This is a genomic window from Riemerella columbina (assembly GCF_030517065.1).
In the GTDB taxonomy this organism is placed as follows: domain Bacteria; phylum Bacteroidota; class Bacteroidia; order Flavobacteriales; family Weeksellaceae; genus Riemerella; species Riemerella columbina_A.
Genome location: NZ_CP103950.1, coordinates 1,384,116 through 1,441,089, shown reverse-complemented (window position 1 = coordinate 1,441,089; position 56,974 = coordinate 1,384,116). Strand labels below are relative to the sequence as shown.

Below are 56,974 nucleotides of genomic sequence, written 5' to 3'. Positions count from 1 at the left end.
ATGATGAAATAATGTTTCTTCCCTTTTTGTAACAATAGGAAACTGCCATCAATCAAATCTTCTGTGGATACTTCAAAACTCTCATTAACTTTGGTTTTGTTCACAGAGATGGCGTTGCCTTTAAGCTCTCGCTTGGCTTCGCCTTTGGATTTTAGGAAGCCAGAATCTGCCAACAAATCGGTGATGTTCATTCCGATGAGTGTATTTTCATCCATTTCTTGCTGTGGCACGCCTTCAAAAACGGCTAAAAAAGTCGCTTTGTCTAAGGAGATTAGATCTTCCGCCGTAGAGCGCCCGAATAAAATTTCTGATGCTTTTAGGGCTTTTTTGTATTCCTCCGCACCGTGAACTAAGGTGGTCACTTCTTGGGCTAATTTTTTCTGCAATTTCCTTTCGTGCGGTGCTTGTTGGTGTTCAGCAATGCATTGTTCTATTTCTTCTTGAGAGAGGAAGGTGTAGAATTTGATAAAGCGCGCCGCATCTTCATCGGTGGCATTCAGCCAGAATTGATAGAATTTATAAGGCGATGTTTTCTTGGCATCTAACCAAATATTTTCCCCAGCTTCAGATTTCCCAAATTTAGAACCATCGGCTTTGGTAATGAGTGGTACGGTGAGCGCAAACGCTTCGCCTTGGGCTTTTCTTCTGATGAGTTCCGTTCCAGTGGTAATGTTGCCCCATTGGTCAGAGCCGCCCATTTGGAGTTTTACGCCTTCGTTTTGGTAGAGGTGGAGGAAGTCATAACCTTGTAAAAGTTGATATGTAAATTCCGTGAAGCTCATGCCTTCCACGCCAGCTTCGCCTGAAAAACGCTTTTTCACGGAATCTTTAGCCATCATATAATTTACGGTGATGTGCTTGCCAATATCTCTGGCAAATTCCAAGAAAGAAATCGGTTTCATCCAATCGTAATTATTGACCATTTCCGCTTTGTTAGGGCTGTCGGTATCAAAATCTAAAAACTGAGAAAGTTGATTTTTAATGCAGGCAATATAGTGGTTTAGGGTATCTTCGTCTAAGAGGTTTCTCTCGGCAGATTTTCCAGAAGGATCGCCAATCATCCCTGTAGCGCCACCGACCAAAGCATAAGGTTTGTGCCCATGTTTTTGAAAATGAGCTAAAACAATGATGGGAATAAGGCTGCCAATATGTAGAGAATCTGCAGTTGGGTCAAAACCAATATAGGCTTTAACCATTTCTTTATTGAGTAAATCTTCTGTGCCAGGCATAGAATCGTGGATGAGCCCACGCCATTTTAGTTCTTCTATAAAACTATTCATTCTTATTTATTTTAGGGCAAAGTTAAGGTTTTTTCATCAATATTAAGGCTTGGATAATGCATAAGCCTTTCTGCCACTAACTTTGTAGGCTGATAGAATTTGATGTTTTAAATATTGGGTTTAATCAAACTGATTAGGAAATCTGCTTTTAACCTCTTCTACGCTGTCTAAGACTTTGTTTTTGAGTTGGTTTTGATAAGTTTCCAATTTCTGAGCGATGGCTTCATCATTAGCACCTAAAATTTTAGCCGCCAAGATGCCCGCATTCGTTGCACCATTGAGCGCCACCGTAGCCACAGGAATCCCCGAAGGCATCTGCAATATAGACAGCACAGAATCCCAGCCGTCAATAGAGTTGCTACTTAATATAGGCACGCCAATAACGGGAAGTGTGGTACAACTGGCAACCATACCAGGGAGATGCGCCGCACCGCCAGCCCCCGCAATGATGGCTTTTAACCCTCTTGATTTCGCCGTTTGCGCATACTGAAACATTCGCTCTGGCGTTCTGTGTGCAGAGATAATGGTCAGTTCATAAGGGATATTGAGTTGGTCTAAAAAATCGGCGGCTTGTTGCATTATAGGCAGGTCGCTCTGGCTACCCATGATAATTCCTATCATAATTATGGTCTTTTTTGATTTAAATATTAAGGTTGTGCTTCTACTTTAATAAGCGGTTTAATTTCCGACAACAGGTTAAGGAGTTCCTCTCTACTCTCGGCAACCACATTGATGTGCCCCATCTTTCGCCCAGGTTTTGTTTCGGTTTTACCATAAAGGTGGATGTAGGCATTCGGCAGGGCTAAAACGCGCTCTATACCGTTATAAACCACTCTGCCACTGGCACCAGCTTCGCCCACCAAATTGAGCATTCCTGAATAGCCACAAGCATCTACATTGGCTAAAGGTAAATTTTTCAACACGCGATAAAATTGCTCAAACTGAGAATTGGCATTGCCTTCTTGGCTTTGGTGTCCGCTGTTGTGGAGGCGTGGTGCCGTTTCATTCACCCAAACTTTGCCCGCTTTGTCCAGAAATAATTCTATAGCGAAGAGCCCCGCAGAATCTGCCGCTGCGATGAACTGTGCAGCAATGCGGTCAATTTGTTGCTGTACCTCTGGCGAAATCTGCGCTGGACAGATGTTAAAGTCCAAAAGGTTGAGCCGTGGATCTGCCACCATTTCGGTAACGGGGAAAGTTTTAACCTCGCCATTTTCATTTTTAGCGATGATGATGGAGAGTTCCTTTTCAATATCCACCAAGCTTTCTAATACGGAGGGCACATCCCATAATTTCTTCAAATCGGCTTCTGTTCTGATGACTTGAACGCCCTTGCCATCATAGCCGCCCGTATTCATTTTTTGAACGAAAGGAAGTGGGAAATTTGCTTCGGAAGCGTTGTTAATGATTTGAAAATCAGGTGTTGGAATTTGATGTTCTTGGTAAAATTGTTTTTGCTTGATTTTCTGTTGGATAATTTTAATGATTTTAGCCGAAGGCACCACCTTAACGCCTTGTTGCTCTAAGGTTTCCAAAGCATCAGCGTTGATGTGCTCTATCTCTATGCTCACCAGATCTTTGTCCTTGCCGAAATCAATAACAGTCTGATAATCATTGAAATCACCTTGCGTAAAATGCGAAATGTGTGCGCAAGGACAGTTGGCACTGGGGTCTAAGGTATAGAATTGGTCGTCGTATTTTAAGGCTTCTTGGATGAGCATTCTGCCCAACTGACCGCCGCCTAAAATTCCTATTTTCATTTTTATATTTTAATTAGATTGAACATTTAACCATAATTTTTAAGCCTCGTAAAACTCTATGGGGAGCCCGTCTGGATCTTGGGTGAAGAAGAATTTTTTATCCGTCCACTCATCGGTGCGTATGGGTTCGCAAGGGATTTTTTTAGCGAGGAGCGTTGCCCTTTGCGCCTCAATATCTTCTACCGAAAAGGCAATATGCCTCAGCCCACAAGCTTCTGGATGCGAAGGGCGCTGCGGTGGGTGAGGGAACGAAAATAGTTCCACCACATATTGCCCATTTAAGCCTAAATCCAATTTATAAGATTGGCGTTCCGCTCTGTAAACTTCTCGGATCATATCTAATCCCAAAATTTGAGTATAAAATGCTTTGGACACGCTATAATCAGAGCAAATAATGGCTAAATGGTGCAATTTCATCGGTTGTATTTTTAGAACTCAATTTGGTCTTTCATAATGCCACCAGACTGGGTGTGGGGTTTCAATTCAGTTTCTATAAAGGTTTTAATGCGCTCCGCCGAGGTATCTTCAGGAAATAATAAATGCACATTGGCGCCAGCATCTAAGGTGAAAAATAACGGCAATTGGGTGGTTTTCCTAAAATCCCAAATTTTATTGATGACCTCCAGAGTGCCTGTTTTCATTAGTATAAAAGCGGGTTGGCTCATCATCATCATCGCGTGGAGGGTAAGGGCTTCGTGCTCTACCAATTGGATAAAGCCTGCCATATCACCTGTTTTTAAGATGGTTTTTAGCGGGATAAAATTTTCTCTTGCCTCTTGGAAACGCCTTTCTGCATAAGGATTGGTGTTCATTAGTCCGTGCCCCACAGAGGAAGAGACTGATTTTTGCCCCTCATGGATGAGGAGTACCCAATCATTAAAATGTTTAAAAACCTCGTGAACTTCTTGCGGCGGATAGGGAACGGCGTATTCATCAGAACTGCCTGCCACTTCTGGCGTTTCGCCCCAGACCACCAAGCCATTATAAAGGCTTCTGCAAGCGCTGCCACTGCCCAATCTGGCGAGAAAACTTGCTTTTTTGAGGTTGAAATCTGGCGTGTTTTCGGTTTGAGAAAATGCAGCATCTAATGCCATTAAGCATTTGGCAATTGCCCCAAAGCCAGAGGCAGAACTGGCAATGCCAGAACTGTGTGGAAAGGTGTTTTCGGTTCGGATTTCAAAACTGCCATCTAAAATCCAAGGGAGATAAGGCTGAATATTCTGAAAATAAGTTTTGATTTTTTCGGAAAATAACGGCTCTTCTCGGTCGGAGAGGAAGGTCTTCACAGCAAAAGGCTCGCCTTTGGTAAAAACCATATGGGTAATGGTTTTAGCGTGATTGAGGGTATAACTAATACTGGGATTGGCAGGGATTTGCTGCGCATATTTCCCCCAATATTTAATCAAAGCGATGTTGGAAGGGCAAGTTTCCGTAACTTGGTGCGTATGGCTATGGTAGGTTGAATTTCCTAAAAATAGATGGGACATAAACTAAGTTTTTGTGCAAAAATACGATTTTCAATCTTCTTAATGGGCATACATTTGCTCTATTAAATCGTGGTATTTGGAGAGTACCACATTTCGTTTGATTTTGAGGGTAGGTGTAATCTCTCCAGACTGAATTTCAAATTCTGAAGGTAGAAGTACGAATTTCTTTACTTTTTCAAAACTTGGGAGTTCTTTCTGTATATCTTGCAATAAATCGTGATAAAAATCTTTAATTTTATCTGTAGATAGGATTTCTTTCCAATCAGAAGCTGGGATTTTCATACTACTGATTTTTTCCTTTAAAGCCTCAAAATTAGGAACGATGACCGCTGTGACAAAAGGTTTGCCTTCTGCCACCACCATCGCTTGTTGGATGTAGTTGCTGTTGGTCAAAATGTTTTCAATGGCTTGTGGCGTGATGTATTTTCCGTTGGAAGTCTTCATCAGATCCTTAATTCTATCCGTGATTTTGAGGGCGCCATTTTCTATAATACCAGCATCCCCAGTGCGGAACCAACCATCCTCGGTAAAGGCGTTGGCAGTTTCTTCAGGGAGGTTGTAATAGCCTTTCATCACGCTACTGCCTTTGATTAAAATCTCATTGTTAGCGCCTATTTTGATCTGCGTATTACCGATAGGGACGCCCGCAGTATCGTACTGATAGTGGGTGAGCGGGAAGCAAGTGAGCGTGGCAGTGGTCTCCGTAAGGCCATAGCCCACGGTAATGTGGATGCCCATAGCATCAAAAAACTGCGTGATTTCTGGCGACAAAGAAGCGCCACCACAAGGCATAAACCAAAGTTTTCCGCCCAGTTTTTTCTTCACTTTGTTGAAAACCAACAGTCCCGCGATTTTATTTTTGAGATTTAACAATAAAGGCGCGTTTTTCCCTTGTCGGCGGTGTTCTGCCACTTGTCGCCCAACGCCCAGTGCCCAGTTGAAAATTTTCTGTTTTTTGGGAGTGTCTTTTTGCACCATTTCAGTTAGGGCGCCGTAGATTTTTTGGTAAAACCTTGGCACGGCACACATCATGGTGGGTTGTACCTCTTCTAACGCGTGGGCGATGAGCTTGGTGTTTTCTAAAAAAGACACTTTGGCTCCTTGGCTAAGGCAATAGAGGGTCCAGCTGCGCTCAAAAATGTGGCTCAGCGGTAAAAAAGCCAATGAAGATTCATTTTCAAAATTTTTAAATTTGAAAAAATCGGTGTGGGCTTTAAAGGTATCGGTAAAATTACCGTGGGTAATCATCACGCCTTTGGGCGTTCCAGAGGTGCCCGAGGTGTAGAGAATGGTGGCAATGTCTTCTTTATTTTTGGGGCAGATATTGAGCGTTTCCTCGCCTTTTTTGGTGAGATCTTCTAAGTGGATGCCACCCTCTTCGCCACGCAGTACGATGGATTTTTTAGCCGCTACGATGTATTTCAGTTGTGGCAATTCTTTTTTGATTTTAGTGCAAATATCGTATTGCTCTTGGTTGCCGACTAAAATAGCCTCTGCACCAGAATTTTCTATGCAATATAACGCTTGCTGGTAGCCGTTGGTACTGTAAATAGGCACGGTAATGCCGCCTAAAGCCAATACTGCCAAGTCAAAAATAATCCACTCGGCAGAATTATCGGCATAAATTGCCACTTTGGCGTTTTCTGCGATGCCTAAATTTTTGAGGCTGTTGGCGGTTTTAAATATAGTTCTGCGGAGCATAGACCAGCTGATGCTTTTCCATTCATCGTATTTCTTGAAGCCGATGGCAGGTTTAGAAAGGTAGCGGTCTGCATTGGTATTGATCAATTCAGCTAAATTCATAGGGGTATTTCGTTTAAAAAAAACGCCTAAAAATAAGACTTTTTTGTGAAATAAATGCGAATTGCCTCCAAAAAATGATTTAAAATTGGATTTTTTGGGTGATAGATATTCCAACTTTCTGATAACCAATTGTGATGAACAGAACGAAAAAGGGGATTTTTGATTTTAATTTTTTGTTGAATATAGCTTTATTTATTGATGAAATGATAAAGGGAAAAGTTGATTTTAATACAACAAAAAAAGCCATCTTATATTTAAGATAGCTCGTTTTTTAAAGTTAAGAAGCGAAAAATTAGGCTAATCTTACATTAACCGCATTGATGCCTTTTTTGCCTTGTTCAGTTTCATAAACCACTTCGTCGTTTTCACGGATTTTGGTTTTTAAACCTGTCGTGTGTACGAAAACATCAGCACTACCATCGTTAGGTGTGATAAATCCGAAGCCTTTAGTTTCGTTGAAGAATTTTACTGTTCCTTGTTTCATTGTAATTGAATTTAAAAATTGATATTTATTTGATTTTGATTACATTAGTAGCGATGTAGCCTTTCGGTCCGCGTTCCTTTTCAAAAGAAACTTTATCGCCTTTTTTTAGAGCCTCTTGGGTTTGGTTGATATGCACAAAAATGCTCTCTTGGCTGCGGTGGTCGTTAATGAAGCCGTAGCCTTTTTCTTCGTTATAATAAGAGATGGTGCCTTTGTTCTGCGTGTCATCTCGGTCTTGTGGCGCTGCGCCCAGTTGAATTTCGTCTAAACTGATTTCAATTTTGTCTGCCGCAGTGGGTTTAATGTGGGTAAGTTGTCCGTTAGCATCTACATAGAGGAACATATCTTCCAAGTTTATTATTGTTATTTTTGCGTTCTTCTCTGCGGAGGGCTTTTTCTTTGAGTTTCTGCGCTTTTTTCTTGTTGTTTTCTTTCTTATTGTAGGTGTCTGCCATATATTATAATTAGTTGTTGGTCGGTATTTTTTTATGAATTGTTAAAAATTTAAACTTTTAATAGGGAATATTCAGTAGAATAGTATAAAAAAGTGTTTTTAAAATTCATATGATGCCATTTTAGACTGTAGGTTTTCAATTTGAAAACTCAAACGGGCAACTGGAAACACAAAAACTGAAAGGGAGTAAAAAAGAAGTGTATTCTAAAAAACTTTCTATTCAGAAAGCGGCGAAAAGATGCCTTTGTCATTAAATTATGCTGCAAATATACGCCTAATTTTTTATAAACCTAATTATTTTGAGTTTATTTTTTTAATAGATTTTAATGAAGTTCAATTTTATTTGTTAAGATATTTAAAATAAGAATACTATAAATTCGTTTTATCAATAGAGATGATGGGGTATAAAAACGAAAAACAATCCATATGTTGCTCATTTATAATTGGATATATATTATGAAAGCCTTGTTTTTTAGCGTAAAATATGAGCATCATTTCTTGAATAAATTTAGACTTTAAAGTATGATTTTACACGGTATAAGTTATTTTTTGCCGATAAATGTTACGGAGATGTGATAAATTATTTATCTTTGCACGACATGGAATTCACAGCGTCACAAATAGCAGGTTTCATTAACGGAAAAATCATCGGAAATCCAGATGCCGTTATTACCGGAGTATCGCCCATAGAGAGCGGTCAGCATGGAGATTTATCATTTGTAGCACAAGAAAAATTTTCTGATTATATAGAGCAAACGCCTTGCTCGGTGCTCATTGTTTCTGAAAAATTATTAACCAAAACGGAATATAAGCCCACCATCATTGCTGTGGAAGATGCTTATTTGTCTTTCCAAATTCTAATGAACCTCTATAAGGAGATGGTTCAAGAGAAGAAAACAGGCGTAGAGGCTGGGGCAGTGGTTCACGATACCGCAAGTTTAGGCGAAGATGTTTTCGTTGGGGCGTGTTCCTACATTGCTGAAAAGTCTAAAATAGGTAAAGGCACGCAGATAGCGCCGCAGGTTTATATCGGAAAAAGAGTGAAAATAGGCGAGCATTGCCAGATTGATAGCGGGGTTAAAATCTATGATGGTTGCGTGATTGGCGACCGTTGTGTGATCCACGCTAATACTGTGGTGGGCGGCGATGGATTCGGTTTCCAGCCGACTGCAGAGGGCTTTAAAAAAATCCCACAGTTGGGTAATGTGATTATAGAAAACGATGTAGAAATAGGCTCTAACTGCAGTATTGATAGGGCAACCATTGGCTCTACCATCATCGGTGAGGGCACTAAAATAGATAATCTGATCCAAATTGCTCATAATGTGAAAATTGGGCGCCATAATGTGATTGCGGCTCAGGCAGGCATCGCAGGTTCTACCATCATTGGAGATTGGAACCAAATTGGCGGTCAGGTGGGCATTGTAGGGCATATTCAAATTGGTAATCATGTGAAAATTCAAGCCCAAAGCGGTGTGAATACCAAGGTGGCAGATGGCGAGATTTTATACGGCTCTCCAGCCATCTCGGCAAACGATTTCCGTAGAAATTATGTTCATTTTAGAAATTTCGGAAAGATTGTAGATAAAATCAATCAATTAGATAAAAACTCAAAAGAATATACTAATGAGTGATAAGCAAAAAACTTTAAAAGAAGCGGTATCCATTTCTGGTATTGGGCTTCACACAGGAAAGGAGGTTAATTTAACCATTAAACCAGCCAAAGAAAATACAGGGTTTGTTTTTGTAAGAACAGATTTAGAAGGACACCCCCAAGTGGAAGCCGATGTTAATTATGTTACCACCACAGAACGAGGTACCACTTTAGAAAAATTAGGCGTTAAGATCCATACCACGGAGCACCTTTTGGCGGCTTTAGTAGGCTTGGATATTGATAATGCTATTTTGGAAATGGACAACGCAGAACCGCCTATTTTAGATGGTTCTTCTAAGTTCTTTGTAGAAGCGATAGAAAAAGTTGGCATAGAAGAACAAGACCAACCGAGAGAATATTTAGTGGTTAAAGAAGTGATGAGTTACACGGATCCCAATACGGGTTCGGAGCTGACCATTATCCCTTCCGACAATTATGAAATCACCACAATGGTGGATTTCGGAACCAAGGTTTTAGGCACGCAGAATGCCACGCTCAAAGATATTTCTGAGTTTAAAAATGAATTTGCCAGTGCCAGAACTTTCAGTTTCCTCCACGAGATAGAAATGCTTTTGGGCCACGGTTTAATCAAGGGTGGTGATATCAGCAACGCTATTGTTTATGTGGATAAAGAGCTCACGCCAGAGACTACAGAAAAACTCAAAAAAGTTTTCGGTAAAGAGGAAATCTCTATTCGCCCGAATGGTATTTTAGACAATTTGACTTTAAATTATCCTAACGAAGCGGCACGGCATAAACTTTTAGATGTCATTGGCGACCTAGCGTTGGTTGGAGTTAAAATAAAAGGTAAAGTAATAGCCAATAAACCAGGGCATTATGTAAATACGCAATTCGCAAAAAAACTCAACCGCCAGTGGAAACTTCATAAGAAAAAAAATGTTCCAGACTTTGATTTAACGAAGGAACCAGTTTATGATATCAACGGTATTATGAGTTTGTTGCCACATCGTCCGCCTTTCTTATTGATAGATAAGGTGTTAGAACTTTCGGATACACATGTGGTAGGGCTTAAAAATGTATCGATGAACGAGCCTTTCTTTGTGGGGCATTTCCCTAAAGAACCCGTGATGCCAGGTGTATTACAGATAGAAGCTATGGCGCAAACAGGCGGAATTTTGGTGTTAGCCAATGTGCAAGATCCAGAAAATTATTCTACTTATTTCGTGAAGATCGACAAAGTGAAATTCAAGAAAAAAGTAGTACCAGGGGATACCTTAATATTCAAAATAGAATTGATAGAGCCTATCAGAAGAGGGATTGTCCATATGCAAGGCTATGGTTATGTGGGAGATAGCGTAGTGGTAGAGGCAGAGCTGATGGCTCAAGTAGCGAAAACTAAAAACTAATTTTTAAAAGCATGATTCATCAGTTAGCAGCCGTAGATAGACGCGCCAAAATAGGCAAAAATGTAACCATAGAACCCTTTACCACCATCGCGGCAGATGTGGAAATCGGCGAAGGTACTTGGATAGGACCTAATGTCACCATTATGAATGGCGCTCGTATTGGCAAAAATTGCAAGATATTCCCAGGAACGGTTATTGCAGCGGTGCCTCAGGATTTAAAATTTGAAGGCGAAGATTCGCAGGTGATTATCGGTGATGAGACCACAATTAGAGAGTGTGTTACCATCAATAGAGGGACTAAAGCCTTGGGTTACACTAAGATAGGAAGCCATTGTTTGATTATGGCGACCGCCCACATCGCCCACGATTGTGTGTTGGGCAACCATGTGATTATTGTGAACGGCTGCGGTATTGCAGGGCATGTAGAAATCGGGGATTATACCGTAATGGGCGGGCTTTCTGCCGTGCATCAGTTTGTGAAAATTGGGCAACATGTAATGATTTCTGGAGGAACTTTGGTTCGAAAAGACATTCCACCTTATATTAAAGTTGCCCGCGAGCCTATGAGTTATGCTGGCATCAATTCCGTGGGATTGCGAAGACGCGGTTTCTCTAATGATAAAATTTTTGAAATTCAGAAGATATACAGAGCGATATTTCAGATGAAAATGAATGTTTCCCAAGCGGTTTCTTTCATCGAGAAGGAAATGCTACCGACTGCGGAACGCGATGAAATATTGCAGTTTATTCAAAATTCGCCGCGTGGTATTGTAAAAGGTTATGGAACGGGAAAAGAATAATTTTTTAGTAATCATATTGTTTAATTTAAAAATATTACAAAGAGTGATATATCGTTAAGCTCTGCAAAATATTAGAAAACAGATTTATTCAATCCATATAAAGCATTATATATGAAAGAAGGAAAAGGCATAAAACTTCAACATAAAGCGATTATGAAAGCTGATGTTAATGATGTTATAGGAGGAGTTATAACAGGTGCAATTTTAGGAGCTTCATTCTCATCTGCAGGAGAGGGATTATGGCAATCTATAGGATGGTGAGATTTTTTTTCAGATTTTTTATAATATATTTAATTGTATCAATAAGTTCCTCCTATTTATTTGACGATGAAATAAATATTGTGAAAATTCTCGTTAAAAGTTTTGTTTTAGCATTAGTTTTTTCAGGTTTAAAATATATAATTAATAAAAATAATAAATAATAACAATGGCAACAACAGCTGATATTAGAAAAGGTCTTTGCATCAATTATAGCAACGACATTTACAAAGTAATTGAATTTTTACATGTAAAACCAGGTAAAGGTCCTGCGTTTGTGAGAACCAAACTAAAATCTGTAACCAACGGAAAAGTGATAGACAACACCTTTTCTGCGGGACACAAAATAGATGAAGTGAAGGTGATTACCCGTAAATTTCAGTATCTTTATGACGATGATAACGGTTTCCATTTTATGAATAATGATGATTTCTCTCAAATCTACATCAATAAAGAAATGATTGAAAATGCCCAATTTATGAAGGCAGGAGAGGAAGTGACCATCATTATGAAAGAAGAAGATGAAACGCCACTTTCCGCTGAAATTCCACCAACGGTTTATTTAGAGGTAGTGGAGGCAGATCCAGGTGTAAAGGGAAATACCGCGACCAATGCGCTTAAAAACGCCATCGTAGAAACAGGTGCGAGAGTTATGGTGCCGCTATTTATAGAACCTGGCGACAAAATTAAAGTCAATACTGAAGACGGTAGTTACTTAGAAAGAGTCAAGTAAACGGATAAAGGTTCAGAGAATTGATGTTTTTCTGAGCCTTTTCCTATTTTTAAAACTGTTAGAATGAATTTTCCGCAACCACAGACTTTAAAAAGTATAGCGCAGATTATTGAAGCTCAGTATATTGGCAATGATGATTTCCCTGTATTGGGAACCAATGAAATCCATATGGTACGCCCTGGAGATTTGGTTTTTGTTAATCATCCTAAGTATTATGAAAAGGCGCTCAACTCTGCGGCTACCGTGATTTTGATAGACCAAAAGGTGGACTGTCCAGAGGGCAAAGCTCTCATCATCTCCGATGATCCATTTCGTGATTTTAATAAAATTAACACCTATTTTATCAAAAATCAGCAATTTAAAACGCCAGAAACCGAAGTCCAAATCGGTGAAAACACCTTTATTCATCCCTCGGTAGTTTTAGGAAATCAAGTCAAAATCGGTAAAAACTGCCATATTTTTCCCAATGTGGTTATTGGCGACCGCACGACCATCGGCGATGGCGTGATTATCCAATCCAATACGGTATTAGGCGGTGATGCCTTCTATTATCGTAAGCACAACGGCCATTTTGACCGATTGATTTCGGTGGGAGATGTGATCATAGAAAACCATGTGGAAATAGGCAACGGCTGTACCATAGACCGAGGTGTAACGGCATCTACCATTATTGGTGAGGGGAGTATTTTGGATAATCAAATTCAAATTGGGCATGATACTGTGGTGGGTAAAAAGTGCTTAATCGCCTCCCATACGGGGATTGCAGGTTGTTGCATTATTGAAGATGAAGTGACCATTTGGGGGCAAGTGGGGATTGCTTCAGGCATTACCATAGAAAAAGGTACTGTGCTTTTGGCAAAAACAGGCGTAAATAGAAATTTGAAAAAAGGCACCTATTTTGGTCCTATTGCAGAAGAATTTAGAGAATATTTAAGGAAAGAAGTACGCTTGAAGCATTTAAAATAGAAAATTATTTTTTCATCTCTTTAAAAATTCTTAAATTTACCGAAAAATATTGGGCTACGGAATAGAGCGCTCATAGAAATTGAAAGTAAAATTTAAGTTACTGTATATAAGTGGCTTATAGATATTAGAAATAAAAAATTAAATAAAAAAATAAGATGTCAGTATTAGTTAACAAAGATTCTAAAGTAATCGTTCAAGGGTTTACAGGTAATGAAGGAACCTTCCACGCAGGTCAAATGATAGACTATGGTACCAATGTAGTAGGTGGCGTAACACCAGGAAAAGGAGGGACAGAGCATTTAGGAAAACCCGTATTTAATTCTGTAGCAGAGGCTGTAGAAAAAGCAGGTGCTAATGTGAGTATTATATTCGTACCGCCAGCATTTGCAGCAGATGCTATTATGGAAGCTGCAGATGCAGGAATCAAAGTTATTGTTTGTATTACAGAAGGTATTCCTGTTGCTGATATGACCAAGGTTAAAGAATATATTGCAGATAGAGATTGCCGTTTAATCGGTCCTAACTGCCCAGGTATTATCACTTCTGATGAAGCTAAAATCGGGATTATGCCAGGTTTCGTTTTCAAAAAAGGTAAAGTGGGGATCGTTTCAAAGTCTGGAACGCTAACTTACGAAGCTGCAGACCAAGTGGTGAGAGCAGGTTACGGTATTTCTACGGCTATCGGTATCGGTGGAGACCCAATTATTGGAACAACGACTAAAGAGGCGTTAGAAATGTTCATCAACGACCCAGAAACTGAGGCTGTAGTGATGATTGGAGAGATAGGTGGTAACTTAGAGGCAGAAGCAGCTAAATGGTATAAAGCCAGCGGCTCTACTAAGCCAGTGGTAGGTTTTATCGCAGGTCAAACAGCACCAAAAGGAAGAACTATGGGGCATGCTGGAGCCATTGTAGGCGGCGCTGAAGATACAGCACAAGCCAAAATGGCAATTATGAGAGAAAACGGCATCCATGTGGTGGATTCTCCTGCAGATATAGGTAAAACTGTAGCTAAGGTATTAGCATAATTTCCAAACAATTAAAAAATAAATAATAAAACCTTAATGGTAGTTTTATCATTAAGGTTTTTATACTTAAAAATACAATATTATGAAAAAATTAGCTTTAGCCAGTGCATTGTTGCTAACATCGTTATCTTTTGCACAAATTAACATTCAGTTTGAAAATACCCGTTTCGGGATTAGCGCAGGAGGAAATTACTCTGGCGTTAGAAATGCCCACAACCCATCAGGAAAGCGTATAGGCTTTCAGGCAGGGATTTTAGCATCTATTCCAGCAGATAATGATGATCAATTTTACATCCAACCTGAAGTTCAATATTACCAAGCGGGAGAAACAGGGCATAATTCTCAATACGGAAAAAAAGGAAGTATTTATTACAATAATTACATTTCTGTACCGCTCTATATTAAAGGATATTTTTCGGAAGCTGAAACAGAATTTTTCGGAATGTTAGGTCCGAGATTTAACTTCTTGATTAGCCAAAAAGTAGAGGAGGCAAGTCGCCTAGCTTATACCATAGAAGGCGATCCAAGATATCCTAATATCAACGGTAAAGCCAATAGCTTTAATTTTGGTATAGGCGCTGGAGTGGGCTTTAGTTACAAACGCCAATGGGAAATCGCCTTGAAGTATGATTTAGGTCTTTCAAATACCTATCCTAATATGGTGGAAAACTATACTGACGATCCTAATACTTTAAAGAAAAAATCTGAGCAAGTCATCAGTGTAACTTTGAATTATATCTTTGATTAAGGCTTAATTTACTTTATAGAATATTAAAAAATCCTTCTAAAATATTTTAGAAGGATTTTTTTGTAAACTAATCCTTGTTTTATTTAAAACTTCCAACCTGCGGTTAAGAAGAAATTATTTTGTTTGTTTTTAATTTTGGTTTGAGAATAATCGTTGGAGAATAAGGAGATTTCGCTGCCGTTACTCGTGGAGAAATAATTGCCACCACCATAGAAATGATTATAATCTGAACTGATATTTTGGTAAGCCGCATCTATATAAAACGACTTGAAATCATAACCCAAACCTAAGCCCAAAGTATGTCTTTTGCCTAAGAAATCCTCTTGGCTAAAAGCGCTACTTGCAAAGCCATAACCGCCTCTTAATCTAAAACCTGCATATCTATATTCCGCGCCAATTCTTAAATCCGAGATGTTTTTATAATTCTCATCTAAGAAATTGTTGAGTTCAGTTTCTGCATCACCTTGCACTTTATATTTAGGTTTAGAAAGCCCCAAAGTATAGTCAATATTGAAAGCAAAATTTTTGTTCGGTACAAAAGCGCCACTGAGGGTCATTTTGGCAGGCGTAGTCAAGCTGCGGTCTTCGGTGTAGTTTTCGGCAACAAAACCATTATTATCTTGCCATTGGCTATCAGGGATCACTTGTCCATCTTTGGTAAAGAGTTGCCCCGTAAACACACGGTTGATTTTCCACCAAGTTGGCGTTTCCAAAGCAGCACCTAATCGGATTTGAGGCGATACTTTAGCAATCACCCCAGCCGAAATGGAGAGCCCAGAGCTTTCTTCTGCAAATGGCGTAAACCTTTGGTTAAAATCATACCAATGATTGGGGTCAAGATCTAATGCAAATCGTTGGGTATCATACTGTTCTATATTTGCGCTGGAGAAATTGATGCTTCCCCCTACATAAATTCGGTTATCGTAGTTACCACCCACACCGATGTTCATTTTAGAAACATAACCTGTTCTATCAAACGCGTGTGCCTCATTGGTAAAGTTGCCTATCACTTTTTGATTTTGGCTATTAAGAAGCTCTCGGCTGATGACAGCACCACTCTTCGGAGATTGGATATAATCTTCTATATCCTGATTGGTATAATTAACGCCAATATTGACAAACTTCCACTTAGAGCTCTCATTGAACATAAAAGTCGCGATACCACCCGCCTGACCAAAACTGGTTTTGTTGGTTGATTTTTCAAGGGAAGCACCACCGATAGAGGAGGTATTGCTATTTTTTACCATATTGAGCGTAGCACCGATGCTCCCAGTAATGGCAACACCTAAACCTGCAGGGTTGGTATTGATGGAAGAAATATCTCCACCCAAAGCACCGATAGAACCTGCCATAGCAGTATATTTAGCGGTACCAAACTGCGTACTGTTAGAGTAAACCTCCGCTGTATTTTTAATAGTTGAAGCATCTTGAGCACTAAGATAAAGCGCTGCAGGAAGCAAACAAAGGCTTATTATTTTTCTTTTCATTGTTTTATTGCTTTATAAATTATCTGAAACCACCTGATCTAAAACCACCGCTTGAGCGTGTAGAACTACTACTGCCAGAACGGAAGCCACCGCTGTTAGAAGAGTTACCCCAATTGGAGTTATTAGAAGATGGAGTTCTATAAGTATTGTTGTTATTCGTTCTTGGTGTGTTATAAGAATCGGTGCGGCTTGGCGCATTTCTGAACCCGCCAGAAGAAGCTACATTAGGGTTACTTTGATAGTTTCTATTGTTGTAGATGTTGTTGCCGTTAGACCTAACGCCGTTTCTAAACGGATTAGAATAGCGCCCTTGTCCATTATTGTATTGAGGGTTGGTAGCGCCACTTCTTCTGTAATTATATCTTGGCACCACCACATAGCCACCGCCATAGTATGGATAGCCGTAGCCGCCATAATAGCCGCCCCAATAAGGATTCCAGCCGTAATAACCCCAATCCCAATACGGATTATAGAACGGCGTGTACCATCTATTCCAGCCGTAACCATAAGGATAATAGCCCCAGTTCATACTAAAATAAGAATTCCAGCCATAGCCAGCACCCCAGCCAAAGCCGATATTCCAACCTGAACCCCAATATGGATTATAACCAAAACGGCTACCATAGTAAGGCGTGTTCCAGCCATTGTAATATTGCTCAGAACCTGCGTAATAGCCCCAATCCGATTCAGATACTGGGTGAGAGTTCCACTGGTTATATTTGTTGTGCTGAGATTTCTCTAATACCTTAGAATGCTCCACCACGCTGTAATTATTATTATAGTTATAATTTTCATCAACATGGTTGCCATCACTCATCACGATGCCCTCAGGGATCGTGTCTTGGTTAGGGTTATAGTAAACGCCATCGGTCTCTGTATAACCTCCCATCTGGGCGCCACAAGAAGAGAGTAAGAAACTTACAGAAGTAAGCATCAAAGCTCTGTATGCCCAATTTTTTTTAAGATTAAATGATATTTTTTTCATAATTTTATGAAGGTTTTATTTATCTTTGTGCCTTACCTTTCGGATATCCAAAATTATACCAAATTTATAAAACTACCAAATCTAATTTAAAGGATAATAAAGAAAGGACAACCAACTTCTATATTTAGATTAAAAAATAAGACAAAAGTTAAAATATTATGGCAAAATTAACATCAAGAGCAGAGGATTATAGCAAGTGGTACAATGAGTTAGTGGTAAAAGCAGACCTTGCCGAAAACTCTGGCGTGCGCGGGTGTATGGTCATCAAACCTTACGGCTACGCCATTTGGGAAAAAATGAGAGATGAGCTGGACAAAAAGTTCAAAGAAACTGGGCATGAGAATGCTTATTTCCCCATTTTTGTACCCAAAAGTTTATTTGAGGCAGAGGAAAAAAACGCCGAAGGCTTTGCAAAAGAATGCGCCGTGGTAACCCATTACCGCCTTAAAACAGACCCCGACAATCCTCAGAAATTGATGGTAGATCCGGAAGCCAAGTTGGAGGAAGAGCTCATCGTGAGACCCACTTCGGAGGCCATTATATGGAACACTTACAAAAATTGGATTCAGTCGTATAGAGATTTACCGATTTTAATTAACCAATGGGCAAATGTGGTGCGCTGGGAGATGAGAACACGCTTATTCTTAAGAACTGCGGAATTCCTTTGGCAAGAAGGACACACTGCCCACGCCACAAGAACAGAAGCCGTGGAGGAAACCGAAAGAATGCTGGAAATCTATGCCAATTTCGTGGAAAATTTTATGGCAGTTCCAGTGGTGCGAGGGCTCAAAACACCAAGCGAAAGGTTTGCAGGCGCTGAGGAAACCTACTGTATAGAAGCTTTAATGCAAGATGGCAAGGCGCTACAAGCGGGAACTTCACACTTTTTAGGTCAAAATTTTGCCGAAGCTTTTGATGTTAAATTTACCAATAAAGAAGGTAAAATAGAATACGCATGGGCGACTTCTTGGGGCGTTTCCACGAGGTTGATGGGCGCGCTAATTATGTCGCATTCCGATGATAATGGCTTGGTGTTGCCGCCTACATTGGCGCCTATCCAGGTGGTGATTGTGCCTATTTTTAAAGGCGAAGAACAGTTGCAGAAAATCGACCAAGTGGCGTATGAACTTCAAGACAAACTCAAGGCATTGGGCATTTCCGTAAAATATGACAACCGAGACACGCACAAACCAGGTTGGAAATTCGCCGAGTATGAACTCAAAGGTGTGCCGGTAAGAATAGCGATGGGCGCCAGAGATTTGGAAAACAATACTGTAGAAATTGCAAGGCGAGACACGCTAACCAAAGAAACTCAAAGTTTAGATGGCGTAGAAGTCTATATCAAGAATTTATTAGACCAAATACAGAAAGATATTTATCAAAAAGCCTTAGATTTTAGACAAAATAACATTACTAAAGTAGATTCTTACGAAGAATTTAAAGAAGTTTTAGAGACCAAAGGCGGCTTTATTTTAGCCCATTGGGACGGCACGGAGGAAGAAGAGCAGCAAATTAAAGAAGAAACCAAAGCCACCATCCGCTGTATTCCTTTGGAAGGCGAAAAAGAGGCTGGCGTTTCTATGATTTCAGGGAAGCCTTCTCAGCAACGGGTTTTATTCGCTAAGGCATATTAAAAAAGGAAATTAACGAAACATAAATAACAGATAATGAACATTATAGATTTAATTAAAGGGCAATTTGGGCACGGTGTAGCCGCTCATTTAGCCAGCCAGTTAGGAGAAACAGAGGCGAATACCTCAAAAGCGATACAAGCGTTTATACCAGCGGTTTTAGGTGGAATGATTGCCCAAACCGACCATCCGCGTTTGCTCAAAGAAATTACCAATTTGGCGGACACCAGCGTGCTTGCCAAGTTGAGCCAAAATACGCCAGAGTCTAATGAACTTTTGGCAAGTGTTTTATCGTTGGTTTACGGCGACAAAGTGGATACGCTGATGTCTGGCGTGGCTTCTTTTGCGGATATTAAACCAGCGTCTTCTGCCGCATTGTTGGGCTTTACCACGCTCACTTCTTTAGCCACGATGGGGCGCTACGCTAAGGAGCAAAATTTGGATGCCGAGGGACTTAAAAATCTTTTAAATCAAGAGAAAACCAACTTCTCTAACCTTCTGCCTGCGGGCTTTTCACTCGCGGCGGTGGGCTTGGGGCATGCAGAGCAATTTTTTGATAAAGCCAAAGAAAAAATAACCGAGGTTACAGAAAATTTGGGCGACAAAGTGGCACAAAACGCCAATGATGCCAAAGAAAAAATCAGTGCTTTTACCGAAGAAACCAAAGATAAAGTCTCCGACTTTGCCGAAAATGCGAAGGAAAAAATGGCAGATTTTTCTGGAGAAGTTAAGGATAGCGTGAGCGAGAAATTAGAAGATGCCAAAGATTTTGTTTCTGAGAAAACGGAAGCGGTAAAATCAGTGTTCCACCAAGCGGAAGAAAAAGTACAACAGCAATTTGGCGACGAGTCTAAGGAGGAAGTTTCCATCTGGAAATGGTTAATTCCACTGGTGTTATTATTGCTGATGGGCTGGTTTGTATGGAAATTATTCAACAAGAAAGAAGAAATCCCAACCACGCCAGAAACGCCTGCGCAGACCGTAGATAGCGTACAAGTAGACACGGCAGAGCACGCCACGGTAGATACGCTATCAGCCCAATAAAAACAGATTTCATACCATTAACAACCCAAAAACCGAGAGGTCTCAAAAGCCTCTCGTTTTTTCTATCTTTGAAAATGATCATATTATGCAGTCTTATTTAGAGTTTAATTTTACGGTAAATCCACCACAACCTTGGAGCGAAATCCTAATGGCAGAGCTCATCCACATTGGTTTTGATAGCTTTACCGAAGAATCCAACGGCATTTTGGCGTATATTCCCAAATCGGATTTTGATGAACAGCAACTCCAAGCGCTTTATTTATTCAATCAAGAAGGGTTGGCGTTGGCGTATACTTACCAAGAAATGCCCAATATCAACTGGAATGAAGAGTGGGAGAAGAATTTTTCGCCCATCAATGTGGAAGATCGGGTGTATATCCGCGCTGAATTTCATCAACCTGAAAATAAAGAATACGAAATCATCATTCAGCCGAAAATGTCCTTTGGCACTGGGCACCACGCTACCACTTATCTGATGATACAACAGATGTTAGAGATGGATTTTCAAAACAAAAAAGTTTTAGATATGGGCTGTGGCACTTCGGTATTGGCATTATTTGCGAAGATGAAGGGCGCTGCAGACACTTTGGCGATAGATATAGACCCGTGGTCGGTGGAGAATTCTAAAGAGAATGCCGCAAGAAATGGGATAGAATTGAGGATAGAGGAGGGCACGACAGACCTTCTGGGGCAGGAAAAATTTGACATTATTTTAGCCAATATCAACCGTAATATATTGATTTCCGACATTCCTACTTATGCTTCGGTTTTGGAAGAAGGCGGCTCACTATTGCTGTCGGGGCTTTGTTTCTTTGATGTGGCAGACATTATGGAGGTTTGTACGGCTCAGAATTTAAAACTGAAAAACCAACGCCAGAGAGAAGAATGGGTGAGCCTTTGGTTAGAAAAATAATCTTTTCTGTATATTTGTATTGCTAAAAAAGAATTTTATGGCTAAGAAACGAAAAAAATCAACCCTTTCAGTTGGGGTGGTGGGCAGCGGAAGTTTTGCCACCGCCATTGTGAAAATGCTGCAAGAAAACTGCAAAATGGTGCATTGGTGCGTTAGAAATGAATTTGTAAAAGGGGCTATAGAATTGAGAAAACACAACCCTACCTATCTACAAACCGTGATGTTCAACACCCGAGGTTTGGAGATTACAACGGATATTAACGCCTTAGTTTCCGCCTGCGAGATTATCATTCTCGCGACACCTTCTATCTACCTTTCTGAGGTGTTGGAGAAGATGACGGTGCCTTATGAAGGCAAACTTTTCGTGTCTGCAATTAAGGGGATTGTGCCTAAACATAACGATATTGTAGCGCATTATTTGAGAGATGAGTTTAATATCGGCTTTAGAAATCAAGCGGTTATCGCAGGGCCGTGCCACGCCGAAGAGGTTGCTATGGAGCGTTTATCTTATCTGACATTAGCCACCGTGGAGCCTGAAAATGAGGAAAAATTAAAAGAAATTTTTGCTTCAGATTATATTAAAGTGACCACCAGCACCGATATTTTGGGGAATGAATATAGCGCTATTCTCAAAAATATTTATGCCATAGGTGCGGGGATGGCAAGCGGCTTGGGGTATGGGGACAACTTCCAAGCGGTGTATGTTTCTAACGCCATTAGAGAGATGGAAATTTTCTTAGAAGCCATCTATGAAGCGCCAAGAGATGTGAATGAAAGCGCCTACCTCGGCGACTTGTTGGTAACGGCATATTCACTATTTTCACGAAACCGAAGTTTAGGAAATTTGATAGGGAAGGGGTACACGGTAAAATCCGCTATACAGTCGATGAATATGGTGGCAGAAGGTTATTACGCTGCGGCTTCCATCTACGAAACGGCAAAGTCCAAAAAACTAAAACTCCCAATCATCAACACGATTTATAATGTCTTATACGAAGATAAAAATGTTGAAAAACAGTTTAAAAAACTGACTTCTAAATTGAATTAATACGGTTTTTTATCAAAAAACTTGGCTTATTCAAAAAAAAGAGCGCTTCAACAAAGTTGAAGCGCTCTTTTTTAATATTTAATGATTAAATTTTATCCTTTCGGTTCTCTTGGCGGCTTTGGAAGAAGCACTTTTCTGGAAAGTTTCATTTTTTTACGGTCATCATAGCCCATAAATTTCACTTCTACAATATCGCCTTCTTGGTAAGGCACTTTTTCGGTGCGCTTCCAATCAATTTCAGAAATGTGGAGTAATCCTTCGGTACCTTTTGCCAATTGGATAAATGCGCCGAAGTCTACGACTTTCACCACTTTACCGCTATAAACCTCGCCAACCACTGGCACAAAGGTAATCTCGTTGATTTGTGCTACAGCCTCGTTGATTTTATTGCGGTCGGTTCCCGAAATTTCAATATGTCCAATTTCGCCTTTTTCTTCAATAGTGATCACCGTATCGGTATCTTTTTGCATTTGCTGAATTACCTTACCACCAGGACCAATAACAGCACCAATGAAGTCTTTCGGAATTTCCATCATTACCATTTTTGGTGCGTGTGGCTTCACATCTTGTCTCGGTTCGGAGATGGTTTTTAGCATCTCGCCTAAGATGTGCAGTCTTCCGTTTTTAGCTTGCATCAAGGCTTGTTCCATAATATCCATACTCAACCCTTGGATTTTAATGTCCATTTGGCAAGCGGTAATTCCATTTTCAGTCCCTGTCACTTTAAAGTCCATATCGCCTAAGTGGTCTTCATCACCTAAAATATCGGAAAGCACGGTCCATTTTCCTGATTCTGGATCGGTAATAAGTCCCATTGCAATCCCCGAAACAGGCTTCTTCATTGGGATACCAGCATCCATCAATGCCAATGTTCCAGCACAAACCGTTGCCATAGAAGAGGAACCATTGGATTCCAAAATATCAGAAACCACACGAATGGTATAAGGCGTTTCTTCAGGAATCATCACTTTTAGTGCTCTTTGAGCCAAGTTCCCGTGTCCTACTTCTCTTCTGGAAGTCCCTCTGAGTGGGCGGGCTTCGCCAGTGGAGAACGGTGGGAAGTTATAATGAAGGTAAAAACGCTCTTCGTGTTGGGTAATCACACTGTCTATTCTGTTGGCATCCATCAAAGAACCGAGGGTTACCGTGGTTAATGATTGTGTTTCGCCACGCGTAAATACTGAAGATCCGTGAGCGGCAGGCAGATAATCTACTTCGCACCAAATAGGACGAATTTGTTGATTATTTCTGCCATCTAATCTGATATTTTCGTTGAGGATAAGCTGTCTTACGGCTTCTTTTTGAACATCGTGGAAGTAAATTTTTGCCAATTCTGCCTTTTCTTCTAATTCTTCCTCGGTGTATCGGGTTAAGAATTCATTAACTACAGCGGCAAATTTTTCGCTACGCTCTTCTTTAGCGCTTGGATTTTTAGCAATATCATAATATTTCTGATAGGCATAATCCCAGATTTCTTGTTTCAATGCTTCATCGTGCGTTTCGTGGTTGTATTCTCTTTTAGGTAGAGATTTACCTACTTTTTGCGCCAATGCTTCTTGCGCGGCAATCTGAGTTTTGATTTCTTCGTGAGCAAATTTAATGGCTTCTAACATTTCTTGCTCTGTAATTTCGTCCATCTCGCCCTCTACCATCACAACAGAATCTTTGGTAGCGCCGACCATAATGTCTAACTCTACACCCTCTTGAAGCGTTTCCCAACTTGGGTTGATGCTTAGGATACCGTCTTTTTTAATCACTCTCACTTCAGAAAAAGGTCCGTTGAAAGGGATGTCGGTAATAGCGATGGCGGCAGAAGCGGCTAAACCAGCTAAGGAATCAGGCATTACTTTACCATCATAAGAGATTAGGGAAATCATCACCTGAACTTCGGCGTGGAAGTCACTCGGGAAGAGCGGACGAATCACGCGGTCTACCAAACGCATGGTAAGTACCTCATCATCAGAAGGTTTGGCTTCTCTTCTGAAAAAGTTCCCAGGAATACGCCCTGCAGAACCAAATTTTTCTCTATAATCTACAGTTAAAGGTAGAAAATCTACGCCAGGGTTGGCTTCCTTGGCGGCTACTACGGTGGCTAATAGCATAGTGCCACCCATTTTTACCACTACGGCACCATCGGCTTGTTTGGCTAATTTTCCAGTTTCGATGGTGATGGATCTGCCGTCTTTTAGCAGAATGGTTTCCGTGATTGCTTGTGGTGCATTCATAAAAAATTCAATGTTTTTTAATACCGAGGCTTCGTGTACCTGCGGTGCTATCTGCGCAACTTCTTTAGGCAGATATTGGGTTAATATTCTTGTTTAATACTCTTTTGCAAAGGTAATATTTTTTTTCAGATTTAGTGGGATTTTTATTAGGAAATCGATAAAAACAAAGAAAAAATAAGGGTGGAAGGTTAGGCTTAAATAATATTCTTCCTTTTTTAAAATTTAATGGAAATAAAAAAGCCGTTTCAAAAAGAAGCGGCTTTTTGGTTTTTGATAGATTATTTTCTTAATCCAAGCTCTGCAATAAGTGCTCTATATCTTTCAATATCCTTATTTTTCAGATAATCTAATAATCTTTTTCTTTTACCTACCAATTTAACCAAAGATTTTTCAGTCGCGAAATCCTTATGGTTAGCCTTAAGGTGCTGAGATAGGTGGTTAATTCTGTAAGTAAAAAGGGCTACTTGTCCTTCTGTACTACCTGTGTCTTGTGCAGATTTTCCGTGTTTAGCGAAGATTTCCGCTTTCTTTTCTTTTGTTAGATACATTCCAATATTATTTTAAATGATTATTATGTATGAGGTTGCAAAGATATAACTTTTTTTAAATACAGCAAACGAATAACTCAAAAGTTTAAATTATTTCAAATTTAAAATCCATTATTTCATCATCCACCGATATTCAATGTGCCGCAGTTACCCCACCACCAGCGAGGTCATCGAGAGGGAGCCAGCCAAGAGTTCATCGTTGAAGAGGGCGATGCTATCGCTGGATTTTTGCAGTCCCAAAGTGTAAATCAGCGGATAATAATGGTCGGGTGTGGGAACGGACAACTGAACCGCAGTGCCCATACTCTCAGGGTGGAGGAGCGTTTGGTGGTCGGCAGACAAGATGCTTTTGTTGAACAATGCGTGTGCCTCGTGTGCCCAATCGTAGCCGTATGCCTCGTTGAGGCGGTTCCATGCCACCATTTTCAGGTTGTGAATAATGTTGCCGCTGCCCACAATCAGCACGCCTTTGTTTCGTAAAAATTGTAATTCTTTTGCCAGTTCAAAATGGTAAGTCGCTGGTTGATAATAATCTATACTCAACTGTAATACAGGGATTTCCGCATCAGGAAACATATGCCGAAGAATGGTCCACGCACCATGATCGAGTCCCCAATCGTGGTCTTCGCCGATTTGGGTAAATTGTACAATTTGCTGAATTTCTTTTGCCAGTTCGGGCTTGCCAGCGGCAGGATATTGCACGGCGGAAAGTGCGGGCGGAAAGCCCGAAAAATCGTGAATGGTTTTGGGGTGTTCCATCGCTGTGATGTGCGTGCCTTTGGACAGCCAATGGGCGGAAATCACGAGAATCGCAGAGGGCGTGTCGATGGTCTTGCCAATCGCCTTCCAATTGTTGCTAAAAGCATTGTCCTCTATGCCGTTCATAGGGCTGCCGTGTCCGATAAACAGGGCAGGCATCGAGCCGTCTCGCTTTTTTAATCGAGCGGTAAAATCGGCTAAAATTTTCAATCCAGACATCGTCGTATTTTTCGCAAAGGTAGTTCAATTCCACTTGTAAATGCATTGATGTAGGGTAAGAAAGGGGGAGGAAGTAATTATTTCGGGAATACTTTAATCTCTGAATGTGAATTTTTCATTTTACCGTTTTGTTTACCGCTTTTGAAAAATCACAGAGAATGAAGAGTTTTAAAAAACGGCGGAAAAGTAGTTGTGGGAGGGCTTTTCCGCCTGTTGTACCCAGAGCCGGGATCGAACCGGCACGCCTTTCGGCATTGGTGTTTGAGACCAACGCGTCTACCAATTCCGCCATCTGGGCATTCCTTAAAATTGGTTTGCAAATATAGCGCTTTTTTTGATTCTACCAAAATTATTTTGATTTTTTTACCAATTGACCACTAAACCATCATACGCCAAGCGGATATGCGGCGGTAGTTGGCGCTCTACTTCTTCGTGGAAGCCTAATTTGTGACTGATGTGCGTGATAAAAGCCTTCTTTGGAGCCAACTGTTGGATGATTTCCAAGGCTTGTGGCAAGATAAAATGGGAAGGGTGTTCGTGCTTTAACCTTAGAGCGTTGATGACTAAAATTTCTAAGTTTTTAAGTTGATTTAGCGCATCTTTGCTGATCAAACTGGCATCTGTAATATAAGCCAATCCGCCTATTCTATAGCCTAAAATCGGTAATTTTCCGTGAAAAATTTCAATGGGCTGTATGGTGGTTTCTAAAACTTGAAATGGCTGGTGGTGGCTGATTTCAACCACTTCAAAACTTGGAGCACCAGGGTATTTTATCTCAGCAAAGGCATAAGGAAATCTGGCTTTAACCTCTTGGGCAACACGGCTTTGGCAATAAATGGGCATCGGCTTACGGTTGTTGAAAATCAGAGGACGCAAGTCATCTAAACCGATGATATGGTCGTTGTGCTCGTGGGTGAGGAGTACGGCATCCACTTGGCTTTCGTTTTGGGCGAGCATTTGTTGTCTAAAATCAGGGCCACAGTCTATCAGGATTTTTTTTTTGGCATCGGTGGTGAGGATGGCGGAACTCCTAAGTCGCTTATCCTTAGGGTTTTTAGATAAGCATACGGGGTGGGTGCAGCCAATAACAGGAACGCCCTGAGAGGTCCCTGTACCTAAAAATTTCAATTGCATTTTTGAGATTTAAATCATTTTGGTAAATTTACAAAAAATTTTGATACTAATTTTAAGTTTAAATAATGTCTGAAATAAAACCTATTTTAACCCCGAAACAAAAGGCACTGGCCATCAATTTAGACCCTAATATTTATGGAACTTTTGCAGAAATTGGTGCTGGACAAGAGACGGTAAGGCATTTTTTTCGTGCTGGTGGCTCATCATTAACTATTGCTAAGGCGATGTCTGCCTATGATAAGGAGTACAGTAACGCCATCTACGGAAAGGAGGAGAAAAACCGCTTTGTGACTCAGAATAGGCTCAAAAAAATGCTTCGGCACGAGGTAGGGCTTATTGAGGAGCGCTTGGATAATGAGGATACGCCACATCGTAAATTTTTCTCGTATGCCAACACGGTGACCACCATCAATTATCATAAAACCTTTAAAGGTCACGGTTGGGTAGGGCTGATGTTTCAGCACGAGGCAGATGCCGATTATAGCGAAATTATCATCCATATTAGATTTAAAGAAAACGATTCTACCCACCAGCAAGAGACTTTGGGGAACCTTGGGGTTAATTTAATCTATGGCGCGTTCAACTATGCGGATAACCCGAGGCAGCTCATCAATAGCCTTTATGATGATATTTCCATCGACAGGATTGAAATTGATATGATTGAGTTCCAAGGGCCTGCATTTGAGTATGTGGACAACCGTTTGATGAGTCTTCAATTGGTGAAAAAGGGAATGACCGATGCGGTGATTTTCAATTCGGAGGGTAAGCCGATGCTGCCAGCGGATATTCTTTATAAAAAAGATGTGTTTGCGGTGCGTGGGAGCTTTCGCCCTGTAACTTTGGTAAATATTGATATGTTTGAAAACGGCTTGGAGCTCTTTTTAAAAGATACGGGTGGTAAGCCTGAAGATACCGTGATTATTTTTGAAATTACCATTTCTAATCTCCGTGCTACGGGGAAAATTGACGAGCGGGATTTCTTAGATCGTGTAGATGTTTTGGCGAAGTTGGGTTATACCGTGATGATTTCCAATTTCTCAGAATATTACCGATTGGTAGAGTATTTTTATAATTATAACATCAGATATTTGGGCATCGGTATGGGCGTGAACAACCTCCTTATGGTCTTTGATGAGGAATACTACAAACACCTTCCTGGCGGTATTTTAGAGGCTTTTGGTAAGTTCTTCAGAAACGATATGAAAGTGTATCTTTACCCTTATAAAGACCCAGAAACGCACCAAGATTTATGTTCGGATAATTTAAAAGTACACGATAATCTTAAAGAATTATATAAATACTTCAAACTGAATAATAGAATTGTAGATATTAAAAACCATAATCCTGAATATTCGGAAATTTATTCAAGAGAGATTTTATCTAAAATTGCCCAATGTGCTCCAGGTTGGGAACATCAGCTTCCTGAGGGCGTGGCGGAGATGATTAAAGAACGAGGAATGTTCGGTTATAAAGAAGCGATAGAAATTAAAGAATTTTAATGAATATGGAAGACTTAAAAAATAGGCTAACCGCAATAGTTCACAATGAAGAAGCGCCAATAGAAGAGCGTTTGCAGTCCATTTGCGAAGTTTTGGATGCGGCATATGATTATTTCAATTGGACAGGGTTTTATTTTAAAAACGGCGATAAAAAAGAATTGATCTTAGGACCTTATGTTGGTGAAGCAACTGACCACACTGTGATTCCTTTTGGGAAGGGCATTTGCGGTCAGGTGGCAGTGTCAAACCAAACTTTTGAAGTGCCAGATGTCCATGCCGAGGACAATTACCTCTCTTGCTCCATCGCAACTAAGGCAGAAGTGGTGGTACCGATTATTAAAAATGGCGAAAATATCGGACAAATAGACATTGACTCTCACTTCATCGATCCATTTAAAAAAGAAGATATTGCCCTTTTAGAATGGCTTTGTGATGAGTTGGCAACCGTGCTTTAAAAGAGCATTTGCCGCAATTGCTGGTAATACGGTTGAGATTTGATGATGCGAGTGCCGTACCAAGAAAACGCCTCGCCATCTACTAAATATATTTTTTGATGAGAAAAAACACTTTGGAGCGCTTCAAGGTGTTTTTCTTTAAATGGATAAGGCTCGGAAGATAGGAAAATCACCTCTACACGGTGCAAATCTTCAAGGCTAATTTCTGGATAACGCATAGTGTGTTTAAAGTGGTTTTCAAAACCTAAATGCGTGAGTATGCTGTGGAAAAAAGTATCGCCGCCCGCCACCATATACGGATTTTGCCAGATGAGATAAGCCACCCTTGGCGCTTTGGAAAACTGTATTAAAAGGCAGCCAATCAGCCAATTGTTTTGCAAAATATTCGCCTTGTTGTTGCCGCTGGGTGCGTTCTCCCAAACTTATAAAAAACGCTTGCAGCGATGGAAGACCCGGAATATCCGTTACCCAAACATTAAAATCATTTTGCAAAACCGCCACCTGTTCCTTTACATTTTCTTCCTTGTTGGCGATGATGAGGTCAGGATTTAAAGCCTTTATTTTATCAAGATTTAATGTTTTGGTACCGCCAATAATCTCTATTTGAGCCACTTGCTCTTTGGGGTGGATATAAAATTTAGTCCGCCCGATTAAGTTGTTTCCTAAATCAAAATCAAATAAAGTTTCCGTAATGGAAGGCACTAACGAAACGATTTTCATAGCGGAAGTTTTAATCTGCAGAAGTGCCGATGCTCAGCTTGTTTCGTCGGATTTCTTTATCCATTTTTTTGAGCATTCCTTTGGTACCTATTTTCACTGAATTTTCGGCACTGCCCAATAGTCGGGCGTTACCGCGGTAGGTGTCGTAAGTGGTTTCTATAATGAAATTGCCATCGGCATCGTAGAGTTTGGCGCTCACTAAAACTTGGTTAGAGAACACATATTTACCGAACCCCACCTTAAAATATTTCACTTTCGGGATTAAAACCACCTGTGCATTATTATTGGCACACACCTCGCGAATGTAGTCTGTATCAATGCTATCATAAGGCATTACAGTGTCTATTTTTGAGACTTTTAAGCCGTCTTCATCTTTCATAAAATCACTAACGGCGCTATAAAAAGCTTGGTCGGTAGGGTAGCTTATCTCTGGAATATTGGGAATGATTTCAGGTGTAAAGTAAAGGGCTTTTTGTATTTTTTTAATTTTAATATTTTTATTAAGGTACTGCAAACTATCGCCCCACGCCGCACAATTGACCACACAGACCGCCATAGCTAACACGCCAACTAAAAGTAAAGATTTTTTCATACGCTAACCATTACGCCAATATTTTGATTATTAAATGTTTACAAAAACACTCCAATCCTCTTTTGCAAAGATACTACCTTATCTATCATATCACCAAAATATATTGATTTTTTATTCAATACCGTTGCTAATGGCGTGGCGGTGCGGATAGGATTTAGTGGGGAGAGTAGAAGCTCAGAAAAGCCCTTTCATCAAATTAAATCCTGATAACTTATTGAGAAAAACCTTTGCTTATCCCATTTATTTAGGTTATTTTTGTTGCAATAAAAATTATAAAAAGTAAATTTGATATGTCAACTTATGTCGTTGTAGGTCTTCAGTACGGAGACGAGGGTAAAGGAAAAATTACCGATGTACTTTCCGCAAAATCGGATTATGTCGTTCGTTTTCAAGGAGGTAATAATGCGGGACACACCGTGTATGTGGGGGAGGATAAATTTGTCTTGCACCTATTGCCATCGGGCGTTTTGCAGTCTAAGGGCAAGTGCATCATAGCCAATGGCGTGGTGGTAGATCCCAAAGCGTTCATCTCAGAAATTAAGCAAATAGAAGCCAAAGGGCTTAGAACAGACCATATTTTTATCAGCCGCAGAGCTCATGTGATTATGCCGTATCACATTCTTTTAGATACTTATAGAGAAGAAGAACTCGTTGGCGAGAAGCAAATAGGCACCACCAAAAAAGGCATCGGTCCTTGTTATGAAGATAAGATAGCGCGCGTAGGCATCAGGATGATAGACCTTTTAAACCCAGAAATTTTAGCCGAAAAAATCAAAGTCAATTTAAAAGTCAAAAATGCCCTTTTTGAGAAGTATTTTGAAAAACCGACTTTAGATTTTGATGAAATTTATAACGAGTTTTTAGCCATTGGCGAGCAACTTAAAGACCGTATTGTAGACACAGAGTTAGAACTCAACGAAGCCATTAAAGAAGGCAAAAACATCTTATTTGAAGGTGCTCAAGCGCTGATGTTGGACATTGATTTTGGCACCTATCCTTATGTGACTTCATCTTCGCCATCTACTGGGGGCGTGTGTACAGGAGCGGGCGTGCCACCAACAGCGCTACAGAACCTAATCGGCGTAGCTAAGGCGTACACCACGCGCGTAGGCAATGGACCTTTCCCAACTGAACTTAACGATGATTTAGGCGAAAAAATCAGACAAATTGGCCACGAATTTGGGGCGACCACAGGGCGACCACGAAGAACAGGCTGGCTGGATTTGGTATCCCTAAAACACGCGTGTATGATTAACGGTATCAATAACTTAGTGATTACAAAATTAGATGTTCTCACGGGCATAGACCGCATAAAAGTGGCAACCCAATACCGTACCGAAGATGGCAAAATCATTGATTATTTTACCTCTTCTACCACCAAACTTTACCACTACGAGCCGATTTATGCGGAATTACCAGGGTGGTCGGAAGACATTACCGCCGCACGCTCTTATGATGAACTGCCACTGAATGCGCAGAAGTATATAGAATTTATTGAAGATTATTTAGGCATCAATGTTTATTTGGTTTCGGTGGGACCGGAGAGAACGCAAAATATCATCAGAAAAGAGTTATTTTAATCTAAAATACAAAATATAAGGCTGTCTTTTGGGCAGCTTTTTTAATTTTTAGTGGTTCTCAAAAAAAATGTAAATTTGAGCCGTATCAATTGTAATAAAAAAGTAATATGGAAGACATCATCTCGTTGATTAGCAATTATATTTGGTCGGTAGCCTTGATTGCCCTTTGTGTCTTTGCAGGGCTTTATTTCTCTGTAAGACTGCGGTTTATGCAATTCCGATACCTGCCAACTATGATGAAAATCCTCTTCAAAAAAGAATATTCCAAACAAGGGATTTCGCCGTTCCAAGCCTTTTCATTAGCCATTTCTGGGCGTGTGGGCACAGGGAATATCGTGGGGGTGGCAACGGCTATTGCGTTGGGTGGACCGGGTGCGGTGTTTTGGATGTGGTGCATCGCTATTTTGGGTGCGGCTTCTGCCTTTGTGGAATCCACGCTGGGGCAGGTTTACAAGCAAGAACTCAATGGGCAATACCGTGGAGGGCCCGCATTTTACATCGAAAAAGGGCTGGGTATCAAGTGGTATGCCATTCTTTTTGCGGTGGTTACCATCATCAGTTGCGGATTTTTGCTGCCAGGTGTGCAGAGCAATAGCATTTCCTCATCTATGAGTAATGCCTTTAATATCAATAGTTTCCAAGTTTTGGGCTATGATTTTAATATCATCGGAACGCTGGTGATTGTGCTGTTGGGCATCATCATTTTTGGTGGCGTGAAGCGTTTGGGGAAAATCGCCGAAATCATTGTGCCGTTTATGGCGGGCATTTATTTTCTGATGGTGCTGTATATCATCGGGGTGAATGTGCATCGGATACCTGAAATTTTCTCACTGATATTTAATTCGGCGATGAGTTTTGATGCCACTTTTGGCGGAATTGTGGGCTCGGCAATCGCTTGGGGTGTGAAGCGTGGCGTGTATTCCAACGAGGCTGGGCAAGGTACGGCACCCCATGCGGCAGCGGCAGCGGAGGTCAACCACCCTGCGGAACAAGGGCTGGTGCAGGCGTTTTCTATCTATATTGATACGCTGATTATGTGTACCTGCACGGCACTGATGATTTTGTTTACCAACAGTTATAATGTGATTGATGAAGGCACACAGCAAATGCTTGTGGAGAACCTGACAGGCAAGGATTACACGCAGTTTACGCAGTCGGCGGTGTCCTCGCATTTCACTTATTTTGGGAACGAATTTGTGGCGGTAGCATTGTTCTTTTTTGCTTTTACCACCATTATGGCATATTATTATTATGCCGAAACCAACATTACTTATGTCTTTAAAAATCAGAGATATACCAAAATTTTCATCTGGATTTTACGGTTTGGATTTTTGGGTGCCACCTATATCGGCACGGTGCGAGAGGCACAGCTGGCGTGGCAAATTGGCGATATTGGCGTAGGGCTGATGGCGTGGGTAAACATCATCGCGATTTTACTCTTGAGCAATGTTACCATCAAAGTGTGGGAAGATTACGAAGACCAAAAACGCAACGGCATCTCGCCACCTACCTTCAATGCTAAAAAATTAGGCATTAAAGGAGCGAAGTTTTGGGAAAAAGATTAGAACAACAGTAACGCAAAAAAAAATCCTCGCTAAACACTTAGCGAGGATTTTTTATCTCTATCTCATATCGTACATCACCATAGCGGTAATCAGCTTAGGCGAAATGAGCGTGGATTTTGGTGGCATCTTTTGATTAAGGTCTGAGATCTTAATTAAATCATTGAAACTCACAGGGTAAACCCCAAATGCGACTTTGAACTCGCCAGAATCTACCTTGTCTTTAAGTTTTAAAATTCCATCAATATTAGAAGTCCCTTTTACAAATTTAATTCTATCCGAATTTTTGGTGTTTTCTATGTTTAAAATCGGTTTAAAAATGAATTTTTCTAACAATACATGGTCCATACTGTCTAAATCTTCATTTTTAGGGCGAAGGTCGTGTTTGATGTGGAGGCTGTAGAATTTGCCACCCAAATACATTGAAATATGGAACTTTTTAGACGGATAATAAGGCACATCGCCTTTTTCGTAGATGAGAAAATCTTGTTCCAGCGCTTTCAAAAATTCAGCTTCAGAAAGTCCGTTGAGGTCTTTGATCAACCGATTATAATCATGGATTTTAATGGATTGGTTAGATACGATAAAACTAAAAACAAAGTTGTAAGGCTCTGTGCCTGTGTGTTTTTTATTTTTTTCTTTTTGGTTTTTAGCGTGCAGGGCTGCCGAGCCTATCCTGTGGTGACCATCGGCAATGTAGAACGCTTCTATTTGGTCTAATACGCCTTTAAACTGGCTAAGTTTCAGCCTGTTGTCTATCTTCCAAACTTTGTGGCGGATACCCTCTGGATCAGAAAAATTGATGATAGGGATATTTTTTTCCTCTTGGCTCATCATCATTTCCACCTTGGCATTGGCAGGGTAGGTCAGAAGCACGGGCTCAGATTGGAGCTCTACTTTTTCTAAATATTGAGCTAATTTTTCTTTCCTTTGGGTAATGGTAGCCTCGTGTTTTTTGATTTTCCCAGCCCAGAAATCTTCCACCGAAACCAAGCCTAAAAGCCCTCTAAATACCGTTTTGTTAGGCATTATTTGCTCATAGAGGTAGTAGGAAGCAGTGTCTTCTTGTTTCAATTCATTTTGGAGGCATTCCTCATAATTGGCTCTTACTTTTCTTAGATTTCTGGCAACATCTTTAGATTTACTACACGCGTAGGGCTTAACCATTTGGATGTAGCTGTGTGGCTCTTTAGCCTTCTGAGCAAGCTGTTCATCGGTATAGTTGTCCAGCGGGTGCGTAGGGAAAGAGTTAATATATTCTTCTCTAGGGCGGATGCCTTTAAAGGGTTTAAAAGTGGGCATTTTATGATCTTAATTTTATAATTTGCTGTGCTAATTCTGTACCAATTCTATCTTGGGCTTCCACGGTGCTGCCACCTAAGTGTGGAGATAATGAAAGGGCAGGGTTCATCAGAACGGCTAATGAAGGCTCTGGCTCTGTTTCAAAAACATCTAATGCCGCGCCTGCAATTTTTCCAGATTCTATAAAGTCTAAAAGGGCTTGCTCGTTAAGAACGCCACCACGAGCAGCATTCACGATGAATATTCCAGACTTCATAGCTTCATATTCAGGTGTATCGATGAGGTAATGCTCGGTTTTAGGCGTGTTGATGGTCAAAAAATCCGATTGTGATAACACCTCGTGGAGGTCAGTGGTGGTTTCTATTTCAAAATGAACCGTACTGCCATCAAAGAACGACCAGCTGAGGTTTTCTTTTCTTGCTGTGCGTGTAACCACCAAGGGCTTCATCCCCAAAGCGATGCCTATTTTGGCAACTTCCTTTCCTATTCTACCAAAGCCGATAATGCCTAAGGTTTTCCCTGAGAGCTCTACGGCTTGCGCATAAGATTTTTTAAGCGCTTTGAATTTGGTTTCGCCTTCTAAGGGCATCATTCTATTGGCTTCGTGAAGGAACCTCGCTAAGGTGAAAAAGTGCGCAAAAACCAACTCTGCCACAGATTGGGCAGAGGCTGCGGGCGTGTTAATAACCTTGATGCCTTTGCTTTCCGCATAAGCCACATCAATGTTGTCTGTGCCTACGCCGCCGCGCCCTATCAACCGAAGCGAAGGGCAAGCGTCTATCAATTCTTTAGGGACTTTGGTGGTACTCCTCACTAAAAGTCCATCAATCTGGTTATCGTTAATGAAATGGCTCAACTGTTCTTGGGCTACGCGGTGTTCCAAAACTTCTATCCCCGCTTGGGTCAGCATTTTTACTCCTTTTTGGGAAAGCCCATCGTTCGCTAATATTTTCATTTTTTTGTTAAGGTTTGAGTTGTTGCATCGCATTTACTAATACTTGTACGCTTTCTATGGGCAGGGCATTATAAAGGCTGGCACGATAGCCGCCCACACTGCGGTGACCATTGAGCCCACTGATGTTGTGGCTTTTCCAAATTTGGTCAAATTGATCTTTTAGGCTTTCATCAACCAAGTGGAAACAAACATTCATCATAGAGCGGTCTTCTTTGGCAGCGGTGCCTATAAATAAAGGGTTTCTGTCAATTTCATCATAGAGGAGTTGTGCTTTGGCTTGGTTGTTTTTCTCCATTTCCGAAATTCCACCATGGGCTTCTAAATATTGCAAGTTAAGCCACGAGGCATAGACCGCAAACACAGGCGGAGTATTGAACATAGAATCCTTTTTGATGTGGAGTTCATAGTCCAAATAAGAAGGAATCACTCTGCCTGATTGACCTAAAATCTCCTTTTTTACCACGACTAAAACTGTTCCCGCAGGTCCCAAATTCTTCTGAGCACCAGCATAGATGAGATCAAATTGAGAGAAATCCAACTGCCTTGAAAAAAGGTCGGAGCTCATATCACAAACTTTGATGGTATCCCCTTTTGGAAAGGTTTTCATCTGTGTGCCATAGATGGTATTGTTAGAAGTGCAGTGGAAATAGTCATAGCGCTGATCTATCTGATAATCCTTCGGTATGGTGTGGTAATTTTCAGCCTTTGAGGAGGCAACCACTTCCACACGCCCTATTTTTTCGGCTTCTACAATGGCATTGTGCGCCCAAGTGCCTGTGTCTAAATAAGCGGCTACACCCTCGGTAGAGAGGAGATTGAAGGGCACCATAGCAAATTGGAGGTTGGCGCCACCTTGTAAGAAAAGCACTTCATAATCGTCATTGAGGTTCATTAGTCGCTTTACGCTGGCTCTGGCTTGCGCCATAACTTCTACAAAATCTGGGCTCCGGTGTGATATTTCTAATAAAGACAACCCTGAGTGGTTAAAATCTAAAACCGCCTCGGCAGATTTTTGAAATACTTCCTGAGGAAGGATGCACGGTCCTGCGCTAAAATTATGTTTTTTACCCATTGATACTTGTATTTTCTTGGAAAAAGGGAAGGTTAGCAAAAAGTAAAATCCACCCCATAGTAACTAAAGAGCGGATAATCCATCACCAATTATTCACCGTGTAGAAATACTTTTTTAGATAAGAGTTGCGCCTCGGTTTCCACATGGTTTTCATCTGGCACGCAACAATCCACTGGACAAACGGCGGCACATTGTGGCTCTTCGTGGAAGCCTTTGCACTCGGTGCATTTATCTGGGACAATGAAATAGACATCATCACTCACAGGTTCTTGTGGAGCATCAGCATCTATGGTTAGCCCCGAAGGCATAGTAACCCTACCTTTAAGGTCTGTGCCATCCGAAGCGCGCCAGTCTACAGCACCTTCGTATATGGCTGTATTCGGGCATTCAGGCTCACAAGCCCCACAATTGATACATTCATCTGTTATTATGATCGCCATTGCTAATAAAATTTTTAAATTTGCACAAAGTTATTACATTTATATAAAATAGCAATGAAGGCAAGCACTAAAATTTCAGGATTGGCTCAGTTAGGGCAATGGATCAACCACTTTTTAAACACCGAAGAAGCCCAGTATACCGCCGATGAACAACAGTTTTCAGAGGTTTTAAAACGCAGCGAAATTGAAAACGCGTGGTTCACACCAGAGAGCCTTCGTTGGGCGCTACAACAGTGGGCAAAACTTCTAACGGAAGACCAACTTCAGGAATGGGTGTCTGCTTATCCTACCATTGACCAACCGAAGCGCGTGGGGCTTATTTTAGCAGGGAATATCCCATTGGTAGGCTTTCACGATATTATTTCGGTGGTGCTGAGTGGGCATACGCCAATCATCAAATGTTCCTCTAAAGATCAGCGGCTGATTCCTTATTTAATGGAGCGCTGGGCGGCGTTCTGCGGTGGTGATTTGGAGTATACCTTAGTGGAGAGAATGGAAAATTACGATGCCATTATTGCAACGGGCAGCAACAACACGGCGAGGTATTTAGAGTATTATTTTAAAAAAGTACCGCACATCATCCGTAAAAATAGAACTTCTGTGGCGGTGCTTCGTGGTGATGAAACCGATGAAGAGCTGCAGCGCTTGGCACAAGATATCTTTATATATTATGGTTTGGGCTGTCGCAATGTAACGCGCCTTTTTATTCCGCAGGATTTTAAATTAGACCGTCTGTTTGAGAATTTTTTTGGCTTTAAAGATATTATCCATCACCATCAATATGCCAATAATTATGACTATAATAAAGCGGTGTATCTCCTCAACCAAGAGGTTTTTTGGGATAATAATTTTGTAATGCTCAAAGAAGATGAGCGTTTGTTTAGTCCACTGGCGGTGATTCATTTTAGCCGTTACGAGCGATTGGAAGATGCCCTCACTATTATTGATGCGCATAAAGAAGAAATTCAATGTGTGGCGGCGGCGCCTCGTTTAGGTTTAGAGGGAAGTATAGATTTTGGTCAAGCTCAGCAACCCGACTTAAAAACTTACGCCGATAATGTGGATACGATGAAATTTTTAACTTCAATTTAAAAAATTGATTATATTTGCAAAAAAATAAACTATTATGGAATATTCTACCGAAAATCATTTATTAGTGGCGCAGGTTTCTGAATCTGAAAAAGCGACATTTTATAAAAAAACTTACCTCCATCTTGCGTTGGCAGTGTTGGCTTTTATCTTTGTGGAAGCGGCTTTAATTAAAATTGTTCCAAAGGAAATGATCTTATCAATGTTCCAAGGGAAATTCACTTGGTTGTTGATTTTGGGCGCTTTTTGGTTGGCATCTATGCTGGCGAGTAGATGGACCGTGGCACAGAGCCGAGGAACGCAATATTTAGGATTGGCGTTCTATGTTTTGATCGAAGCGGTGATCTTCTTACCGATGATTTATATCGCGAGCTATTATAGCGATGCCTCGGTGATTCCTCAAGCGGCTATTATTACTTTAGCGCTTTTTGGCGGGCTTACAGGCGTGGCATTTACCTCTAACCGAGATTTTTCATTTCTTAGAAACATCATTATTATCGGCGGATTTTTATCCTTAGGGCTGATTGTGGCGGGCGCTTTATTTGGCTTTAATTTAGGACTTTGGTTCTCTATTGGAATGGTGCTTTTGGCTTCTGCTAGCATTTTGTACGAAACACAAAAACTAAAAGTAACCTACACCAAAGATCAATATGTAGGCGCGGCATTGCAACTGTTCTCTTCTATTATGCTTTTGTTCTGGTATGTGTTGAGGATTTTAATGTCCCGAAGAGACTAATATTTTTTTTAAAAAAAATATATAAAAAAGGCAATCTGCGGTGTGTAGATTGCCTTTTTTACTATCCAATTGCAAGGTTGCTTTTAGTGGGATTGAGTAGGGTAACAAAGGTTAAAACACGCTCTCCAAACTCTTCAGAAATAGCCTCGGTGATGTAGGTGAGCTCGTTCTCCATAAAGGCTTGGCGTTGGTTTTCATCAGCGAAAATCAGGAGGAAGTTGGTGTTTTTGCCTTCTTGCAAATGGTGGCTCTCCACTTCGGAAAAGATGAAATATTTAAGGTGAGGGATTTTCTCCGAAAGCGGGTAGAGGCGCTCTTTTTTATAATTTTCCCAAAGTTCTAAACTGTGCTCTTCGCAGTGAAAAGTAATGCTGAGGATACTCATTTTTTTAACTAATTTTTAAGATTATTTTATATAAAATCACTGCAAAAATCGGTAAATTTTTCGTAAATTAGCCCTTTGATAAAATGGAATTTTTAATCATTTAAAACTAACTGATATTCAGTATAATAAGATAAATTATGCAAAAAGAAGGAGAAAGGTTGATACCTATCAACATCGTAGATGAAATGAAATCTTCCTACATAGACTATTCTATGTCGGTGATTGTCTCTCGTGCATTGCCCGATGTAAGAGATGGGCTAAAACCCGTGCACAGGCGCGTATTATACGGTATGTATGGGCTTGGGGTGTTTTCAAATAAAAAATACCTGAAATCTGCCAGAATCGTGGGAGATGTGCTGGGTAAGTACCACCCACACGGCGATATCTCTGTTTATGATGCTATGGTGCGTATGGCACAGCCGTGGAGTTTGCGCTATATGCAAGTGGATGGGCAGGGGAACTTCGGTTCTATGGATGGCGACCCACCAGCGGCGATGAGGTACACCGAGGCAAGACTTCAAAAAATCTCTGATGAAATTTTAGCCGATTTGGATAAAGAAACGGTGGATTTTCAAAACAATTTTGATGATAGTTTGAAAGAACCTACCGTATTGCCGACCAAAATTCCGAATCTTTTAGTCAATGGAGCCTCGGGGATTGCTGTGGGTATGGCAACCAATATGGCGCCGCATAACTTATCAGAATCCATCGATGCTATCTGTGCTTATATTGACCATAAAGACATCACCATTGATGAGCTAATGAAGCACATCAGCGCCCCAGATTTCCCAACAGGAGGGATTATCTACGGCTATGATGGCGTAAGAGATGCCTTCCACACTGGGCGAGGCAGAATTATCCTAAGAGGTAAAGTTAATTTTGAAGAAATAGGCAACAGAAACGCCATTGTGGTTACGGAAATTCCGTACCAAGTGAACAAGGCGGAGATGATTTCCAGAACTTCGGAATTGGTAAAAGAGGAGAAAATCCCAGGAATTTACGAAATCCGAGATGAGTCCGATAGAAGTGGAATGCGCATTGTCTACGAGCTTAAAAACGATGCCATACCGAATGTGGTGCTCAACTTACTCTATAAATATACAGCGCTACAGACTTCATTTAGCGTTAATAATATTGCGTTGGTTAAAGGTAGACCACAGCAATTGAATTTGAAAGACATCATCGTTCACTTTGTGGAACATCGCCACGAGGTGGTGGTTCGCAGAACGCAGCACGAACTCAAAAAAGCCAAAGAAAGAGCCCATATTTTGGAAGGCTTTATGAAGGTGATTGCCACGCAAGACACTTTGGATAAAGCCATTGCCATCATCAGACACTCGGCTAATCCACAAGCCGCTAAGGAAGGTTTAATGGCAGAGTTTGAACTTTCCGAAATCCAAGCCCAAGCGATATTAGACCTCAGATTGGCGCGCTTAACGGGTATGGAATTGGATAAAATCCGTGATGAATATCAAGCGATTATGGATTTAATTTCCGATTTAGAAGATATTTTAGCCAACGAGTCAAGGCGTTATCAAATCATCAAAGATGAACTCATTGAAGTAAAAGAAAGATACGGCGATGAGCGTAGAACGGCTATTGACTATTCTGGAGGTGAGATGTCCATAGAAGATTTTATCCCGAATGAAGATGTGGTGCTGACCATTTCTCACGCGGGTTATATCAAGAGAACGCCGCTTTCGGAGTACAAAATTCAAAGTAGAGGTGGGGTAGGGAACCGTGCGGCTTCCACGCGAGATGAGGACTTTTTGGAGTACATCGTTTCTGCCACCAACCACCAGTATATGCTCTTCTTCACCGAAAAAGGACGCTGTTACTGGTTGCGTGTATTTGAAATTCCTGAAGGTTCCAAAACAGCGAAGGGTAGAGCCATCCAAAACCTTATCAATATAGAGGCTGATGATAAAATTAAAGCCTACATTAGAACCAACGATCTTAAAGATACCGAGTATGTAAAAGAGATGTTTGTGGTGATGATTACCAAAAACGGAACCATCAAAAAAACCTCGTTAGAGGCTTACTCAAGACCGAGAGCCAATGGTATCAACGCGATTGAAATCCGAGAAGATGACCAACTCTTAGGCGCAAGGCTCACCAACGGACAATCCGATATTATGATCGCCACCAAAAATGGTAAATGTATCCGCTTCCCAGAGGAAAAAGCCCGCGCTGTGGGTAGAAATTCCATCGGTGTACGCGGGATTTCATTAGAAGACCAAGATGAGGTGGTTGGTATGATAGTTGTAAATGATATAGAGAACGAAACCGTTTTAGTGGTATCAGAAAAAGGCTATGGTAAGCGGACTGCGGTGGAGGACTACCGCATAACCAACCGAGGCGGAAAAGGGGTCATCACCCTCAATATCACTGAGAAAACAGGAAATCTCATCGCCATACAATCGGTAGTAGATGGTAACGATTTGATGATCATCAACAAATCTGGCGTTGCCATTAGAATGTCTGTGGATAATATGCGAGTAATGGGCAGAAATACCCAAGGCGTTAGACTCATCAACCTTAAAGGCAATGACGAAATAGCCGCCGTAGCCAAAGTGGAAGCAGAGAAAGAGGTGGAAGATAATGAAGAGGAAACAGAAGGCGATTCTAACCACCCAGAATTTGCGGAACGCCCACAAACAGGGGATAATGTCATCAATTTAGGTGATGAGGAAATTAAAAGAGAAATAGAAGGCGAAGAAGCCGACAGAGATAATGAATAATCTTTAAATCAGTACAATATGAAAAAAATCATTTTAAGTCTTGCTGTATTTTCAGCAACGATGGTTTTAGCACAGAAAAAAGAAATCCAAAATGCTTATAAAGCGGTAGAGTCTGGTGATGTAGCCACTGCCAATGCCGAGTTATCCAAGGCAGATGCCACGCTTGGCGGTAAACTTTACCTTTTAGAGCCTGCGCTTTTAGAGCAGTATTATTACACCAAAGGTTTGGCGCTTTTAAAAACAGGAAAGGTGCAAGAAGGGGCGGCTTTCTTATCGAAAATCAATGACTTAGGAAAAACGAAAATCTACACAGGTAAAGACAGTGATAGAAATAGAGTTTATTTCTTAGGTAAAGCTCAAGCCGACCAAAGCGGTATTTCTAATTTAAAAGAAGATACCTATTCTCCAAAATTGGCAGGGAATTTAGGCGGTGTGATTAACCCATTATTGAAAATCGCTGGTGATGAGGCTTATAAAGCTTATCAAGCCAAAGATTACGCCAAAGCTGCCAACAAATATTTAGAAGTTTACAACCTTCTAAAAGCCACAGGTAATGATGACCAACTTTACCTTTATTATTCAGGACTTAACTATGCATTAGCCAATGATAAAGCCAATGCGATTCAGGTTTATGATACTTTGCTCAATAACGGCTACACAGGCGTAACCACGCAATACAAAGCCAAAAATAAGAAAACAGGGCAAGTAGAAAATTTGGATAAAAGTAGTTTTGAAATGCTCAAAAAATTAGGTGCAGCATCTGATTACACCGATTTCAAAACTGAGCAAACCCCAAGCATTGAGCAAGAGCTTTATGAAACTGTAGGAGCACTCTATATAGACTCCGAAAAATACCCTGAAGCCTTGTCTGTTATTGAAAAAGGGCTTAAGAAATTCCCTAAATCCAGCAAGTTATCAGAACTCCAAAGTGTGGCTTACTACAAATCTGGAAAAACAGAAGAGTTTGTAGGAAGTTTAAAAAAACAAGTAGCAGCCAATCCTAACGATAAAGTTTCTTGGTATAACTTAGGCGTGCTTTTGAGCAAAGATCCAGCGAAAATAGGAGAGGCAGAAGAGGCTTTTAAAAAGGCTTTAGAAGTGGATCCTAACTATATCCCAGCGCTACAGGGCATATTCTATAATGTGTATATGTTGGGAGATGATGGCAAGGTGATAGAGCAAGCTGAAGCCGCCAGAAAGGCTAAAAAAATGGAAGAATTTAATAGAATTCTCCAAGAGCGTAGAGAGCGTTTTGCGAAAGGTTTACCTTATTTAGAAAAATGGTACGCTTTGGAACCGCAGAATTTAGAGATTGTAAGTCTTCTCAAAGGCGTGTATCAAACCCTTAAGAAAGAAGATAAATTCAAAGAGCTAAAAGCGGTAGAAGCTTCTTTACAAAAATAAATAAAGTCAAAAAATGAAAATGGTACAGTTCTTGCAAATTTAATTTAGAAGTATCATTTTCATTTATTAACAAATTAAAAAAAAACAATATTATGTCAAAAAAAGGTAACAATTCATTAGGCGTTTTAGTAGGTTTATTAGCAGGTGCAGCAGCAGGTGTAGCGTTAGGAATGTTATACGCGCCAGAAGAAGGCAAAAAAACCAGAAAGAAAATCAAAGAAAAGGCTGAGGACTTAAAGGATCAAGCTCAGAAAAAATACGAAGAAACGAGCGAGAAAGTAAAAGACCAATACCAAACACTTTCTGAAAAAGCCAAGTCCAGCGTAGACCAAGTGGTTTCTAATGTTAAAGATGCTTATGACAAATACAAAGGTCAAGCAGCTGACAAAGCTAACGAAATCGCTAAAGATGTAGAGTCAGAATTAGACGCTCTTAAATAATCTAAGCGGATTTTGATATCAATTAACAAAAAGGAACTTGCAATATAGTTCCTTTTTTTGTAATTTTAGACCATTAAAAATCATAATGATATGATAGATATTTTAAAAAATTATGCAGAAGGTCGGCTCAATCTCCTTAAAATGGAAGCCACAGAAAAAGTCTCCTTAACGATAGGTGGCGTGGTATTGGCGTTAATTTTATGCGGATTAGCCTTGTTCTTTTTGATATTGATAAGCATCGGCTTAGCGGTACTGATAGGCTATTATGTAGAAAATATGGCGTATGGTTTTTTAATCATGGGTGGCGTTTATTTTCTATGTTTTATATTGAGTTTGGTGTTTAAAAAAGCCTTGAAAGAAGGCGTGGCAAATATCGTAATTAGAATGATAAACGGATAAGGCGATGAAGGAAAAATACAACAGTTTAGCAGAGCTTAGAGCTCAAAAAGCAGCATTGAAAAAAGAGGTGGGGCAGATGCAAGATCTCCTGACTTTTAAAAATCCTAAAGATTCGCTAAGTGCTCTAACCAATGGTTTTACAGATGAATTTCTAACGGAACAAAACACTGAAAACGGCACTCAGTTGGCATTAAAAACCAGCCAAGTGGTAAAAGGCGTAGCAGAAGGCATCAAAAAGAAAATAGTAGATAAAAACACCAAACCGATTTTATCTTTTGAAAATGCAGGCTTGGGGCAAAGCGTGGTAGAGAACGCATTGAGACTGGGGATTGTGAGTTTCGTGGGGAGCTATACCAGAAAAAAACTCTATAACAGCAGTTGGAAAAACAGACTTATCGGCTTAGCGCTGGTTTATGTGGTTCCAATGGCACTTAGATTTATACGAGAAAAATTGGAAGAAAACCAAGAAAAATCATCATCATAACCTAAAAAAAGCGATTGTCAGAAAATACAATCGCTTTTTTTTGTGAGTTAACTTTTGACCCATTTGAACTGATGTTGGAGGTCTGGCGTTGCCATACGCTCTGCAATTTTAGACAGCCTTAATGGTAATTTCATCAGGAATTCTTGGGCTTTTTGAGCTTTTTCGTTAAGCCCTTGCAGGTGCTCTATTTTCCACTCGGCTAAAAGTTGAGACAGAATATCAATATAATCATTCGCGGTGTAGACCATACACCTTTGGGCGGCATCAGAAAAGTGGGTCCATAATTCGCCAGCTTTCTGACCACTTTCGCGCATCAGGTGGGCAGGCATCACGATTTTTTTTCTCATCATATCCTCAAAAGCGAGGAGCATTTCGTTGGGGTCTAATTCTAAAATTTTAGCCACAAAATGTTTGTAAGCCTTGGCGTGTCTGGCTTCGTCCGCAGCGATGACGCCACACATTTTAGCCAATTGCGTATTACCGCTCTGTTTGGCTAAGGTGCCCACACGGCGGTGCGAAATATTGGTTGCCGTTTCTTGGAAACTCGTATAGATAAAATTTCGGTAAGGGTCTGAACTGGTGCCGAGGTCAAAACCATCGTGGATTAAATATTGCGTGGTGACCTCCATTTCTCGCATATTAACGCGCCCACAGAGGTAGAGGTATTTGTTGAGCAAGTCACCGTGTCTATTTTCTTCCGCCGTCCACGCCCGCACCCATTGTGACCAACCTTGTTTTTCCTCTTGGTTGATACCTTCTATGCCCATAATCCAAGATTCGTAAGTGGGGAGGGCTTCCTCTGTAATGCAATCGCCAATGAGGGTAACAAATAAATCATACTCCATCTGGTGGGCGTGCTCTTGCAACTCTTCTACTTGATGCTGAAAGTCTGGCGTAGAGCTGTCTGGAAGGAAGTCTGTGGGTTGCCAAATCTTTTCAATCGGGGTGAGGTATTTGTCCATAAAGGTGCCGACTTCTTTGGCTAAAGTCTGCATGACTTCCGTTCTAACAAGGCTACTGTATTTCATTTTTTATTAGATTTAAGTTATTTTCTCCAAAAATACTATTTATAGCATAAATAAAAGAATTTTTTGAGACTTATTTTTATTTTGATGAAAAAATAAATTCTAAAACGCTCTATTTTTGAAGAGAAAAAACAAAAACCGCCCCAAGATTGAGACGGCTAAAATCTAAATTTTATATGGAAAATGGAGTTTAAAAAATAATTTTAAAAGGGGTGTACATCATACTGCCTTTTTGGATTTTTAACTTTTCGATGGCTTCAAACATCTCATATTCTGCAGTTCCTAATTTCTTTTTCATAAAATAAGCGGAAACTTCATCATCGCTAAAATCATTAAAAAAGGCCTCAATAGGACTGATTTCGCCTGGGTAACTCGTAATTGTGTAGTTTTTGAGTTGGGCTTTTTCCGCGGTGTAGGCGATGGCTTCATTTAGCCCACCTAACGCATCTACCAAACCAATTTCCTTAGCTCTGGTACCTGACCAAACACGCCCGCCGCCCACTTGATCGATCTGCTCAAAGGTTTTATTTCTGTTTTTGGTCACGAAATACACAAACCTTTTATAAATTTGATTCACTTGCTTTTGGAGCATCGTTTTGGTGCCCTCGGTGATACCGTTAATTGGAGAAATCATAGAAGAATTGGCATTGGTAGCCACCACATCCGAGCGAATTCCGTTTTTGTTCGCCAATTTTTTAAAATCAGGAATCATACTAAACACCCCGATGGAACCCGTAATGGTATTGGGTTCGGAGAAAATTCTATCCCCAGCCATCGCGATATAATAACCACCAGAAGCGGCGTAATCTCCAAACGAAACGATGAGTGGTTTTTTCTGTTTCAGCTGTTGTAATTCGTATAAAATTTGGTCCGAAGCATTGGCGCTACCCCCTGGCGAGTTGATTCTCAAAACCACAGCTTTGATGTCATCATCATCTTTTAAATCTTGGATGTATTGGATGTATTTTTTAGATGAAATCCCTTGAATATCATCACCATCGGTAATGCTTCCAGAGGCGTATAGCACTGCAATTTGTTGGTTGTCGGTTTCGTTGAATTCTATGGTTTTGATATATTTTCGGATAGAGATTTTATTGAGTTCATCCTCTTTTTTAAGGTTGAGTTTGGCTTTGATTAAATTGTCGTATTCCGTTTTTTGGAGGAGCTGGTCTGCCAATTTATATTTGAGGCTCAGCTCGGGAATCATCGCAAATAAACTGTCGGTAATGGTCTTAAAATCAGCGGAATCAATTTTTCTTGATTGTGAGATTTGGGAAGCCGTCCGAGACCAAACATCATTCAATAAAGTGCTGAGCTGTTCTTGGTTTTCTGGGGAAATATCGTTTCTTAAAAAAGGTTCTACAGCGGCTTTGAATTTGCCGTGTCTAATCACATTGAGCCCAATGCCATACTGCTCTGCAAAGTCTTTGAAGAAGACAACTTCGGACGCCATACCTTTAAGTTCAATGCCACCTGCGGGGTTCAGAATGTACTTATCCGCCACGGAACCGAGGAAATAGGCTGGCTGCGAAACGGTGTTGCCATAAGCATAGACCCATTTTCCACTTTTTTTGAAATCATCGATGGCGGTTCTTAGGTTTTCAATTTGGGTAATCCCCGCGATGATTTGGTCGTTTTCTATGCTAATTCCTTTAATTTGTGGGTCGTTTTTGGCTTTTTTAATCGCTTGAATGATGTCAAAAAGGTGGGCTTCTTTGGTGTTATTTCTGATTTCAAAGAGGTTGATTTCTTTTTCTGTATCACTTTCTATAATTTTGAGTTGATCATCAAAGGTAAGTACAGAATTTTTTTCTACCTTTACACTTTCTTTGGAACTGCCCATAGTACTGAGCATAATGATAAAAATCATAAAACCAAAAAACATAAAAATAACCAAACCAATGGCCACTATATTGGCTAATACATTTTTGATAAAATCTCGCATAATAATTTAAATTTCTATTATATGTCGCAAAAAGAGGCTATTTTGTTACTGGGGAGCAACCTTGGGGATACAAAAAAAAATATTGAGAATGCTATTGATTTGATAAATAGTGAAATAAATAAAGTGACTCACCAGAGTAAATATTTAGAAACCTTGCCTGTAGAGTTTGTAAGTTCTAATAATTTTTGTAATATTGCAGTTTCAATACAGACTGATGATTCTCCACTGAGTTTATTAAGGAAAATCAAGGCGATAGAGAGAAAAATGGGGCGGGATATAGATTCCAAACAAGCAGGAGAGTATCAGGATCGGATGATTGATATTGATATTGTAAAGATAGGAGCGTTGAATTTTATCTCAAAAGATTTAGAAATTCCACACCATAAACATTGTTTTGAGCGTGATTTTTCTAAGGAATTGATAGAAGATTTAATCTCAAAGATGTAATAAAGTTATGATTTAAAAACATATATATGAAAATTAATTTATTAGCATTATTAGCACTGCCAGCGGTATTTTATGCTCAGGAAAACGCTACACAAGAGCAGTATCCGAACACATTTTCTTCTGGCTCTGCTAAAGTTGAAAAATTTGATAACCAATCTCGTCGATTTAACGATTGGTCTATCTCGGTAGGTGGTGGTACAGCGCTGATGCAGTCTGCAGACCTTACTTCTTTTTATGACAACAAAATCAATTGGGGTTGGAATGCTTATGTGAGTTTAGATAAGCAAATTTCGCACACTTTTGGGCTAAGCTTGCAATATCAGCAAGGACAAACCAACCAAAAAGCGATGCTAAAACCAGAATATGGGGTAGCAGAAGCCAACACAAAGTACCAGCAGGTTTCATTGTTAGGGGATATCAATTTCTCTAATTTATTGAGAAGAGTGGATAACAATTCACCTTACAGATGGGCTTTACACGGTTATGCAGGGATTGGTCTCCAAGGTTATAAGACTTATTTAGAAGACCAAGGAAAAACTAAAAGATGGAATATTCCTGTAGAAGTAGAGCAAGATTTAGCGATCAATTCATTTTTCTATCAAGCAGGAGCTGGGTTGAAGTATAAGATTTCTAAATTAGTAGATATTGAAGCCCGCTTGATGTATATTATGTCTGGTGATGATGAGTTTGATGGTGGTGGCTGGGATAGCAAACCTGAAAACTCGCCATATAACCAAATTCATAAGAGCTATTCAGATAATTTCTTAACTGCAAACTTAGGTCTTACCTTTAAATTAGGTAAACACACTTCCCATTTAACTTGGCATGACCCATTAGAAGAAATAGATAATAGAATTGCAATTTTAAATACTAAAGATTTTACAGTTTGTGAAAAAGGAGATGCTGATAATGATGGCGTTTGTGACGATTGGGACAGACAGCTTGACACTCCAGCAGGTGCTAGAGTTGATGGAGCAGGGGTAGCATTAGACCTTGATTTAGATACAGTAATTGATTTGTATGATAAGTGTGTGACTGTACCTGGTCCTGTAGAAAATGATGGATGTCCATTACAACAAGAAGTAGTGACACAGACCACTGCTGTTAATGAGATTAATAAGAATTTTGAAGGTATAGAATTTGCTTTAAATAGCGATGTTATCAGAACAAAATCATTCTCTAAATTAGATCACGCGGCTGAAATTATTAAAAGCTTAGATAGCAATAAACAATATTTTGTTATTGGTGCTACAGATACTAGAGGTTCTGAGGCTTATAACTTGAAATTATCACAAAAAAGAGCTAATGCTGTTGTGAAATATTTAGAAGGTAAAGGTGTAAAACCATCTTTACTTGTAGCAGAAGGTAGAGGAGAAAAGGACTTAAAATATCCAGAATGTAATCCAGCAACCAAATGTCCTGAGTGGAAAAACGAGGCTAATAGAAGAGTCTATTTTTCTGAAAAATAAATAATAATCAATGTATTTAATTAAAAATATTATGAAATTAAATTTTGCAAGTGTAGCGTTAGCGTTAGTAATACCTACAGCGATTTTAGCACAAGAAACAACAACCTCAGAGCAGTATCCTAATACTTTCTCTTCAGGTTCATCTAATGTAGCTCCTTTTACACAAGAGGCTAAAAGATTTAATGATTGGTCTATCTCAGTAGGGGCAGGGGTTCCTTTAATCCAATCTGCGGATTTGACTTCTATCAAAAACGGAAACGGTAAAAACCTTTTCGGCTATTCAGCTTATTTAAGTGTTGACAAAGCCATCACTCATGCTTTCGGATTAAACCTTCAGTATGACAGAGGTGAAACTAGACAAGGTTTTTATAACACCAAAGATGTTAATGGTAAAGGTTATGCCGCAAGAACTCAGTATGATGCGCTCTCTTTATTAGGAGATATCAACTTTTCTAATCTTTTAAGAAGAGTGGATAACAAATCTAACTACAGATGGGCATTGCACGGTTACGCAGGTATCGGTACTTTGGCGTATAGAGCGTATAGAGAAAAAGATGGAGGACCTCAAGCTTTGATTACTGAAGTAAAGCCTTTCAAATCGCTTTCTCTTTTTGGACAAGCAGGTGCTGGTCTTAAATTTAAAGTAAGCAAAAGATTAGACTTAGAAACCAGATTGATGTATGTGGTAACTGGTGATGATTCTTTTGATGGCGGTGGAGATCAATACAGCGTAGTAAACCAAAGAGAAGAGCAAGTTTCTGATAACTTCTTCAATGCTACAGTGGGTATGACTTTCAAACTTGGAAAACATGAATCTCACTTAATGTGGCATGATCCACTTCAAGAAATCTATAATAAATTAGACATTTTAGCAGAAGCTCCTAATGTAGAAGTTTGTAAGAGTGGAGATGCTGATAATGATGGCGTTTGCGATGATTGGGATAGACAATTAGATACACCAGCAGGTGCCAGAGTTGATGGTGCTGGGGTTGCTTTAGACGCTGACTTAGATGGTGTGATTGACCTTTATGATAAGTGTGTTACCGTTCCTGGTCCTGCAGAAAATAATGGTTGTCCATTAAATAACGCAGCTAATGTAAATACAACAATTACTGAAGAAACTAAGAACTTAGAAGGTATTGAGTTTGATTTCAACTCTTCTAAAATCTTATCTTCTAACACGCCAATTCTTAACAATGCAGTGAATTACATTAACTCATCTAACGGTTCTTATAGAGTAGTTGGGGGTACAGATACCGCAGGTTCTGACAAATACAACCAAAAATTATCTGAAAGAAGAGCCAATAGCGTGAAGTCTTACTTAATTCAGAATGGTGTAAGCGCTTCTAAATTAGAAGCCGTAGGTAGAGGTGAAAAGGATTTAAAATATCCAGAATGTAACCCTACTTCTAAATGTCCAGAATGGAAAAACAGAGCTAACAGAAGAGTTTACTTTGAGGCAAAATAAGAAATATTAAATTTCTAATATTGATAAAAAGGCTATACCGCAAGGTGTAGCCTTTTTCTATTGCTTTTTTAATCGTATCTTTGTTTATAAATTTGATTTGAACCTATGAATAATCCATTACTTAAAAAAATTGATAGCCAATATCAAGCCGCACCTTTTAACGAAATAAAAGAAGCACATTTTTTACCCGCTTTCAAGGTGTTAATTGATGAAACCACGGCAGAAATAGACCAAATAGCCTATAATCAAGCGCCTGCCTCTTTTCAAAATACCATTGAGGCTTTAGCTTATTCAGGGCAACAGTTAGATGTGGTTTCTAACTTATTTTTTAACCTGAACTCAGCGGAAACCAATGATGAATTACAGAATATCGCTCAAGAAGTTTCTCCATTATTAACGGAATTTTCATCTAAAATTTTCCAAAATATAGCGTTATTTGAAAGAATAAAAACCGTTTATGAGGCTAAAAGCACTTTAGATCTAAGCACGGAACAAAAAACACTCCTTGAAGAGACTTATAAAAGTTTTGTTAGAAACGGTGCCTTGTTGAGCATTGAAGAAAAACAAAAATTAGAGGAACTGAATAAGAATTTGGCAATTCAATCGTTGAAGTTTGGTCAAAATCTTTTAGCCGCTACCAATGCCTATGATAAGCACATTACCGATGTTAATTTACTTAAAGGTGTGCCAGAAGCAATTCTGCAACAATACGCTCAGGAGGCTAAAGACAGAGGTTTGGAAGGTTATGTGATTACCCTTCAATATCCGAGCTATATTCCGTTGCTTACCTACGCAGAAAACCGAGATTTAAGAGCAGAATTGGCTTTAGCGAATGGCAAAAAATCTTTTGATAATTCCGAATTTGATAATCAGCAATTGATAGATAGCATCGTGAAGCTGAGGCAACAAAAAGCTCAATTGTTGGGCTATCCATCTTATGCGGCGTATATTTTAGAAGATAGAATGGCAAAAAGCCCACAGCAGGTGCTTTCGTTTTTAAATGAATTTTTAGAAAAAGCGCAGCCCTACGCCAATAAAGATGTTGAGGAACTTAAAGTTTTAGCCCAAAATGATGGTATTGATGTCCCTCAAAGTTACGATCACGCGTTCTATGCTGAACGGCTGAAAAAGCAAAAATTGAATTTAAATAATGAAGAACTTAAGCCTTATTTTTCTTTAGAAAGCGTGCAAGCGGCGGTGTTTGGCTTGGCAAAAACTTTATTTCAATTGGAGTTTGAAGAAGTAACCGATGTTCCCAAATACCATCCCGATGTAAAAACTTACAAAGTCACTGAAAATGGGACTTACAAAGCTTTACTTTATGTGGATTATCATCCAAGAAAAGGCAAGCGGGCAGGGGCGTGGATGACTGTTTTTAGAAACCAATATCAGAAAAATGGCGAAAACCATCGTCCGCATATTTCTGTGGTTTGTAATTTTTCTAAACCCACCGCCGAAACACCGAGTTTATTGACTTTCCAAGAAGTGACCACACTTTTCCACGAATTTGGGCACGCTATACACGGCATTTTAGCGGATACGCAGTACCCTAATCTTTCGGGAACTTCTGTAAAATGGGATTTTGTGGAATTGCCCTCTCAATTTTTAGAAAATTATTGCTACGAAGCCGAGTTTTTAAAAACTTTTGCTAAGCACTACCAAACTGGCGAGGCATTACCGCAAGAAAAAATTGAGAAATTATCACTTTCTAAAAACTTTATGGAAGGCTACCAAACCTTGCGACAGTTGGGCTTTGGCTTGTTAGATATGCATTATCACACGGAAGATTTATCGGCTCAGCCTATTGACATTAAAGCGTTTGAAACTCGTGTAATGGCGCCGACACAACTTTATCCATCGCATCCCGAAGTGGCGATGAGCCCAAGTTTTTCCCATATTTTTCAAGGAGGCTATGCCTCTGGATATTACTCCTATAAGTGGGCAGAAGTTTTGGATGCCGATGCCTTCCAGTATTTTAAGGAAAATGGAATTTTTAACGCTGAAATTGCTCAAAAATATAAAAAATTATTATCCAAAGGAGGCACAGAAGATCCAATGACACTTTATCGCGAATTCCGAGGGCGAGAACCTCAGGTGGAGAGTTTGCTTAAGCGGGCTTTTGGATAAAGTTTTTGTGAATAATTAAATGATAATTTCTATTTAATAGAAAAAGTTAAAAAAAGGCTTAGTTTTTTTCTAAGCTTTTTTTTTCTGTATTTTAAAAAATCAATCAATATTTTAAAAATGAACTTTTCGTGCTTGTGCTAGCATAGGAATAGAAATAACGCCCATCACCAGCATAATGACCAACTGCATAGTATGGGAGATAAATGCATAAGAAAGTCCAACTTGACCGCCTTCTTCTGGCGATTGACCGAGGGCGATAAATAATGCCATAAATCCTAATTTTAGAGCAAAATGAAAAGCTCCAATACCACCGCTGGCAGGCACCATCATTCCCAAAGTCCCCACAACAATAATGAAAAATCCATCAGCAATACCCAAGTTTTTTGTTTCTGGTAGGGCAAAGCAAACCAAATAAGCCGCCAAATAATAGCAAACCCATATCCCAAGAGAGAGCAATAGAAATCTCATTTTGTGCTTGAGTTTAAAAATGGATTGAAGCCCAGAAAGTATGCCTAAAATAAACTGTTTTACTTTTTGATAGAGGTTAGATTGTATTATTTTTTTTCTAAAAATAATAAAAATAATTGCTAAAATAGCAATGCCGATTAACCATAGTCCCGAGTTGGTATGCGCAGCGGAAGCATCGGTATTTTGTTGTTCTGAAGTCGCCAATTGGTAGAATGCCAAAATAGCATCGTATTTAAAAATTAAAGTCAGCCCCAAGAAAACACCCATACAGAGCAAATCCACAATGCGTTCTAATATAATAGTGCCAAAAGATTGATCTACAGGGACTTTCTCCACGCCGTAGAGCGCTGTCGCTCTCGCCACTTCGCCACTTCTTGGGATCGTTAAATTCATCAAATATCCAAAAGATAACGACCACAACGCGTTTTTATTAGAAATTTGATAGCCCATCGGCTCCAAAAGTAAATTCCAGCGGATGGCTCTAACCCAATAGGCTAACACGCCAAAAATAGCCGCTACCAATACCCAAAAATAATTGGCTTTGGAGAGTGAAGTTTTAATTTTATCCCAGTCTAAACCTCTGACAGCGAGCCACATAAAAACTCCAGCAAAAATTAAAGACACCAAAATAGTAATGCCATTTTTTAGGGCATTATTTTTTTTATTTTTAGTGGTAGGCATAAGCAATTAAGTTAAAAGATTGGTTTCCTCGTTAGGGAAAATAATGGTAGGTTGGAAGTTTTTAGCCTCCTCTGGCGTCATTTGAGCATAAGCAATAATGATGATGATATCACCTTTTTGCACTTTTCTGGCAGCAGGACCGTTGAGACAAACCTCCCCCGATTTTCTTTTTCCTTTAATCACATAAGTGTCAAAACGCTCGCCATTATTCACATTTACAATATAAACACGCTCGCCAACCACCAGACCTGCAGCCTCTATCAATTCTTCATCAATCGTGATGCTGCCGATATAATTAAGGTCAGATTCTGTAACTTTTACCCTATGAATTTTGGATTTAAATACTTCTATTAACATACTGCAAACTTACATAAATTTTTAATTAAATAGCTTATTGCCACTTCAATTTTTACGCCTAATCCTACTAAAATACCATAGTTAATCCCTAATATTTTCCACATCAAATTTCAATAATAAAGACTTAGAATTTAATTAAATAATCATAAATAAAAATTAATAAAAAGTAATAAATTTTAAAATGTTATGACAAGCATATTAAAGTGAGTGAAAATAGTGATTATAGTATGTTTATTGATGATAAAAGGGTATGAAAAGAAAAGAATTTATCTCTACTTCGGTTTTAGGTATAGGCGCGTTATTTTTCAGTGGTATTGGTGATTTGTTTGGAAGGTTGCCAGAATACCCCGAACCTCAGATTTCTCAAGAGGATGAAACTCGCCCCATTATCATTATCGGTTCTGGTTATGGCGGTGCTGTAGCGGCTTTGCGCTTGTGTGAGCAAGGACATAAAGTGACCATTTTAGAGATGGGTTTAGACTGGAATAAAGCCAAAATTCCTTTCTCAAAAATGATGAATCCAGGAAAAAGTGCCGCGTGGCTAAGGACGAAAACCATTGCTCCTTTTCTCAATATTTTTGCACTTAAAAAATTTACAGGTGTTTTGGATAGGCTGGATTTTGAAAATATCAAAATATGGTTAGGGCGAGGCGTTGGCGGCGGTTCTTTGGTGAATGGTGGTATTGCACCCACACCCAAAAAAGAGTATTTTAAATCCATATTTCCTAATTTAGATGCAGATTTATTTTATAATCAATATTTTCCATTAGCTCGGAAAGAACTTCGTGTAGAGTTGCCGCCCGAGGATTTTATAAAAAATTGTCCTTATTATCAGTTCACACAGGTGGGTTTTAGCGAGGCAAAAAAAGCTGGTTTTGAAACCACAATGGTGCCCAATACTTATGATTTTGGCTATATGCAAAAAGAATATCGTGGTGAGGTACCCGCTTCAGCCTTAGGCGGCGAGGTCATTTATGGCAACAACTATGGCAAGAATGATTTAACCAAAACTTACCTCCGCAAAGCTTTAGAAACAGGAAATTTAGAAATTTTGGATTTACATCAAGTGCATTTTATTGAGCAAACAGAAAACCACCAATTCCGATTAAAGGTATCGCAAATTTCTACAGAAGGCGAAGTTTTGGTGACTAAAAATTTCAATTGTTCTAAACTTTTTGTTTGTGCGGGCACTATGGGAACGAACGCTCTATTGCTAAAATCTCAACATTTAGGAAAATTGAAAATAGACCAAAATGTGGGCAAAAAATGGGGCAATAATGGCAATTTTATGACGGGCAGAAACTGGGTTAATCCGATGAAGGGCGGCACAGGTGTTAAGCAATCCACCATTCCCGTGGGGGCGATAGACCATTGGGAACACCCTCAGCATCAGTTTTTTGCGGAAATCGCCCCGTTACCTATGGGGATGGATGTGGCTACGGCGCTCTATTTAATGGTCAATAAAATTAAAAGTTATGGCGAGATTTATTTTGATGCCAAAAAACAAGATATCGCAATTAAATGGGATAAAACCAATTATCAATCTTTTCAAGAAAATGCCAAATATTTTGTTAGAAAGATGAACAAAGCCAATGGCGGCACGCGTGCGCATCTGTTGTTTCATAATGGTTGGGGCTATGATATTTGCTACCACCCGTTGGGCGGTGTGGTTTTGGGCGAAGCGACAGACCGCTATGGGCGGCTCAAAGGGCACACCAATCTTTATGTCTTAGATGGCGCTTTGATACCAGGCGGTGTGGGCGTTAATCCGTTTGTTACCATTACCGCCATCGCTGAATATTGTATGGCACATTTGCTTCAAGAAGGTGATTTTTCAGCTTAAATAAAAGCGAATATAAGTCTTAATGTTCTGTAAAATAAATGGTTATAATCTAAATTGATATTCTGCAAAAAAAAATGTGACCAATTGAATAAGTATTATTAAATTTGTCGTCAAAATAAACGAAATAGAATGAGCATTTTTGACAATACTAAGATTGCTTTTGCGGATAAAGCCACAGCACAATTAGAAAAAGCCAAGTGGATGTTTACGATGATCAAATATCCAGCCCTTACCAATATAGGAATTAAATTGCTTAATTTTTCCATAAAACATAATTTCCCATTGGTGGAAACCATCGTTAAAAATACCCTTTTTCAACAGTTTTGTGGTGGCGAAACCAGAGAGCAAAGCCAAAAAGTAGTGAGCGAGATGTACCAGCGCCACATTGGGAGTATTTTTGATTATGCCATAGAGGGCAAAGAGGATGAAGCGACTTTTGACCATACTTGCCAAGAGATTAAACAAAATATTCTT

At 39.9% G+C, this 56,974-nt stretch carries 54 protein-coding genes, 1 tRNA gene and 1 pseudogene (2 of these 56 only partly in view); 29 read left to right on the top strand and 27 right to left on the bottom strand.

What is annotated here, in order from left to right:
- The 8 genes and pseudogenes from tyrS to NYR17_RS06825 all read right to left on the bottom strand — a co-directional run.
- Positions 1–1,280, bottom strand: partial view of a tyrosine--tRNA ligase gene (gene tyrS / locus NYR17_RS06860; protein WP_302504981.1) — the 5' portion only. It extends 13 nt beyond the left edge of the window; 1,280 of the gene's 1,293 nt are visible here — the first part of the coding sequence; the start codon lies at positions 1,278–1,280; the stop codon falls past the left edge of the window.
- A 120-nt stretch (positions 1,281–1,400) separates the two neighbouring features.
- A complete protein-coding gene (gene purE, locus NYR17_RS06855; protein ID WP_302504980.1) occupies positions 1,401–1,901 on the bottom strand; it encodes a 5-(carboxyamino)imidazole ribonucleotide mutase in 501 nt (166 codons plus the stop codon).
- A gap of 26 nt (positions 1,902–1,927) precedes the next feature.
- On the bottom strand, positions 1,928–3,040 hold the full coding sequence (locus NYR17_RS06850; RefSeq protein WP_302504979.1) for a 5-(carboxyamino)imidazole ribonucleotide synthase: 1,113 nt from the start codon (positions 3,038–3,040) through the stop codon (positions 1,928–1,930).
- A 39-nt stretch (positions 3,041–3,079) separates the two neighbouring features.
- A complete protein-coding gene (gene gloA2 / locus NYR17_RS06845) occupies positions 3,080–3,457 on the bottom strand; it encodes an SMU1112c/YaeR family gloxylase I-like metalloprotein (RefSeq protein ID WP_302504978.1) in 378 nt (125 codons plus the stop codon).
- Positions 3,458–3,468: 11 nt separating this feature from the next.
- Complete coding sequence (locus NYR17_RS06840; protein ID WP_302504977.1) at positions 3,469–4,527, bottom strand: diphosphomevalonate/mevalonate 3,5-bisphosphate decarboxylase family protein; 1,059 nt, start codon at positions 4,525–4,527, stop codon at positions 3,469–3,471.
- Positions 4,528–4,566: 39 nt separating this feature from the next.
- Positions 4,567–6,330: an AMP-dependent synthetase/ligase gene (locus NYR17_RS06835; protein ID WP_302504976.1), complete on the bottom strand. Its 1,764-nt coding sequence runs from the start codon at positions 6,328–6,330 to the stop codon at positions 4,567–4,569.
- Between the two features lie 292 nt (positions 6,331–6,622).
- Positions 6,623–6,814, bottom strand: coding sequence for a cold-shock protein (locus NYR17_RS06830; RefSeq protein WP_302504975.1), 192 nt, complete (start codon positions 6,812–6,814; stop codon positions 6,623–6,625).
- 25 nt (positions 6,815–6,839) lie between these two features.
- Positions 6,840–7,269, bottom strand: a pseudogene (locus NYR17_RS06825) (cold-shock protein).
- A 598-nt stretch (positions 7,270–7,867) separates the two neighbouring features.
- Between NYR17_RS06825 and lpxD the strand changes: the two are divergent.
- The 8 genes from lpxD (at position 7,868) to NYR17_RS06785 (ending at position 14,822) form a co-directional block, all read left to right on the top strand.
- Complete coding sequence (gene lpxD, locus NYR17_RS06820; protein ID WP_302507031.1) at positions 7,868–8,902, top strand: UDP-3-O-(3-hydroxymyristoyl)glucosamine N-acyltransferase; 1,035 nt, start codon at positions 7,868–7,870, stop codon at positions 8,900–8,902.
- Positions 8,895–10,289, top strand: coding sequence for a bifunctional UDP-3-O-[3-hydroxymyristoyl] N-acetylglucosamine deacetylase/3-hydroxyacyl-ACP dehydratase (locus tag NYR17_RS06815; protein ID WP_302504974.1), 1,395 nt, complete (start codon positions 8,895–8,897; stop codon positions 10,287–10,289). The genes lpxD and NYR17_RS06815 overlap by 8 nt, the downstream gene beginning before the upstream one ends.
- Positions 10,290–10,300: 11 nt before the next feature.
- Positions 10,301–11,089: an acyl-ACP--UDP-N-acetylglucosamine O-acyltransferase gene (gene lpxA / locus NYR17_RS06810; protein ID WP_302504973.1), complete on the top strand. Its 789-nt coding sequence runs from the start codon at positions 10,301–10,303 to the stop codon at positions 11,087–11,089.
- A 111-nt stretch (positions 11,090–11,200) separates the two neighbouring features.
- Positions 11,201–11,350 (top strand): hypothetical protein, encoded by a 150-nt coding sequence (locus tag NYR17_RS06805; RefSeq protein WP_302504972.1) that lies wholly within the window; start codon positions 11,201–11,203, stop codon positions 11,348–11,350.
- A 166-nt stretch (positions 11,351–11,516) separates the two neighbouring features.
- Positions 11,517–12,080, top strand: a complete 564-nt coding sequence (efp, locus tag NYR17_RS06800; RefSeq protein ID WP_302504971.1) for an elongation factor P — start codon at positions 11,517–11,519, stop codon at positions 12,078–12,080.
- Positions 12,081–12,143: 63 nt separating this feature from the next.
- Positions 12,144–13,046 (top strand): LpxD N-terminal domain-containing protein, encoded by a 903-nt coding sequence (locus NYR17_RS06795; protein WP_302504970.1) that lies wholly within the window; start codon positions 12,144–12,146, stop codon positions 13,044–13,046.
- Positions 13,047–13,201: 155 nt separating this feature from the next.
- A complete protein-coding gene (gene sucD, locus NYR17_RS06790) occupies positions 13,202–14,074 on the top strand; it encodes a succinate--CoA ligase subunit alpha (RefSeq protein ID WP_302504969.1) in 873 nt (290 codons plus the stop codon).
- An 82-nt stretch (positions 14,075–14,156) separates the two neighbouring features.
- A complete protein-coding gene (locus NYR17_RS06785) occupies positions 14,157–14,822 on the top strand; it encodes a porin family protein (protein WP_302504968.1) in 666 nt (221 codons plus the stop codon).
- A gap of 83 nt (positions 14,823–14,905) precedes the next feature.
- Here the strand turns inward: NYR17_RS06785 and NYR17_RS06780 are convergent, their stop codons facing one another.
- Both NYR17_RS06780 and NYR17_RS06775 read right to left on the bottom strand, forming a co-directional pair.
- Entirely contained in the window at positions 14,906–16,309 is a 1,404-nt protein-coding gene (locus NYR17_RS06780; protein ID WP_302504967.1) for an OmpP1/FadL family transporter, read from the bottom strand.
- A gap of 19 nt (positions 16,310–16,328) precedes the next feature.
- Positions 16,329–17,294 (bottom strand): Vitellogenin II precursor, encoded by a 966-nt coding sequence (locus NYR17_RS06775; protein WP_302504966.1) that lies wholly within the window; start codon positions 17,292–17,294, stop codon positions 16,329–16,331.
- Positions 17,295–17,452: 158 nt separating this feature from the next.
- Between NYR17_RS06775 and proS the strand changes: the two genes are divergently transcribed.
- The 4 genes from proS to NYR17_RS06755 all read left to right on the top strand — a co-directional run bounded on the left by proS (position 17,453) and on the right by NYR17_RS06755 (position 21,930).
- A complete protein-coding gene (proS, locus tag NYR17_RS06770; RefSeq protein WP_302504965.1) occupies positions 17,453–18,928 on the top strand; it encodes a proline--tRNA ligase in 1,476 nt (491 codons plus the stop codon).
- 33 nt (positions 18,929–18,961) lie between these two features.
- On the top strand, positions 18,962–19,969 hold the full coding sequence (locus tag NYR17_RS06765; protein ID WP_302504964.1) for an apolipoprotein A1/A4/E family protein: 1,008 nt from the start codon (positions 18,962–18,964) through the stop codon (positions 19,967–19,969).
- Between the two features lie 85 nt (positions 19,970–20,054).
- The gene (gene prmA, locus NYR17_RS06760) at positions 20,055–20,882 is read left to right on the top strand and encodes a 50S ribosomal protein L11 methyltransferase (protein ID WP_302504963.1); all 828 of its coding nucleotides are present in this window, start codon (positions 20,055–20,057) and stop codon (positions 20,880–20,882) included.
- Positions 20,883–20,919: 37 nt separating this feature from the next.
- The gene (locus NYR17_RS06755) at positions 20,920–21,930 is read left to right on the top strand and encodes an NAD(P)H-dependent glycerol-3-phosphate dehydrogenase (protein WP_302504962.1); all 1,011 of its coding nucleotides are present in this window, start codon (positions 20,920–20,922) and stop codon (positions 21,928–21,930) included.
- 92 nt (positions 21,931–22,022) lie between these two features.
- Here the strand turns inward: NYR17_RS06755 and NYR17_RS06750 are convergent, their stop codons facing one another.
- The 5 genes from NYR17_RS06750 to NYR17_RS06730 all read right to left on the bottom strand — a co-directional run bounded on the left by NYR17_RS06750 (position 22,023) and on the right by NYR17_RS06730 (position 26,815).
- On the bottom strand, positions 22,023–24,155 hold the full coding sequence (locus NYR17_RS06750) for a polyribonucleotide nucleotidyltransferase (RefSeq protein ID WP_302504961.1): 2,133 nt from the start codon (positions 24,153–24,155) through the stop codon (positions 22,023–22,025).
- Positions 24,156–24,433: 278 nt separating this feature from the next.
- Positions 24,434–24,703, bottom strand: coding sequence for a 30S ribosomal protein S15 (rpsO, locus tag NYR17_RS06745; RefSeq protein ID WP_302504960.1), 270 nt, complete (start codon positions 24,701–24,703; stop codon positions 24,434–24,436).
- A gap of 147 nt (positions 24,704–24,850) precedes the next feature.
- Positions 24,851–25,681 carry a 4,5-DOPA dioxygenase extradiol gene (ygiD, locus tag NYR17_RS06740; RefSeq protein ID WP_302504959.1) on the bottom strand — a complete coding sequence of 277 codons (831 nt, stop codon included), beginning with the start codon at positions 25,679–25,681 and terminating at the stop codon, positions 24,851–24,853.
- 216 nt (positions 25,682–25,897) lie between these two features.
- Positions 25,898–25,979: transfer RNA gene (locus NYR17_RS06735), tRNA-Leu, on the bottom strand.
- Between the two features lie 65 nt (positions 25,980–26,044).
- Entirely contained in the window at positions 26,045–26,815 is a 771-nt protein-coding gene (locus NYR17_RS06730) for an MBL fold metallo-hydrolase (protein ID WP_302504958.1), read from the bottom strand.
- 65 nt (positions 26,816–26,880) lie between these two features.
- On the opposite strand from NYR17_RS06730, the gene NYR17_RS06725 reads away from it, so the two are divergent.
- The gene (locus tag NYR17_RS06725; RefSeq protein WP_302504957.1) at positions 26,881–28,314 is read left to right on the top strand and encodes a TonB-dependent receptor; all 1,434 of its coding nucleotides are present in this window, start codon (positions 26,881–26,883) and stop codon (positions 28,312–28,314) included.
- A 5-nt stretch (positions 28,315–28,319) separates the two neighbouring features.
- Positions 28,320–28,769, top strand: coding sequence for a GAF domain-containing protein (locus NYR17_RS06720; RefSeq protein ID WP_302504956.1), 450 nt, complete (start codon positions 28,320–28,322; stop codon positions 28,767–28,769).
- On the opposite strand, the gene NYR17_RS06715 is transcribed toward NYR17_RS06720, so the two are convergent.
- Genes NYR17_RS06715 through NYR17_RS06705 form a run of 3 tightly spaced genes read right to left on the bottom strand, consistent with a single transcriptional unit; the run spans position 28,766 to position 30,081 of the window.
- Positions 28,766–29,062 carry a helical backbone metal receptor gene (locus NYR17_RS06715; RefSeq protein ID WP_302504955.1) on the bottom strand — a complete coding sequence of 99 codons (297 nt, stop codon included), beginning with the start codon at positions 29,060–29,062 and terminating at the stop codon, positions 28,766–28,768. The genes NYR17_RS06720 and NYR17_RS06715 overlap by 4 nt on opposite strands.
- Positions 29,007–29,489, bottom strand: coding sequence for an ABC transporter substrate-binding protein (locus NYR17_RS06710; RefSeq protein WP_302504954.1), 483 nt, complete (start codon positions 29,487–29,489; stop codon positions 29,007–29,009). The genes NYR17_RS06715 and NYR17_RS06710 overlap by 56 nt, the downstream gene beginning before the upstream one ends.
- Before the next feature lie 10 nt (positions 29,490–29,499).
- A complete protein-coding gene (locus NYR17_RS06705) occupies positions 29,500–30,081 on the bottom strand; it encodes a pyruvate decarboxylase (RefSeq protein WP_302504953.1) in 582 nt (193 codons plus the stop codon).
- Positions 30,082–30,371: 290 nt separating this feature from the next.
- On the opposite strand from NYR17_RS06705, the gene NYR17_RS06700 reads away from it, so the two are divergent.
- The gene (locus NYR17_RS06700) at positions 30,372–31,661 is read left to right on the top strand and encodes an adenylosuccinate synthase (protein ID WP_302504952.1); all 1,290 of its coding nucleotides are present in this window, start codon (positions 30,372–30,374) and stop codon (positions 31,659–31,661) included.
- Positions 31,662–31,768: 107 nt separating this feature from the next.
- Positions 31,769–33,226: an alanine/glycine:cation symporter family protein gene (locus NYR17_RS06695; RefSeq protein ID WP_302504951.1), complete on the top strand. Its 1,458-nt coding sequence runs from the start codon at positions 31,769–31,771 to the stop codon at positions 33,224–33,226.
- A gap of 57 nt (positions 33,227–33,283) precedes the next feature.
- Here the strand turns inward: NYR17_RS06695 and NYR17_RS06690 are convergent, their stop codons facing one another.
- From NYR17_RS06690 to NYR17_RS06675, 4 genes are all read right to left on the bottom strand, one after another.
- Positions 33,284–34,525 (bottom strand): DUF1015 domain-containing protein, encoded by a 1,242-nt coding sequence (locus NYR17_RS06690; RefSeq protein ID WP_302504950.1) that lies wholly within the window; start codon positions 34,523–34,525, stop codon positions 33,284–33,286.
- A 1-nt stretch (position 34,526) separates the two neighbouring features.
- Entirely contained in the window at positions 34,527–35,480 is a 954-nt protein-coding gene (locus NYR17_RS06685; protein WP_302504949.1) for a D-2-hydroxyacid dehydrogenase, read from the bottom strand.
- Positions 35,481–35,487: 7 nt separating this feature from the next.
- Positions 35,488–36,552 (bottom strand): 3-phosphoserine/phosphohydroxythreonine transaminase, encoded by a 1,065-nt coding sequence (gene serC / locus NYR17_RS06680; protein ID WP_302504948.1) that lies wholly within the window; start codon positions 36,550–36,552, stop codon positions 35,488–35,490.
- Between the two features lie 89 nt (positions 36,553–36,641).
- The gene (locus tag NYR17_RS06675) at positions 36,642–36,992 is read right to left on the bottom strand and encodes a 4Fe-4S dicluster domain-containing protein (protein WP_302504947.1); all 351 of its coding nucleotides are present in this window, start codon (positions 36,990–36,992) and stop codon (positions 36,642–36,644) included.
- Positions 36,993–37,046: 54 nt separating this feature from the next.
- On the opposite strand from NYR17_RS06675, the gene NYR17_RS06670 reads away from it, so the two are divergent.
- Positions 37,047–38,084, top strand: a complete 1,038-nt coding sequence (locus NYR17_RS06670; RefSeq protein WP_302504946.1) for an acyl-CoA reductase — start codon at positions 37,047–37,049, stop codon at positions 38,082–38,084.
- Positions 38,085–38,118: 34 nt separating this feature from the next.
- Positions 38,119–38,817 carry a Bax inhibitor-1/YccA family protein gene (locus tag NYR17_RS06665; protein ID WP_302504945.1) on the top strand — a complete coding sequence of 233 codons (699 nt, stop codon included), beginning with the start codon at positions 38,119–38,121 and terminating at the stop codon, positions 38,815–38,817.
- A 61-nt stretch (positions 38,818–38,878) separates the two neighbouring features.
- On the opposite strand, the gene NYR17_RS06660 is transcribed toward NYR17_RS06665, so the two are convergent.
- Complete coding sequence (locus NYR17_RS06660) at positions 38,879–39,202, bottom strand: DUF4286 family protein (RefSeq protein WP_302504944.1); 324 nt, start codon at positions 39,200–39,202, stop codon at positions 38,879–38,881.
- A gap of 137 nt (positions 39,203–39,339) precedes the next feature.
- Between NYR17_RS06660 and gyrA the strand changes: the two genes are divergently transcribed.
- The 5 genes from gyrA (at position 39,340) to NYR17_RS06635 (ending at position 44,670) form a co-directional block, all read left to right on the top strand.
- Positions 39,340–41,943 (top strand): DNA gyrase subunit A, encoded by a 2,604-nt coding sequence (gyrA, locus tag NYR17_RS06655; RefSeq protein WP_302504943.1) that lies wholly within the window; start codon positions 39,340–39,342, stop codon positions 41,941–41,943.
- 18 nt (positions 41,944–41,961) lie between these two features.
- Positions 41,962–43,347, top strand: coding sequence for a hypothetical protein (locus NYR17_RS06650; RefSeq protein WP_302504942.1), 1,386 nt, complete (start codon positions 41,962–41,964; stop codon positions 43,345–43,347).
- 92 nt (positions 43,348–43,439) lie between these two features.
- The gene (locus NYR17_RS06645; RefSeq protein ID WP_302504941.1) at positions 43,440–43,787 is read left to right on the top strand and encodes a YtxH domain-containing protein; all 348 of its coding nucleotides are present in this window, start codon (positions 43,440–43,442) and stop codon (positions 43,785–43,787) included.
- A 90-nt stretch (positions 43,788–43,877) separates the two neighbouring features.
- Positions 43,878–44,186, top strand: a complete 309-nt coding sequence (locus NYR17_RS06640; protein ID WP_302504940.1) for a phage holin family protein — start codon at positions 43,878–43,880, stop codon at positions 44,184–44,186.
- A 4-nt stretch (positions 44,187–44,190) separates the two neighbouring features.
- Entirely contained in the window at positions 44,191–44,670 is a 480-nt protein-coding gene (locus tag NYR17_RS06635) for a phosphoribosyl-ATP pyrophosphatase (protein ID WP_302504939.1), read from the top strand.
- Between the two features lie 47 nt (positions 44,671–44,717).
- On the opposite strand, the gene NYR17_RS06630 is transcribed toward NYR17_RS06635, so the two are convergent.
- Together NYR17_RS06630 and sppA are read right to left on the bottom strand one after the other, a co-directional pair.
- The gene (locus NYR17_RS06630) at positions 44,718–45,698 is read right to left on the bottom strand and encodes an acyl-ACP desaturase (protein ID WP_302504938.1); all 981 of its coding nucleotides are present in this window, start codon (positions 45,696–45,698) and stop codon (positions 44,718–44,720) included.
- A 187-nt stretch (positions 45,699–45,885) separates the two neighbouring features.
- Positions 45,886–47,640, bottom strand: coding sequence for a signal peptide peptidase SppA (gene sppA / locus NYR17_RS06625; RefSeq protein ID WP_302504937.1), 1,755 nt, complete (start codon positions 47,638–47,640; stop codon positions 45,886–45,888).
- A gap of 21 nt (positions 47,641–47,661) precedes the next feature.
- On the opposite strand from sppA, the gene folK reads away from it, so the two are divergent.
- From folK to NYR17_RS06605, 4 genes are all read left to right on the top strand, one after another.
- Positions 47,662–48,087 carry a 2-amino-4-hydroxy-6-hydroxymethyldihydropteridine diphosphokinase gene (folK, locus tag NYR17_RS06620; protein ID WP_302504936.1) on the top strand — a complete coding sequence of 142 codons (426 nt, stop codon included), beginning with the start codon at positions 47,662–47,664 and terminating at the stop codon, positions 48,085–48,087.
- 26 nt (positions 48,088–48,113) lie between these two features.
- Positions 48,114–49,556 (top strand): OmpA family protein, encoded by a 1,443-nt coding sequence (locus NYR17_RS06615; protein WP_302504935.1) that lies wholly within the window; start codon positions 48,114–48,116, stop codon positions 49,554–49,556.
- Between the two features lie 31 nt (positions 49,557–49,587).
- A complete protein-coding gene (locus tag NYR17_RS06610; RefSeq protein WP_302507030.1) occupies positions 49,588–51,024 on the top strand; it encodes an OmpA family protein in 1,437 nt (478 codons plus the stop codon).
- A gap of 105 nt (positions 51,025–51,129) precedes the next feature.
- Positions 51,130–53,151 carry a M3 family metallopeptidase gene (locus NYR17_RS06605; RefSeq protein WP_302504934.1) on the top strand — a complete coding sequence of 674 codons (2,022 nt, stop codon included), beginning with the start codon at positions 51,130–51,132 and terminating at the stop codon, positions 53,149–53,151.
- A gap of 111 nt (positions 53,152–53,262) precedes the next feature.
- Here NYR17_RS06605 and NYR17_RS06600 read toward each other — a convergent pair whose 3' ends face one another.
- Together NYR17_RS06600 and panD are read right to left on the bottom strand one after the other, a co-directional pair.
- Positions 53,263–54,300: a lysylphosphatidylglycerol synthase transmembrane domain-containing protein gene (locus tag NYR17_RS06600; RefSeq protein WP_302504933.1), complete on the bottom strand. Its 1,038-nt coding sequence runs from the start codon at positions 54,298–54,300 to the stop codon at positions 53,263–53,265.
- 6 nt (positions 54,301–54,306) lie between these two features.
- Complete coding sequence (gene panD, locus NYR17_RS06595; RefSeq protein ID WP_302504932.1) at positions 54,307–54,657, bottom strand: aspartate 1-decarboxylase; 351 nt, start codon at positions 54,655–54,657, stop codon at positions 54,307–54,309.
- Positions 54,658–54,907: 250 nt separating this feature from the next.
- On the opposite strand from panD, the gene NYR17_RS06590 reads away from it, so the two are divergent.
- The gene (locus NYR17_RS06590) at positions 54,908–56,500 is read left to right on the top strand and encodes a GMC oxidoreductase (protein ID WP_302504931.1); all 1,593 of its coding nucleotides are present in this window, start codon (positions 54,908–54,910) and stop codon (positions 56,498–56,500) included.
- A gap of 129 nt (positions 56,501–56,629) precedes the next feature.
- A protein-coding gene (locus NYR17_RS06585; RefSeq protein ID WP_302504930.1) for a proline dehydrogenase family protein crosses the window boundary here: on the top strand, positions 56,630–56,974 show its start. It continues 828 nt past the right edge of the window; the window shows 345 of its 1,173 coding nt (coding positions 1–345); it begins with the start codon at positions 56,630–56,632; its stop codon lies beyond the right edge, outside the window.

What these genes read in the sequence shown, in the direction of transcription:
- NYR17_RS06775 (WP_302504966.1), bottom strand. Translation starts at nt 17,294, where the DNA reads ATGAAAAAAATATCATTTAATCTTAAAAAAAATTGGGCATACAGAGCT.
- serC (WP_302504948.1), bottom strand. Translation starts at nt 36,552, where the DNA reads ATGGGTAAAAAACATAATTTTAGCGCAGGACCGTGCATCCTTCCTCAG.
- NYR17_RS06645 (WP_302504941.1), top strand. Translation starts at nt 43,440, where the DNA reads ATGTCAAAAAAAGGTAACAATTCATTAGGCGTTTTAGTAGGTTTATTA.
- sucD (WP_302504969.1), top strand. Translation starts at nt 13,202, where the DNA reads ATGTCAGTATTAGTTAACAAAGATTCTAAAGTAATCGTTCAAGGGTTT.
- gyrA (WP_302504943.1), top strand. Translation starts at nt 39,340, where the DNA reads ATGCAAAAAGAAGGAGAAAGGTTGATACCTATCAACATCGTAGATGAA.
- lpxD (WP_302507031.1), top strand. Translation starts at nt 7,868, where the DNA reads ATGGAATTCACAGCGTCACAAATAGCAGGTTTCATTAACGGAAAAATC.
- NYR17_RS06730 (WP_302504958.1), bottom strand. Translation starts at nt 26,815, where the DNA reads ATGCAATTGAAATTTTTAGGTACAGGGACCTCTCAGGGCGTTCCTGTT.
- NYR17_RS06615 (WP_302504935.1), top strand. Translation starts at nt 48,114, where the DNA reads ATGAAAATTAATTTATTAGCATTATTAGCACTGCCAGCGGTATTTTAT.
- rpsO (WP_302504960.1), bottom strand. Translation starts at nt 24,703, where the DNA reads ATGTATCTAACAAAAGAAAAGAAAGCGGAAATCTTCGCTAAACACGGA.
- NYR17_RS06590 (WP_302504931.1), top strand. Translation starts at nt 54,908, where the DNA reads ATGAAAAGAAAAGAATTTATCTCTACTTCGGTTTTAGGTATAGGCGCG.
- sppA (WP_302504937.1), bottom strand. Translation starts at nt 47,640, where the DNA reads ATGCGAGATTTTATCAAAAATGTATTAGCCAATATAGTGGCCATTGGT.
- NYR17_RS06765 (WP_302504964.1), top strand. Translation starts at nt 18,962, where the DNA reads ATGAACATTATAGATTTAATTAAAGGGCAATTTGGGCACGGTGTAGCC.
- NYR17_RS06705 (WP_302504953.1), bottom strand. Translation starts at nt 30,081, where the DNA reads ATGAAAAAATCTTTACTTTTAGTTGGCGTGTTAGCTATGGCGGTCTGT.
- NYR17_RS06850 (WP_302504979.1), bottom strand. Translation starts at nt 3,040, where the DNA reads ATGAAAATAGGAATTTTAGGCGGCGGTCAGTTGGGCAGAATGCTCATC.
- purE (WP_302504980.1), bottom strand. Translation starts at nt 1,901, where the DNA reads ATGATAGGAATTATCATGGGTAGCCAGAGCGACCTGCCTATAATGCAA.
- NYR17_RS06635 (WP_302504939.1), top strand. Translation starts at nt 44,191, where the DNA reads ATGAAGGAAAAATACAACAGTTTAGCAGAGCTTAGAGCTCAAAAAGCA.
- NYR17_RS06815 (WP_302504974.1), top strand. Translation starts at nt 8,895, where the DNA reads ATGAGTGATAAGCAAAAAACTTTAAAAGAAGCGGTATCCATTTCTGGT.
- NYR17_RS06665 (WP_302504945.1), top strand. Translation starts at nt 38,119, where the DNA reads ATGGAATATTCTACCGAAAATCATTTATTAGTGGCGCAGGTTTCTGAA.
- NYR17_RS06830 (WP_302504975.1), bottom strand. Translation starts at nt 6,814, where the DNA reads ATGAAACAAGGAACAGTAAAATTCTTCAACGAAACTAAAGGCTTCGGA.
- NYR17_RS06755 (WP_302504962.1), top strand. Translation starts at nt 20,920, where the DNA reads ATGGCTAAGAAACGAAAAAAATCAACCCTTTCAGTTGGGGTGGTGGGC.
- NYR17_RS06605 (WP_302504934.1), top strand. Translation starts at nt 51,130, where the DNA reads ATGAATAATCCATTACTTAAAAAAATTGATAGCCAATATCAAGCCGCA.
- NYR17_RS06640 (WP_302504940.1), top strand. Translation starts at nt 43,878, where the DNA reads ATGATAGATATTTTAAAAAATTATGCAGAAGGTCGGCTCAATCTCCTT.
- NYR17_RS06670 (WP_302504946.1), top strand. Translation starts at nt 37,047, where the DNA reads ATGAAGGCAAGCACTAAAATTTCAGGATTGGCTCAGTTAGGGCAATGG.
- NYR17_RS06710 (WP_302504954.1), bottom strand. Translation starts at nt 29,489, where the DNA reads ATGAAAATCGTTTCGTTAGTGCCTTCCATTACGGAAACTTTATTTGAT.
- NYR17_RS06675 (WP_302504947.1), bottom strand. Translation starts at nt 36,992, where the DNA reads ATGGCGATCATAATAACAGATGAATGTATCAATTGTGGGGCTTGTGAG.
- folK (WP_302504936.1), top strand. Translation starts at nt 47,662, where the DNA reads ATGTCGCAAAAAGAGGCTATTTTGTTACTGGGGAGCAACCTTGGGGAT.
- NYR17_RS06750 (WP_302504961.1), bottom strand. Translation starts at nt 24,155, where the DNA reads ATGAATGCACCACAAGCAATCACGGAAACCATTCTGCTAAAAGACGGC.
- NYR17_RS06610 (WP_302507030.1), top strand. Translation starts at nt 49,588, where the DNA reads ATGAAATTAAATTTTGCAAGTGTAGCGTTAGCGTTAGTAATACCTACA.
- NYR17_RS06835 (WP_302504976.1), bottom strand. Translation starts at nt 6,330, where the DNA reads ATGAATTTAGCTGAATTGATCAATACCAATGCAGACCGCTACCTTTCT.
- NYR17_RS06715 (WP_302504955.1), bottom strand. Translation starts at nt 29,062, where the DNA reads ATGGTGGCGGGCGGCGATACTTTTTTCCACAGCATACTCACGCATTTA.
- gloA2 (WP_302504978.1), bottom strand. Translation starts at nt 3,457, where the DNA reads ATGAAATTGCACCATTTAGCCATTATTTGCTCTGATTATAGCGTGTCC.
- NYR17_RS06805 (WP_302504972.1), top strand. Translation starts at nt 11,201, where the DNA reads ATGAAAGAAGGAAAAGGCATAAAACTTCAACATAAAGCGATTATGAAA.
- proS (WP_302504965.1), top strand. Translation starts at nt 17,453, where the DNA reads ATGGCAAAATTAACATCAAGAGCAGAGGATTATAGCAAGTGGTACAAT.
- prmA (WP_302504963.1), top strand. Translation starts at nt 20,055, where the DNA reads ATGCAGTCTTATTTAGAGTTTAATTTTACGGTAAATCCACCACAACCT.
- NYR17_RS06690 (WP_302504950.1), bottom strand. Translation starts at nt 34,525, where the DNA reads ATGCCCACTTTTAAACCCTTTAAAGGCATCCGCCCTAGAGAAGAATAT.
- lpxA (WP_302504973.1), top strand. Translation starts at nt 10,301, where the DNA reads ATGATTCATCAGTTAGCAGCCGTAGATAGACGCGCCAAAATAGGCAAA.
- ygiD (WP_302504959.1), bottom strand. Translation starts at nt 25,681, where the DNA reads ATGTCTGGATTGAAAATTTTAGCCGATTTTACCGCTCGATTAAAAAAG.
- NYR17_RS06685 (WP_302504949.1), bottom strand. Translation starts at nt 35,480, where the DNA reads ATGAAAATATTAGCGAACGATGGGCTTTCCCAAAAAGGAGTAAAAATG.
- NYR17_RS06660 (WP_302504944.1), bottom strand. Translation starts at nt 39,202, where the DNA reads ATGAGTATCCTCAGCATTACTTTTCACTGCGAAGAGCACAGTTTAGAA.
- NYR17_RS06695 (WP_302504951.1), top strand. Translation starts at nt 31,769, where the DNA reads ATGGAAGACATCATCTCGTTGATTAGCAATTATATTTGGTCGGTAGCC.
- NYR17_RS06720 (WP_302504956.1), top strand. Translation starts at nt 28,320, where the DNA reads ATGGAAGACTTAAAAAATAGGCTAACCGCAATAGTTCACAATGAAGAA.
- NYR17_RS06725 (WP_302504957.1), top strand. Translation starts at nt 26,881, where the DNA reads ATGTCTGAAATAAAACCTATTTTAACCCCGAAACAAAAGGCACTGGCC.
- NYR17_RS06650 (WP_302504942.1), top strand. Translation starts at nt 41,962, where the DNA reads ATGAAAAAAATCATTTTAAGTCTTGCTGTATTTTCAGCAACGATGGTT.
- NYR17_RS06795 (WP_302504970.1), top strand. Translation starts at nt 12,144, where the DNA reads ATGAATTTTCCGCAACCACAGACTTTAAAAAGTATAGCGCAGATTATT.
- NYR17_RS06840 (WP_302504977.1), bottom strand. Translation starts at nt 4,527, where the DNA reads ATGTCCCATCTATTTTTAGGAAATTCAACCTACCATAGCCATACGCAC.
- panD (WP_302504932.1), bottom strand. Translation starts at nt 54,657, where the DNA reads ATGTTAATAGAAGTATTTAAATCCAAAATTCATAGGGTAAAAGTTACA.
- NYR17_RS06600 (WP_302504933.1), bottom strand. Translation starts at nt 54,300, where the DNA reads ATGCCTACCACTAAAAATAAAAAAAATAATGCCCTAAAAAATGGCATT.
- NYR17_RS06700 (WP_302504952.1), top strand. Translation starts at nt 30,372, where the DNA reads ATGTCAACTTATGTCGTTGTAGGTCTTCAGTACGGAGACGAGGGTAAA.
- efp (WP_302504971.1), top strand. Translation starts at nt 11,517, where the DNA reads ATGGCAACAACAGCTGATATTAGAAAAGGTCTTTGCATCAATTATAGC.
- NYR17_RS06785 (WP_302504968.1), top strand. Translation starts at nt 14,157, where the DNA reads ATGAAAAAATTAGCTTTAGCCAGTGCATTGTTGCTAACATCGTTATCT.
- NYR17_RS06780 (WP_302504967.1), bottom strand. Translation starts at nt 16,309, where the DNA reads ATGAAAAGAAAAATAATAAGCCTTTGTTTGCTTCCTGCAGCGCTTTAT.
- NYR17_RS06630 (WP_302504938.1), bottom strand. Translation starts at nt 45,698, where the DNA reads ATGAAATACAGTAGCCTTGTTAGAACGGAAGTCATGCAGACTTTAGCC.